General features: G+C 70.1%; 37 protein-coding genes and 1 pseudogene. 18 read left to right on the top strand and 20 right to left on the bottom strand.

Annotation, left to right across the window (positions count from 1 at the left end; all coding sequences use genetic code 11):
* Positions 1–266: 266 nt before the first annotated feature.
* Both Aau02nite_RS34490 and Aau02nite_RS34485 read right to left on the bottom strand, forming a co-directional pair.
* Positions 267–830, bottom strand: a complete 564-nt coding sequence (locus tag Aau02nite_RS34490) for a TetR/AcrR family transcriptional regulator (RefSeq protein ID WP_212992805.1) — start codon at positions 828–830, stop codon at positions 267–269.
* Positions 831–839: 9 nt separating this feature from the next.
* Positions 840–1,373 (bottom strand): hypothetical protein, encoded by a 534-nt coding sequence (locus Aau02nite_RS34485; protein ID WP_212992804.1) that lies wholly within the window; start codon positions 1,371–1,373, stop codon positions 840–842.
* A 126-nt stretch (positions 1,374–1,499) separates the two neighbouring features.
* On the opposite strand from Aau02nite_RS34485, the gene Aau02nite_RS34480 reads away from it, so the two are divergent.
* Positions 1,500–2,333, top strand: a complete 834-nt coding sequence (locus Aau02nite_RS34480; RefSeq protein ID WP_212992803.1) for a hypothetical protein — start codon at positions 1,500–1,502, stop codon at positions 2,331–2,333.
* Positions 2,334–2,374: 41 nt separating this feature from the next.
* Here the strand turns inward: Aau02nite_RS34480 and Aau02nite_RS34475 are convergent, their stop codons facing one another.
* Entirely contained in the window at positions 2,375–3,298 is a 924-nt protein-coding gene (locus Aau02nite_RS34475) for a helix-turn-helix domain-containing protein (RefSeq protein ID WP_212992802.1), read from the bottom strand.
* Between the two features lie 54 nt (positions 3,299–3,352).
* Here Aau02nite_RS34475 and Aau02nite_RS34470 point away from each other — a divergent pair, with 54 nt between their 5' ends.
* Positions 3,353–4,198, top strand: coding sequence for an RCC1 domain-containing protein (locus Aau02nite_RS34470; RefSeq protein ID WP_212992801.1), 846 nt, complete (start codon positions 3,353–3,355; stop codon positions 4,196–4,198).
* A gap of 168 nt (positions 4,199–4,366) precedes the next feature.
* On the opposite strand, the gene Aau02nite_RS34465 is transcribed toward Aau02nite_RS34470, so the two are convergent.
* Positions 4,367–4,933, bottom strand: coding sequence for a hypothetical protein (locus tag Aau02nite_RS34465; RefSeq protein ID WP_212992800.1), 567 nt, complete (start codon positions 4,931–4,933; stop codon positions 4,367–4,369).
* A gap of 137 nt (positions 4,934–5,070) precedes the next feature.
* On the opposite strand from Aau02nite_RS34465, the gene Aau02nite_RS34460 reads away from it, so the two are divergent.
* Positions 5,071–5,934, top strand: coding sequence for a TIGR03620 family F420-dependent LLM class oxidoreductase (locus tag Aau02nite_RS34460; protein ID WP_212992799.1), 864 nt, complete (start codon positions 5,071–5,073; stop codon positions 5,932–5,934).
* Between the two features lie 77 nt (positions 5,935–6,011).
* On the opposite strand, the gene Aau02nite_RS34455 is transcribed toward Aau02nite_RS34460, so the two are convergent.
* Entirely contained in the window at positions 6,012–6,557 is a 546-nt protein-coding gene (locus Aau02nite_RS34455; RefSeq protein WP_212992798.1) for a hypothetical protein, read from the bottom strand.
* A 65-nt stretch (positions 6,558–6,622) separates the two neighbouring features.
* Positions 6,623–12,430, bottom strand: coding sequence for a ThuA domain-containing protein (locus Aau02nite_RS34450; RefSeq protein ID WP_246595655.1), 5,808 nt, complete (start codon positions 12,428–12,430; stop codon positions 6,623–6,625).
* Positions 12,431–12,940: 510 nt separating this feature from the next.
* On the opposite strand from Aau02nite_RS34450, the pseudogene Aau02nite_RS34445 reads away from it, so the two are divergent.
* A pseudogene (locus tag Aau02nite_RS34445) lies at positions 12,941–13,126 on the top strand (NAD(P)-dependent oxidoreductase); the annotation flags it as partial.
* Between the two features lie 36 nt (positions 13,127–13,162).
* Here the strand turns inward: Aau02nite_RS34445 and Aau02nite_RS34440 are convergent.
* From Aau02nite_RS34440 to Aau02nite_RS34425, 4 genes are all read right to left on the bottom strand, one after another.
* On the bottom strand, positions 13,163–14,317 hold the full coding sequence (locus Aau02nite_RS34440) for a sensor histidine kinase (RefSeq protein WP_212992797.1): 1,155 nt from the start codon (positions 14,315–14,317) through the stop codon (positions 13,163–13,165).
* Complete coding sequence (locus Aau02nite_RS34435; RefSeq protein ID WP_212992796.1) at positions 14,310–15,005, bottom strand: response regulator transcription factor; 696 nt, start codon at positions 15,003–15,005, stop codon at positions 14,310–14,312. The genes Aau02nite_RS34440 and Aau02nite_RS34435 overlap by 8 nt, the downstream gene beginning before the upstream one ends.
* 58 nt (positions 15,006–15,063) lie before the next feature.
* Positions 15,064–15,531: an SDR family NAD(P)-dependent oxidoreductase gene (locus Aau02nite_RS34430; RefSeq protein ID WP_369076758.1), complete on the bottom strand. Its 468-nt coding sequence runs from the start codon at positions 15,529–15,531 to the stop codon at positions 15,064–15,066.
* 82 nt (positions 15,532–15,613) lie between these two features.
* Positions 15,614–17,947 carry a beta-L-arabinofuranosidase domain-containing protein gene (locus Aau02nite_RS34425; protein WP_212992794.1) on the bottom strand — a complete coding sequence of 778 codons (2,334 nt, stop codon included), beginning with the start codon at positions 17,945–17,947 and terminating at the stop codon, positions 15,614–15,616.
* Positions 17,948–18,582: 635 nt separating this feature from the next.
* Between Aau02nite_RS34425 and Aau02nite_RS34420 the strand changes: the two genes are divergently transcribed.
* The 4 genes from Aau02nite_RS34420 to Aau02nite_RS34405 are packed head-to-tail and all read left to right on the top strand — an operon-like array spanning position 18,583 to position 22,832.
* A complete protein-coding gene (locus Aau02nite_RS34420; RefSeq protein WP_212992793.1) occupies positions 18,583–19,569 on the top strand; it encodes an ABC transporter permease in 987 nt (328 codons plus the stop codon).
* On the top strand, positions 19,566–20,474 hold the full coding sequence (locus Aau02nite_RS34415; RefSeq protein WP_246595654.1) for a carbohydrate ABC transporter permease: 909 nt from the start codon (positions 19,566–19,568) through the stop codon (positions 20,472–20,474). Before Aau02nite_RS34420 ends, Aau02nite_RS34415 begins: the two co-directional genes overlap by 4 nt.
* Positions 20,475–20,512: 38 nt before the next feature.
* Positions 20,513–22,153: an ABC transporter substrate-binding protein gene (locus Aau02nite_RS34410; RefSeq protein ID WP_212992791.1), complete on the top strand. Its 1,641-nt coding sequence runs from the start codon at positions 20,513–20,515 to the stop codon at positions 22,151–22,153.
* Position 22,154: 1 nt separating this feature from the next.
* On the top strand, positions 22,155–22,832 hold the full coding sequence (locus tag Aau02nite_RS34405) for a YesL family protein (RefSeq protein WP_212992790.1): 678 nt from the start codon (positions 22,155–22,157) through the stop codon (positions 22,830–22,832).
* Between the two features lie 18 nt (positions 22,833–22,850).
* Here Aau02nite_RS34405 and Aau02nite_RS34400 read toward each other — a convergent pair whose 3' ends face one another.
* Positions 22,851–24,761 carry an alpha-glucuronidase gene (locus Aau02nite_RS34400; RefSeq protein ID WP_212992789.1) on the bottom strand — a complete coding sequence of 637 codons (1,911 nt, stop codon included), beginning with the start codon at positions 24,759–24,761 and terminating at the stop codon, positions 22,851–22,853.
* Positions 24,762–24,852: 91 nt separating this feature from the next.
* The gene (xynC, locus tag Aau02nite_RS48185) at positions 24,853–26,529 is read right to left on the bottom strand and encodes a glucuronoarabinoxylan endo-1,4-beta-xylanase XynC (protein WP_498368220.1); all 1,677 of its coding nucleotides are present in this window, start codon (positions 26,527–26,529) and stop codon (positions 24,853–24,855) included.
* A 481-nt stretch (positions 26,530–27,010) separates the two neighbouring features.
* Here xynC and Aau02nite_RS34390 point away from each other — a divergent pair, with 481 nt between their 5' ends.
* Positions 27,011–28,378 carry a LacI family DNA-binding transcriptional regulator gene (locus tag Aau02nite_RS34390; protein WP_212992787.1) on the top strand — a complete coding sequence of 456 codons (1,368 nt, stop codon included), beginning with the start codon at positions 27,011–27,013 and terminating at the stop codon, positions 28,376–28,378.
* Positions 28,379–28,520: 142 nt separating this feature from the next.
* On the opposite strand, the gene Aau02nite_RS34385 is transcribed toward Aau02nite_RS34390, so the two are convergent.
* Complete coding sequence (locus tag Aau02nite_RS34385; protein ID WP_212992786.1) at positions 28,521–30,632, bottom strand: PKD domain-containing protein; 2,112 nt, start codon at positions 30,630–30,632, stop codon at positions 28,521–28,523.
* A gap of 391 nt (positions 30,633–31,023) precedes the next feature.
* Between Aau02nite_RS34385 and Aau02nite_RS34380 the strand changes: the two genes are divergently transcribed.
* A complete protein-coding gene (locus Aau02nite_RS34380) occupies positions 31,024–35,892 on the top strand; it encodes a multicopper oxidase domain-containing protein (protein WP_212992785.1) in 4,869 nt (1,622 codons plus the stop codon).
* A gap of 71 nt (positions 35,893–35,963) precedes the next feature.
* Here Aau02nite_RS34380 and Aau02nite_RS34375 read toward each other — a convergent pair whose 3' ends face one another.
* The 3 genes from Aau02nite_RS34375 to Aau02nite_RS34365 all read right to left on the bottom strand — a co-directional run bounded on the left by Aau02nite_RS34375 (position 35,964) and on the right by Aau02nite_RS34365 (position 38,247).
* Complete coding sequence (locus Aau02nite_RS34375; RefSeq protein ID WP_212992784.1) at positions 35,964–36,209, bottom strand: hypothetical protein; 246 nt, start codon at positions 36,207–36,209, stop codon at positions 35,964–35,966.
* A gap of 590 nt (positions 36,210–36,799) precedes the next feature.
* The gene (locus Aau02nite_RS34370; protein WP_212992783.1) at positions 36,800–37,114 is read right to left on the bottom strand and encodes a hypothetical protein; all 315 of its coding nucleotides are present in this window, start codon (positions 37,112–37,114) and stop codon (positions 36,800–36,802) included.
* A 185-nt stretch (positions 37,115–37,299) separates the two neighbouring features.
* Positions 37,300–38,247, bottom strand: coding sequence for a TerC family protein (locus Aau02nite_RS34365; protein WP_212992782.1), 948 nt, complete (start codon positions 38,245–38,247; stop codon positions 37,300–37,302).
* A gap of 297 nt (positions 38,248–38,544) precedes the next feature.
* Here Aau02nite_RS34365 and Aau02nite_RS34360 point away from each other — a divergent pair, with 297 nt between their 5' ends.
* Positions 38,545–38,859: a helix-turn-helix transcriptional regulator gene (locus tag Aau02nite_RS34360; protein WP_212992781.1), complete on the top strand. Its 315-nt coding sequence runs from the start codon at positions 38,545–38,547 to the stop codon at positions 38,857–38,859.
* 36 nt (positions 38,860–38,895) lie between these two features.
* Here Aau02nite_RS34360 and Aau02nite_RS34355 read toward each other — a convergent pair whose 3' ends face one another.
* Positions 38,896–40,056 (bottom strand): serine hydrolase domain-containing protein, encoded by a 1,161-nt coding sequence (locus Aau02nite_RS34355; protein WP_246595653.1) that lies wholly within the window; start codon positions 40,054–40,056, stop codon positions 38,896–38,898.
* A 195-nt stretch (positions 40,057–40,251) separates the two neighbouring features.
* Between Aau02nite_RS34355 and Aau02nite_RS34350 the strand changes: the two genes are divergently transcribed.
* The 3 genes from Aau02nite_RS34350 (at position 40,252) to Aau02nite_RS34340 (ending at position 43,624) form a co-directional block, all read left to right on the top strand.
* Positions 40,252–41,412 carry a serine hydrolase domain-containing protein gene (locus Aau02nite_RS34350; protein ID WP_212992780.1) on the top strand — a complete coding sequence of 387 codons (1,161 nt, stop codon included), beginning with the start codon at positions 40,252–40,254 and terminating at the stop codon, positions 41,410–41,412.
* Between the two features lie 311 nt (positions 41,413–41,723).
* Entirely contained in the window at positions 41,724–42,656 is a 933-nt protein-coding gene (locus Aau02nite_RS34345; protein WP_212992779.1) for an alpha/beta hydrolase, read from the top strand.
* A 23-nt stretch (positions 42,657–42,679) separates the two neighbouring features.
* Positions 42,680–43,624, top strand: a complete 945-nt coding sequence (locus Aau02nite_RS34340; protein WP_212992778.1) for an AraC family transcriptional regulator — start codon at positions 42,680–42,682, stop codon at positions 43,622–43,624.
* A 49-nt stretch (positions 43,625–43,673) separates the two neighbouring features.
* Here the strand turns inward: Aau02nite_RS34340 and Aau02nite_RS34335 are convergent, their stop codons facing one another.
* Both Aau02nite_RS34335 and Aau02nite_RS34330 read right to left on the bottom strand, forming a co-directional pair.
* Positions 43,674–44,528, bottom strand: a complete 855-nt coding sequence (locus Aau02nite_RS34335; protein WP_246595652.1) for an aldo/keto reductase — start codon at positions 44,526–44,528, stop codon at positions 43,674–43,676.
* Positions 44,529–44,664: 136 nt separating this feature from the next.
* Positions 44,665–45,543, bottom strand: a complete 879-nt coding sequence (locus Aau02nite_RS34330; protein ID WP_212992777.1) for a helix-turn-helix transcriptional regulator — start codon at positions 45,541–45,543, stop codon at positions 44,665–44,667.
* 39 nt (positions 45,544–45,582) lie between these two features.
* On the opposite strand from Aau02nite_RS34330, the gene Aau02nite_RS34325 reads away from it, so the two are divergent.
* From Aau02nite_RS34325 to Aau02nite_RS34315, 3 genes are all read left to right on the top strand, one after another.
* The gene (locus tag Aau02nite_RS34325) at positions 45,583–45,882 is read left to right on the top strand and encodes a hypothetical protein (RefSeq protein WP_212992807.1); all 300 of its coding nucleotides are present in this window, start codon (positions 45,583–45,585) and stop codon (positions 45,880–45,882) included.
* Between the two features lie 63 nt (positions 45,883–45,945).
* The gene (locus Aau02nite_RS34320) at positions 45,946–46,488 is read left to right on the top strand and encodes a hypothetical protein (protein WP_246595651.1); all 543 of its coding nucleotides are present in this window, start codon (positions 45,946–45,948) and stop codon (positions 46,486–46,488) included.
* A gap of 61 nt (positions 46,489–46,549) precedes the next feature.
* Complete coding sequence (locus Aau02nite_RS34315) at positions 46,550–46,744, top strand: hypothetical protein (RefSeq protein WP_212992776.1); 195 nt, start codon at positions 46,550–46,552, stop codon at positions 46,742–46,744.
* Between the two features lie 137 nt (positions 46,745–46,881).
* Here Aau02nite_RS34315 and Aau02nite_RS34310 read toward each other — a convergent pair whose 3' ends face one another.
* Positions 46,882–49,185, bottom strand: a complete 2,304-nt coding sequence (locus Aau02nite_RS34310; protein ID WP_212992775.1) for a sialidase family protein — start codon at positions 49,183–49,185, stop codon at positions 46,882–46,884.
* Positions 49,186–49,406: 221 nt separating this feature from the next.
* On the opposite strand from Aau02nite_RS34310, the gene Aau02nite_RS34305 reads away from it, so the two are divergent.
* On the top strand, positions 49,407–50,198 hold the full coding sequence (locus tag Aau02nite_RS34305; RefSeq protein ID WP_212992774.1) for a YbaB/EbfC family nucleoid-associated protein: 792 nt from the start codon (positions 49,407–49,409) through the stop codon (positions 50,196–50,198).
* Positions 50,199–50,290: the final 92 nt, after the last annotated feature.

Raw genomic sequence — 50,290 nt, 5'->3', positions numbered from 1 at the left:
CTCGCCGCTTGACGAAACCCATAGGGACACCCCCCGGCCCGGGCGAGTGACAATCGCCTGGTGCAGCAGCGGCTCGATCAGGTGAAACCGGCCGACAGCACCGTCGTGGCGTACACCTCGGCCGGTGCCGGGCTGCCGGGCCGCGGTCGCGCTTGAGAGGGACCTGGCCGGCCTGCTCCGCGCCGCCGGCTTCGCCCGGGTCGACACCGAGCCGTACCGGCTGCACACCCCGTTCAACACCCACATCGCGGGCGTCGCCTTTGCCGCTACTTCTGCGGAGTGTTCCAGAGCCGCCTGAGGAGGATGATCAGCGCTTCCCCCGGGTTTGCGTCCGGCCGGCGCAGAGCCCAGCCGTCGACGGTGCCGATGACGGCCGCGGTCGCCATGGTGATCAGTTCGAGGTCGGGGTGGGTGTCGATCAGGCCGAGGCGCAGGGCGTTGCCGACGAGGTGGTCGATCCACGGACTGCTCTGCTCGCTGAGCGACGCGCCGGCCAGGACCGCCCGGTCGTCGGGATGGTCGCGCAGGTGCGCGAGCAGCCGGTGGGTCCCGGCCGTCACCTGCTCCCACAGCGCTTCCGCGGTGCCGGCCTCGGCCCAGGGACCCAGCGCCGTCAGCGTCCGGCCGGTCACGTCGGCGACGACGGCGGCGAAGAGGTCGTCCTTGCCGTCGAAATAGTGGTAGGCCGTGGTCTTGGAGATCCCCGCGTCGGCGATGATCTGGTTGAACGACGCCTCATGCCGGCCGGCGCGGGCGAAGTGGCTGCGGGCGACGGCGAGGATGGCCGCCCGGGTGCCCGGAGGCAACCGGTCGAAGCGCGGCAGCGGCATCCGGTGAACCTACCGTGTCGCGGCGACGGCCCCGGCGGGCACGCGCCCGGCGGTGAGGCGACGGTTCATGCGTACGGTCATCACCCAGTGCGCCGCCCACAGCAGCCCGGCCAGGATCCCGGCGGCGAAGCCGGAGGCTCCGGGAAACAGCGACACGATCTGCAGGGTGCACCAGCCGTAGCCGACCGCCGACCAGCGCCGTAAGGCGCGGGCCGGGACCCGCGCATCGACGGCCACCGAGGCGGCGATCCGGTGGACGATGAAGAAGTCCTCGACGAAGTTGTACGGGATGGCGAACATCCACCACACCGAGGCGGGCGCAGCGGACCGGGCATCGCGACGCACCAGCACCAGCGTGCGGTGCAGCACCCGGCAGTACAGCGCGACGAGGCCGAAGAATGCGGCCACCACGGCCACGCTCACCGGCAGCGGCTGCCCGGAGATCTCGCCCAGGATGCCGGCGCCCCACTGCGGGGCCCACAACGGACAGCTGATCAGAACTATGACGCCCGTGGTTCCCACAACCTTGACGGCGACTCGCATGCCGGCAGGTTACCAGTGGGGTGTACCGGTGGTACACCCCCGCCCGTACCGGCGGAGATCCGACGCGGCGCTACATTGGCGACCTTCGACCAACGCCGTCACGCCTGGCATCCGCGAAGGAAACTCATGGACTCGTACACCATCACGATCGCCCCGAACGACGACAGCGGTGCTGCCACCAGGCTGGTGGTCGACACCTCCGGCGACCAGGTCCGGATCACCGACGTGCACCTGCACGCCCCGCAGGGACTGTCCAGTGGACACATCCCGACCGTCGATTTCGACCTGCTGCTGCGCGCGGTGACCGGCGGGGGCACGGCATCCGGCGATCAGCGGGTCGCCGCTGCGACCGCGCTCAGCGACGCCGGGAGTGTGCCCGCTCTGGAAGCCGCTGCCGCCACCGCGCCGGCCGAACTGCCGGCGGCCCCCGCGACGCCGAAGGCCCGCACCCGCAAGACCACACCGCCTGTTGAGGCAGCACCGACGCCCCGCACTGCTCGCGCGCGCACCGCCACAGCAGCACCGCAGCGTCCCGCACGTGCGAGCACCGCTAAAGCAGCGCCACAGCGCCCCGCACGTGCGAGCACCGCCGCTGCGGCGCCGCAGCGCCCGGCGCGGGCCGCCGCCACGGCAGCGAAGCGCAGCGCCAAGCAGGCTCCGGCCAAGCAGGCTCCGGCCAAGGCCACCGGGAAAGCCGCCGCGAAGGCGAAGGCCGCACCTGCGCCGGCGCGCAAGCAGGCCGCCACGCGCGACGCGGCCCCGGCCAAGCGCCAGACTCCCGCGAAACGGACCCGAGCCACCACCACCGCGGCCCCCAGCGGACGCGTCTACCGGCGCACCCCCGACGATCTCGCCGCGGTCTTCCAGCAGGTCGAGACTGTGGCCGGCGTCGCCGCGCACTACCAGGTGCCCCGCTACACCGCTCAGGGATGGGTCAACCGGCTACGCGCCACGGCGTAACCAGGCGCCCGCGGCGTCCGCCGACCCCGGCGGACGCCGCGTCATCGCTGCGCTGCTGCTCCTGAGGTGGCGGTCCGTAGCGCCGCGGCCAGCCATTGCAGCTCCTCAGTGGCGTCCGGCGCGCTGCGTTGTCCCCGCACGCGAGCGACCAGTCTGCGATACCGCTCCGCCTCTGCGTCGATCCCCGCCTCCAGAGACGCCAGGACGGCACTCAGGTCGGCGGTGCCGAACATGGCGGAGATCAGCTCCGCCGCCCCGGGCTCATCGGGGTTGACGCCGTCTTCCCTGGCCTGCGCAACGGTGTTGACGACCTGCCGGGCCCACCAGATGGTCGCTCCGGGCGGTGCCGGCTGCCCGGGTGCGGGGGTGTTCAGTTCCAGGAAGGTACGCAGCCGGGCGCGGAAGTCCGGGTCCTGGACCAGTCCGGCCAGTTCGATCCAGGCGTCCACCTGATCGGGGGTGGGCTCGTCGGGCAGGTCGATGCGCAGGTCGCGTACCCGGTCGCGCAGCCTCGGCTCGATGTCGAGGCGGCCGAACACGTCCGCTTTGAAGTCGTCGATGATCTGCATCCGTTCGGTGGCGGAAAGGCGGGCCAGCCGGTTCATCAGTGCTGTCTCCTCGGCGGTGGATCGACGTTTCGACACGGTGGACAGGACAGCCCGGCTCACCTTCAGGGCACGGATCTGCGCGTCGATCGCCGCCACGTGCGTGTCGGCGACCTCGGCGATCGTGCCCCGGCCGTCGAGCACCCGGCGGACGTCGTCGAGCCCGAGACCGAGCTCCCGTAGCGTGCGGACGAGTTCGACGCGGGCCACACTTGCGCCGTCGTAGAGCCGGTAGCCACCGGCCGTTCGGCCCACCGGCGCGATGGCGCCCTCGTTGGACCAGAAGCGCAGGGTGCGTGCGGTCAGGCCCGTGCGGCGCGCGAGCTGGCCGATGGTGAGCAGGTCGCCGTGTCCGTCCATGGATGAATCCTCGACGTTGCAGCCGCTGGAAAGTCAACCGCTTACCGTGTACGGGTGAACAGCTCCCTCATCGCCGCCGGACGACGACACTCGTTGGGGCTGCGGGCCGACGGCAGCGTGGTGGCGGCCGGCACCGGAACCTCAGGTGAGTGTCAGGTCGAGGATTGGGACCGGGTGGTCGCCGTGGCGGCGGGCAACGTGCACACGGCGTCGAACACCGGACGCTCCCACAGCGTCGGCCTGCGCGCGGACGGCACGGTGCTGGCCACGGGCTGGAACGGTGACGGGCAATGCGATGTCGGGTCGTGGCGCGACGTGACGCTGGTCGCCGCGGGCTGGCGCCGCACCTTGGGACTGGCCGGTGACGGCACCGTGCTGGCTGCCGGCCGGCTCCGCGAGGGAGCAGCCGACGTGGGCCCATGGCGGGAGATCGTCGGGTTGGCCTGCGGTGACTGGCATTCGGTGGGCCTCCGAGCCGACGGCACCACCGTCGCCGTGGGCAACGACCGCCGCGGTCAGTGCGCGGTCGACCCCTGGCGGGACGTCACGGACGTCGCCGCCGGCTATCTCCACACCGTCGGGCTCATCCAGGACGGACGCGTTCTCGCCGTCGGGGATCAATCGGCGGGCGCCTGCGATGTCGCCGCCTGGGAGGACGTTGTCGCAGTCGCCGCCGGCAGCTACCACACCGTCGCCGTCACCGAAGCCGGCTGGGTCGTGGCCGTCGGCAGCAACAACGCCGGCCAGTGCGACGTAACCGACTGGCGCGAGATCGTCGCGGTGGCAGCCGGATCCACCCACACTCTCGGACTACGCACGGACGGAACAGTCGTCGCCACCGGAAACAACGGACACGGCCAATGCGACACCACCGGCTGGAAGGCGATCCGGGTTCCCTGAAACGGCATGACTCCCGTCAGCGTCGAGTCCGGCGCGAGACGATCCGCGCCACCGCGATCTACCACGTGGCGTAGGAGAGAACCAGGATCCGATCCGGCCAGCCGATCGCAGTGTCCGGGCCGAGGCCGTCGTCCGAATTCCGAAGGTCGTCGGTTCAAGGTGGAGGCTTCATTCCAGGGCCGACTCCTCGTCGTGCCCGGGCCCCACCGCGCCGCTTTGCTGTGTCGCCCGGCGCATTTTTCGGGGCTCGCTGAGGCGACTCTCTTTCTGGCCGTTCGCGCAGCAGGTGTCGGCGCAGTGGTACCGCTCCGCGCGATCAACGAGGTACTGGAGGTTCGGCCGCCCCTGCAGGATGTACGGGCGGGTGGGATCCGGCTCCATCCCGAATCCGTGCTTGAGCAGCTGGAGGCGGGGGTGCCAGAATCGCAGCACCCATCTGCGCGGCACGATCCATTGCCGGGACATCATGCCGAGCTGGTCGAAGACGGCGAGGGATCTGACCATCAGATACTCCTCGTCGGAATCACGCGGTGGCACCTCACCCGTCGCGATCGCCCGGTACACCAACAGCCGGCCGCGCTGCAATTCGCCGTTGAGCATCACGTTCTGCATCGCGACGAAACTGTTCGTCCGTAAGTTCCGGAGGTTGATCAGAGCAGTCGAGAGTGACACCAGGATTGCCAGCAGAGCGATCAGGAGACTGAGCATGTCTTTGTTCGCGCCGACCCAGGCCATGGCAATGATCCTTCCGCGCAGCACACCGTAATTGCGAGGGTATAGCCACCCATCAATTCCACTGTTTTGAGCGGACGGCTCACGTTCACCGTCCGCCCCGTGGTACCGCGTCGGCCGGCGGATCGTATTGTTCGGGTATGGCCCCAAGACTCATCAGTGTGTGGCAACCGTTCTTCCTCCAGGCCGAGAGCCCGGCGGCAGCCGTCGCAGCCGCGGTCCAGCTGGAAGACCTCGGTTACTCCCGGATCTGGTTCTCCGCCGGCTTCGGCCAGGACGTCCCCTCGCGCTTCCGCGAGATCCTCGACGGGACCGAGCGCATCGGTGTCGCCCCGGGAATCGTGAGCATCTGGCACTCGTCGCCGGCTGCGGTCGCTGCGTTCGCCCAGGACGCGCAGCGGGCCCACCCCGGGCGGTTCCTTCTCGGTCTCGGCGCCAGCCACGCCGTGCTGGTCGAAGGCAACGGCACCGACTACCGCAAGCCGTACTCGAAGATGGTGGCGTACCTCGACGCCCTCGACGCGGCGGGACTCGGTGCCGAGCAGCGGATCCTGGCCGCCCTCGGCCCCCGGATGCTGGACCTTTCCCGCGACCGTTCGGTCGGCGCGCACCCGTACTTCACCCCGGCCGAGCACACCGCCGAGGCCCGCGCGGCGCTCGGACCCGACCGGTTGCTCGTCCCCGAGGTCGCGGTGGTCGTCGAGGCCGACCCCGTGGCGGCGCGGGCAACCGCCCGGCAGTACACAGCCGGGTATCTCTCCCTGCCGAACTACACCAACAATCTGCGCCGCTTCGGCTGGACCGACGAGGACTTCGCCGACGGCGGCAGCGACCGCCTGGTCGACGCCCTCATCCCCTGGGGTACGCCCGAGCAGGTAGCCGCCGGCCTCGACAAGCACTTCCAGGCCGGCGCGGACGAGGTGGCGATCCAGGTCCTCAACGGAGGCGACGCCACAACCTTCCCCGGCGAGGAGTTCCGTGCCCTGGCCGCGGTCCTGATCTGACCGGTCGGTGCCCTGCGCCATCTCGGGGGTGTGCCGGTGAACAGGCTGACCTCCCTATCAGGACGAACAACGGCGGATCAGACCCGGGCATCGCGCCGGCGCACCCTCAGCCACACCATCGCGGCGATCGTCGCGACACCGAGGATGCCGAGCACGCCGAGCACGACCGGCGACCACCACGACGAGGGTGTGCGCTGCAGGGACCCGTCCCGCTTCGCTGCCGTGACCGGCGCCACCTGCGCCGGAGCCGACTGGGCCGCTCGGGCCCGCACGTCGACGGTCACCTTGCCGGCGTACGGCTTCGGCGCACGGACCGTCACCCGCCACTTTCCGGGGGCCAGGATCGGGCCGGTGGTGTAGAAACCCTGGCCCTCGCCGGCCGGTGCGAGTTGCACCGGCCCGACAGCCCGTCCACCGTCGGCGGTGGCGGTGAGGACCAGCCGGACCAGCGTGTCCAGCCGGTGCCCGTCGGCATGGCGGGCCTGCACGGTGATGCCGGTGGCGCCGTCGCCGGCGACCTCCAGTTTGAGTTTTCCGTTGTGCGCCCACGCCGGGCCGGCCGCCGGCAGGATCGCCAGCAACAGTCCGGCCAGGACGGCGGCTGCTCCACGGGTACGACGCATCAAGCTGTTCCTTCCTGCGCGACGGACGGCCCCGTCCCCTGGGTGGCGGGACGGGGCCGCTGTCGTCAGAGCGGGCGGTCCGGGGAGATCCGGGTGGGGTCCTCGGCGAGTCGGCCGGCACCGGTGAGCGGCTTGCCGTCGTTCGCCCGTACCCCGGCCCGGCCGGCGGTGCCGCCGAGCCGCTCGGTCATCGCGTCGGCGTCGCGGAGCAGGGTGTCCCGCACGTCGGTGTCAGTGACCAGAGCAGCATCGGTGACGAGCGTCCTGAAGGTGGCCAGCTGCCGCACTGCCCGCTCGTCCTCGCCGGCTGCCTCCGAGGCCCGGGCCGCGTCCAGTCTGGTGGACAGCTGCCGATGTGCCTTGGTGGAGAGCCGTCCGGTCGCCTTGAACCGGTCCAGCAGGTTCTGCATGTCCCGGAACGAGGTGGTGACGAAGAACCTGACCGTCGTCGAGGTGCTGTTGTCCGCCTTGTCGGTCGCGGTCACGGTCAGCTCGTGCAGGCCGAGCGGCAGCTCGTACAGCGCCTGGAGGGAACCGCTGGTGTACGGCCGCCCGTTGAGCGTGCCCGTGGTGGTCTCGATGCCGGAGGTCGGGTCGACCGCCTGCCACGAGGTCCGGATGTCCTGGCTGTCGCCGTACAGCTGGCCGTTGGCCAACCCGGAGACCAGCAGGGTCGGCTTGGTGCCGTCGATCCGTACGACCCCCGACTTGAGCGTCTCGGCGTTGCCGGCCTTGTCCCTGGCCCGGTAGAGCAGCTCGTGCTCGCCGTCCCCGGTCACGTCCACCGGTGCGGTGTACGGCGTCCAGGCGCCACCGTCCAGCGACCACTCCAGCAGTCCCACCCCGGAACCGGCGTCCACCGATTTCAGCACCACCGGGACGGTGCCGTCGTGCCAGCCGTTGTCGTTGGCCGGGGCGAACTGGGCCGAGGTGACCGGAGCCGTACTGTCGATCTTGATCGTGACCGACTTCGCCTGCTCCGTGTTGCCGGCCGAGTCGGTCGAGCGGAAGCGCACCTCGTGGGTGCCGTCACCACCGACCGGCACGCCGGCGGTGTACGCGGTCCAGGCGGTGGCGTCGTCGAGCTGGTACTCGGTGCCCGCCACCCCGCTGCCACCGGTCTCGTCGTCCGCGGTCAGGGTGACCGTGACGTTTCCGGTGTACCAGCCCTCGACCGGGGTGCCGGACACCTTGGCGCTGGTCACCGGCGCGGTCGTGTCGGCGTCCTCGGCACTGATCCGGAAGTAGTCGAACTCGACGGTCTTCGAGGCGGTCTGGGCGGCTCCGAGGCTGTACAGCCCCACCTTCGGGGTGGCCCCGACGGCGGCGTTGGTCAGCGGCGCGAACGTCGTCCATTCCGTGCCGTCGGCCGAGTACGCGGCGGTGTAGGTCGTGCCGACCCGGGCCAGCCGCAGATGCCACACCGCCGAGGTCAGACTGCCGGCCTGCGGTTGCGGGTCCTGCACCGCGGCGCCGATCTCGCTGCGGAACTCGATCCGCCGGCTGACCGGCTGGCCCGCGGCGTTGTCGGCGACGAAGTCGAGCTTGACGTAGTTGTCGTCGTCGCCGTACACCAGCAGACCGGCCTGCTGGTACTGCTCGTCCAGGAGGCTGCCGTCGACCTTGGTCTGCAGGGTCCAGTCGCCGGCCGGCGCCGCCTGCAGGACGAAGTTCGTCGGCCCGGTGTTGTTGCCGGTGTAGATGTCGCCGTTCGGTACGTCGATGCGCAGGGCTCCGTCGGCGACCCGGTAGGTCGCCGGGTCCTCCCGGACGATCGCGTTCCACCGGCACTTGTCCAGCGCGGCGCCGGTGAACTCGTCCGACGGAGCGATCGGTTCCGCCGGGGCGTCCGGCGTGAACTGGAACCAGTCGAACGCCGCGTCCACCACCGGCGCCGTCGTGCCTCCGTTGAGGGCGAAGACCCCGACACGCGGGTTCTCGATGGCGGCCAGGGCGGCGGACCGGCCGACCGGGGTGAAGGTCCGGCCGTCGGCGGAAGCCTCCGCGGTCAGGTTCGTCCCGTCACTGGTCAGCCGCAGGTACACCACATCGCCGGCGGGCGCCGCGGTGCTGTCGCCGCTCTCGTTGCGGGGGCTCGCGGCGGTCTCCCGGATGAACTCCACCGTCCGTGCGCCGTTGTAGAGCAGGTCGAGCTTGGCGTAGTTGTCGTCGTCGCCGTACACGATCAGACCGGCCTGTTGGTAGGTCTCGGTGATCGGCACGGTGAGCTTGGTGGTGGCCTGCCAGGCACCACCGGGCGCGGGTTGCAGGACCAGGTTGGTGGCGTCGTTGCGGGTGCCGTAGAGGTCGCCCGCGGCGGTGGGCAGCCGTAGCGTGCCGTCGGCGACCGAGTAGAGCTGGTTCTCCCGGACCACCGTCCAGCGGTCCCGCTCCAGCGCGCTGCCGAGGAAGTCGTCCGACCGGGCCCCGAAGCACGAGGTGTTCGGCGCTTCGACCTTGACTGGCACGTTGGCGTACGACTTGGCGCCGCGGCTGTCGGTGACGGTCAGGGTGGCGGTGAAGGTGCCGGGCACCCGGTACGTGTGACTGGCGTCCAGGGTGGTCGCCGTGCCGCCGTCGCCGAAGTCCCAGGCGTACGTCAGCGGGGTGTCGCCCTCGGCGTCGGTGGCCGTACCGTCGAACGCGACGGTGACCGGCGCGGTGCCGGCTGCCGGGGTCGCGACCGCGCTGACCTTCGGCGGTGCGTTCTCGGTGACGCCCCGGCCCAGGAAGTCCAGCCAGTTCACGTTGAACAGCGACCCCGTCCCGGCGGCCGGGTCCCGGGCGACGAAGAACAGGGAGCCGGCGTTGGTGCCGGTGACCGGCGCGGTGACGTCGACCCAGGTCTGCCAGCCGCCGGTGCCCGGCACCTCGACCGTGGCGACCAGCGGGCCGTCGGCGGCGTCGGCGCGTACCTCGATCCGGCCGCCGGCGGCCGCCGACGCGACCCGGAAGCGGATCGAATCGATGCCGGTCAGGCTGGCCGGGTCCAGCGACCACCAGTCACCGTCCTCGATGAAGCCGATGTTCTGGCCGCCGCCGGCCGGGTCGCTGCCGGTCTCGCGGCCCACGCCCGGGTCGCCACCGCCGACGCCGCCGGGCACCCGGCCGGTGCCGGTGTAGTACTCGGCCTGCTTGCGTTTGGGCTGCAACCGCTCGATCGCCCGCCCGGTGAGTGGGCCGGCACTGCCCGAGCCGCCGTCGTCGGTGTAGGTGGCCTCGAAGACGGCGAAGACGTTGGCCTCCGCGCCGTGCCCGGAGGCGAGGGTGGTCTGCACGGTGCCGGTGCAGCCGGTGTGCTGCTCCAGCGGGTGGGCGTGCTCGTCGTGGCCGAGGAGCACCTGCAACCGCACCCGGTCGCAGTCGATCTCGCCGTCCTCCGGGTCGGTGACCTTGATCGTGTACCGGACCTGGTCACCCCACTCGAAGAAGCCGCCGTCGGGCGGGAACTCGATGCTCACCGTCGGGGCGGTGTTGCCGGCCGTCACCGGGACGTTCGCCACCGCGCTGCGCCCCTTGGGGTTGGTGACGGTCAGCTGCGCGGTGTAGTCGCCCGCCGCGGCGTAGGTGTGGGTGGGGTTGGCCTCGGTCGAGGTCGCGCCGTCGCCGAACGTCCAGGCGTAGGTCAGCGCGCCGCCGTCGGGATCGCGGGATCCCGCGCTGGAGAACCGTACGGTCAACGGGGCCGTCCCGGAGGTCGGGGTGGCGGCGGCCGCGGCGATCGGTGCCCGGTCACCGGCGATGTAGTCGATCCGGTAGATGCCGGAGTCGTCGTTGTTGCCGCCGAAGCCGGTGCCCCACTCGATCATGTACATCGCGCCGTCCGGGCCGAACTCGAAGTCCATCGGACGGATGAATTTCATCCCGGACAGCAACTGGTTGATGTCGACCAGGGACCGGCCGTCGGCGGTCACCTGCATGGTGTACATCTTCGACTGGTTCCACTCGCCCAGCAGCGCCTTGCCGTCGTAGTAGGCGGGCCACTTGCGCGCGGAGTTCAGGTCGGCGTCGTAGCGGTAGACCGGGCCGCCCATCGGGGCGCCGCCACCGCCGATCTCCGGGAAGCGGGGGTTGCCGCTGTAGTCGTAGTCGACGGTGGCGCTGACGGCCGGCGGCAGCGTGGTGAGGCCGGTGTTGTTGGGCGAGTTGTTCACCGGCGCCGCGCAGTTGAACTTCGCCCCGCTCGGGCCGGACGGGAACTGGTAGTCGTTGTAGGCGTAGTTCGCGCCGATGCAGTACGGCCAGCCGAAGTTGCCCGGGGCGGAGACGATGTTCCACTCCACGGTCCCCTCCGGACCGCGGTCGGGATTGGTGGCACCGGCGTCCGGCCCGTAGTCGGCGACGTAGAGGGTGTTGGTGGCCGGGTCGACGCCGATGCGGAACGGGTTGCGGAAGCCCATCGCGTAGATCTCCGGGCGGGTCTGCGCGGTGCCCGCCGGAAAGAGGTTCCCCGCCGGGACCGAGTACGACCCGTCGTCCTCCGGGTGGATCCGCAGCACCTTGCCCCGCAGGTCGTTGGTGTTGCCGGAGCTGCGCTGGGCGTCGTAGTCCTGCCGGCCGGAACGCTCGTCGATCGGGGTGAAGGCGTCCGACTCGAACGGGTTGGTGTTGTCGCCGGTGGCCAGGTAGAGGTTGCCGGCGTTGTCGAAGGTCATGCTCCCGCCGGCGTGGCAGCAGGTGTTGCGCTGGGTGGTGACCTGCAGGACGACCTTCTCGGTGGCCGGGTCGATGGTGTCGCCGGTGACGGTGAACCGGGACAACAGGTTGCGGGCCACGCCGTCGTTGCGGGCGTAGTAGAGGTAGACCCAGCCGTTGTCGGCGAAGTCCGGGTCGAGCCGGATGCCGATCAGGCCGTCCTCGTTGCCGGTGAAGACGTCCAGGTCGACCGCGGTCACCGTGGTGCCGGTGGCGGGCTTGATGATCCGTACCCGGCCGTCGCGCTCGACGTAGAACACCCGGCCGTCGTCGGCGATGTCCAGCTCCATCGGGTTGCTGGTGTTGCTGTCCAGGGTGATCTTCTCGAAGCTCTCGGTCAGCGAGGCGCCGCAGTCGGCGTCCAGCTGCCCGGCCGCGGTCTGAATGCCGCCCAGCAGGTGGGCGAGGAACGCCGGATCGGCGTACGACTCGATCGTGTGGCCGCCGCCGGTGTACCAGGCCCGTCCGCCGTCGTAGTCCTGGCACCACGCGGTCGGGTGGTCGGCACCCATCGCACCGGCACCCGCGGTGTAGCTGGTCTCGTCGAGGCTGGCCAGCACGTGCACGTCACCGCGGGGGTTGGACCGGAAGTTGTACCACTCGTCGAAACGCGACCAGCGCTCCGGCAGCTCGGCCGTGGACGGGTGGGCGTGGTCCTCCACCTTCACGGTTGCCTGCTGGTTGGCGGGGTGGCTGGCGAAGTACGCGCCGACCAGCTCGCCGTACCAGGGCCAGCTGTACTCGGTGTCGGAGGCGGCGTGGATGCCGGCGTACCCGCCGCCGGCCCGGATGTAGCGCTCGAAGGCCGCCTGCTGGGCGGGGTCGAGGACGTCTCCGGTGGTGGACAGCCAGATCACCGCGCGATACTTGGCCAGGTTGGCGTCGGTGAAGGCGGCACCGTCCTCGGTGGCGTCAACGGTGAAGCCGTTGTCGGCGCCGAGCTGCTTGATGGCGGCGATGCCGGCCGGGATGGCGTCGTGCCGGAAGCCGGCGGTCCTGGAGAAGACCAGGACGGAGTACGGCTCCGGGGCGGCCGCGGCCCGGGCCGCCGCGGGCTGTGGGCCTTCGGCGGCGGCCTGGGCCGGCGTGCCACTGAGAACGGTCACCAGCATGGTGAACGCGAGCAGGGCAGCGGTGAACAGGATTCTTCCGGGGTTAACACGGCGTGGACGGGACACGTGTCTCTCCTTGTCCTGGGTGGACAGCGTTCTCACGCCACAACCCGCGCATCGAAATCTGGTGACTTACTGTGCACATTGAGCCGGCGACCAGGTCGGCTTCCACGAGATCCGGGTCGTTCACGGCGGCGATGGGCGCGCCGAACGCGTCGACCCGAGTCTGGTCGGACCGGGCGTGGTGGCGGGCATCATGCCCGCGGGAGGGGCGCCACTTCGCCGCTCCGGGCCACTGCTCTGCAATGATCGCTCCTCCACGCCGGGCAGATCACACGCTGGTCGTGAGCGGCGTGCGTGCACCCGCGATCGAACGGTACCTATATCTCGATCGGGTGGCGGCCCTTGGAGCGGTCCGTTGTCGCGCCCAGCGGACAAGGACAAGCGCAGAAAACTGTTACGGTCGGTGTCCTGATCTGGTCGCTGGACGGCCGGGGGTGAGGCCGGGCAGGTCCGCGAACGCGCGTATATGCGGCGTCGGACACAAGACCCCGATCGTCGATTCCACCCTTCTCGCGCTGCGCCGACGCGCACGACTACCGGCCGCACGAGGTACGCGGCCGAGAACTACGCGACCTGACCGTCGGAGTCATCGGAACGAGGCGGATCGGCGCGGCGGTCATCGACCGGCTCCGGGGTTTCGGCCCCCGGATCCTCGCCCACGACAATCGCCCGAAGACCGCGGTGGAGCACGCCGCCCTCGCATGAGCCGTACCCGGAACGTGGTTGATTTCCCGGTCACCGACTCGCGCCGGCTGACCCCTTTGGCCCGGCGTTGACGACCGCGGGGAGCCGGACCGTGACGCGCAGGCCGCCGCCCGGGCGAGGGGTCAGGGTGAGCGTTCCGTCGTGGGCCTGGACGATGCTCCTGACGATGGCCAGGCCGAGGCCGACCCCGGCGTGACCGTCGTGGACCCGGGCGGTGCCGCGCTGGAACGGCTCGGCGATCGTCGAGACGACCTGCGCGGTGAGCTGCTCGCCGGTATTCTCCACCGTGAGCACCACAGCCCCGGGCTGGACCGTGGTCGTGACCCGGACCGTGCCCCGGTCGGGCCCGTTGTGCACGATCGCGTTGTGCACCAGGTTCGTGGTCATCTGCAGCAGGAGCGGCCGGGATCCGACGGTGGGGGCGATGTCGCCGGAGGTCTCGATGCTCAGGCCGCCCTTCTCCGCGAGCGGCAGGAGCGTTTCGGTGGCGTCCTCGGCCAGCAGCGACAGATCGACGTGTTCCCGGGTGAAGGACCGCTGGTCGGCCCGGCTGAGCAGCAGCAACGCCTCGGTGAGGTCGATCGCCCGGGTGTTGACCAGGCGCAGGCGTTCGACGAGGGCGCCGGTGTCGCGGTTCAGGTCGTTGCGCGCCACGTCCAGCAGGGTCTGGGTGATGGCCAGCGGGGTGCGCAGCTCGTGGGAGGCGTTGGCGGCGAATCTGCGCTGCTCGGCGACGTGGGCTTCGAGCTGGGCCAGCATGGCGTCGAAGGCGTCGGCGAGCTCGCGGAACTCGTCGCTGCGGCCCTCCAGCTGAATGCGCTGGGAGAGCGATCCCTGCGCGGCCAGGCGGGTGGCTCTGGTGATCCGGCTCAGCGGCGCGAGCATGCTGCCGGCCAGGATCCACCCGCCCAGCAGCCCGAACATCAGCAGGCACATCAGCACCAGCGCGGCCCAGGGGGTGAAGGCGCGCACCAGGTCCGCACGATCGGGTACGAAAGGACCGGGCCGCGGGCCGCTGCCCGGGGTGCGGGGCACGTCGAAGCCGGAGAGTTCGATCACCTCGGGTACGTACCGCAGCAGGAACACCCACACCGTGGCGAGCAGCAGGCCGCCCGCGAGCATGAGGAACCCTGCGTAGCTGAGGGTGAGTTTGAAACGGACGCTCAGCCCGGGCGCCCTATCCACGGTCCCCTCCGGCCCGTCCGGTGCCGGGCGCTGTGTCGATGCGGTAGCCGACGCCGGCCACGGTGGCGATGATCCAGGGCTCGCCGAGGCGCTTGCGCAGCGCCGAGACGGTGATCCGCACAGCGTTGGTGAACGGGTCGGCGTTGATGTCCCACGCCCGGTCCAGGAGCTCCTCCGCGCTGACGACACCCCCCTCGGCCGCCACGAGCACCTCCAGCACGGCGAACTGCTTCCTGGTCAGTGCGACGTACCGGCCGTCCCGGAAGACCTCGCGGCGGAACGGGTCCACCCGCAGGCCCGCGATTTCCCGTACGGGTGGCCGGATGTGTGCGCGCCGGCGGTCGAGCGCACGCAGCCGCAGCACCAGTTCCCGCAGCTCGAACGGCTTGGTGAGGTAGTCGTCGGCGCCCAGCTCGAACCCGGAGGCCTTGTCGTCGAGCCGGTCGGCCGCGGTGAGCATGAGGATCGGCATGCCGCTGCCGGAGGCGACGATGCGGGCGGCGATCTCGTCACCGGTGGGCCCGGGGATGTCGCGGTCGAGCACGGCGATGTCGTAGGCGTTGACGCTCAGCAGCTCCAGAGCGGTGTCACCGTCGCCCGCTATGTCGGCCGCGATCGCTTCCAGGCGTAACCCGTCCCGGATGGCCTCGGCCATGTAGGGCTCGTCCTCGGCAACCAGCACACGCATGGTGTGGATGCTACGAGCCGGCGCATATCGTCGGCGTACCGAAAACCCCACACATGCCTCAGAAGGGCAGGTCCCCGTTCTCGTCCTGGAACGTTCCGGTGGGGCCGTCGGCGCCGAGCGTGGCCAGCCGCACGACGATCCTCGCGCTCTCCTCCACCGGCCGGCCGATGCCGAAGGCGGCGGTCATGTCGGTGGCGGTGGTGCCCGGCTCGAGGGCGTTGAACTTGATCCCCGGATGCAGCTTGGCGTACTGCACGGTGAGCATGGCGGCTGCCGACTTGGACGCCGCGTAGAGGGCGAGCGGCATGGCGGATTCCGGCCGTTCGGGATTGGTCACCGCCCAGAAGGACCCCATGCTGCTCGACACGGTGACCACCGTGGGATTCGAGGATTTGCGCAGCAGGGGCAGGGCCGGCCGGCGCCGGGGGTCGCGAACCGTGGCGAATGCGGCGGCATACCGGGGGCCCGCCGCCGCCAACCGGGACGGCAGCTCCGTCGCCGAACGGTGACGTAGGCGAATCCACACTCGTCGCACCGGTCCACGTCGAGCTGAGCAGCGCCCGACGACACCGCGAGTGTGGTCTCGTAGTGTCGTCGGGCGCTTCGCCTCAGCTGACCTGGACCAGGCGCCAGTTGTTCTTCGCGCTGCCGTTGTCGGTGAACTGCACCGCCTGAGTACCCAACGTACTGGAACCGTTCAGGATCGCCAGGACCTTGCCACTGTTGACATTGCGAATACGGAACGAGCCGTCACTGTTGGCCACCAACGTCCAACGATGATCCGCGGTACCGGTGTCACCCCACTGCAACACCCGAGCATTGTCAGCAGTCGACATGTTCTCCACTCCCAGCACCTTGCCACTGTGGGCGTTCCGGAACCGCACATTCGACCCGTCAGCGATCCGCACCCAGTTGTGGTCGGCCGTACCCGAATCACTCCACACCACGGCCAGACCACCGTCAGCGGTCGACATGTTCTGCACACCCAGCACCAGACCGGTACTGACGTTGACCAGCTTGTAGGTGTTCCCCGTCGGCGTGGTGGTGCCGTTGGTGTTCCAGTAGACGTTGTAGTTGAAGCCCTGGGCGTCATGGAACGGGCCGATGTTCACCGTGGAGCCGTTCGCCGACGCGGTGAACGCGAGGCTGCTGGTGCTGGTCCGGGTGATCGACGAGACGGTCAGCGACGGCGCCGCGGACAAGGCGGTGTTGCCGTAGTTGCCGGAGAGCACGGCGGGCCCGTACGTGATGGCCTGGAGGTTGGCGTTGTCGTTCGCGGCCTTCATGATCACACGCATCGGCAGTTTCACCGTGATCGTGTCGCCGGCCGCCCAGGTCCGGGTGACGGTCGCGTAGCTGCCCGGCGTCGCGGTGACATTCTGCACCGTGCCGTTGACGCTGATCACCGGGCCGGTGGTCCAGGACGGGATACGGAACCGGATGCCCCACGAGCCGCTCACCGTGCCGGACAGCGTCAGCGTGGTGGTGTCACTGACCGGGTACGTCGTGGACTGGGTGACCGTGATCCCGCGCTGGGACCAGGTGAGCACGGACGGCACGTACAGGTTCACCGTCAGGGTGGTGCCGTTGTAGAAGTAGATCGAGTCCATCAGCTTGGTGTTGGTCTCGATACCGGTGCCCTGGCAGCACCAGAAGCTGTTGTAGTCGGTGGACCAGGTGCCGCCGCCCCACGCCGGGCCGACGCCCCGCCGCCCACCCGGCTTGAGCGGGGTGAAGTACGTGATGTGGCCGTGGCTGTCGGCCGGGTTCTGCGCGCCGATCAGATGGTTGAGCAGCGCCGTCTCGTAGTAGTCGAAGTAGGCCGCCCGGTCCGGGTTGAGCTGCCAGAGCTCGCGCGTGAGCTTCAGCATGTTGTAGGTGTTGCAGTGCTCGCAGGTGTCGTTGGCCAGGTATCCGGCGATGGCGTTCGGCGGACGGAAGTGCTCGGCCTGACTGTTGCCGCCGATCACGTACGTGTGCGCGCCGACGATCATGTTCCACACGTTGCTCGCGATGTCGCGGTACCGGGTGTTGCCGGTCGCCTTGTACTCGCGGGCCGCCCCCACCCACTTCGGCAGGTTGGTGTTGGCGTGCTTGCCGTTGAGCTCGTCGCGGTTCGCCGCGAGCGGGTCGAAGATCGCCGCGTGGTCGAAGCGCTGCGCCACAGTCAGCCATCGCGAGTCGCCGGTCTGCTGGTAGAGGTCGGTCAGCACCTCGTTCATGCCACCGAATTCGGTCCGCAGGACCGTCTGCATCTGGCTGTAGCTCAGCCGGGCGGTGCGCCAGTCGACCCAGCCGGCGAACTTCAGCAGGACGTCCTTGGCCTGGGTGCTGCCGATGTACCGCCAGACGTCGAGCAGCCCGGCCAGGGTCTTGTGGATGCAGTAGTACGACACGGCAATGGGCGTGCCCGCTTCGACCGCGTTGATGTCGGACTCCGGGAAGCCGGACAGGTAACCGGTGTTGAACCCGGCGGCACCGTTGTTCGCCTGGCACTTGGCCAGCTCGGCGACCATGTAGGTGGCCTTGTCCCGGCACGTGGTGTCGCCCAGCACGGCGTAGGCCTGCGCCCAGGCGGTGAGGAAGTGCCCCTGCATGTGGGAGCGGAAGGGGAAGTTCGGAGCGTCCCAGCCGCCGTTGGTCGCGGCTCCGTTGGTGGAGAGCCGGTGGTTGGCCCGGAAGTTGTAGAGCATCCGGTCCACGTCGATGAAGCGCAGGTAGTTCAGCGTGCGGTTCTGATTGTCCTGGAACCGGCCCGCGGTCAGCCGCACCTGGCCCAGGTCGAACGGGTATGCCGACACACCGATGTCGGCACGGGCTGGCGGAACCACCGCCGCACCGGCCGGTCTGGGCAGGACGGCACCGGCGCCGCCGGCGGCAGCCAGCGCGCCGACACCGGCGGCCTGCAGCAGGTGGCGGCGACTCAGGGATGAGGAGGGCATGGGCGGACTCCAACACACTGGGGGAAGACGGGAATGCCGGAGCGGAGCCGACCGCTCTCGCTGGTCCGGCCCCGATCGCTCCTGGCGAAGTCGGTCAGGTGAACGGTAACAACCGCGTCTGGCATGTTACGGCGGCCGATCACGAACACTCAAGAAAACGTCCTCGTCCGGTTTCCCAAGCGATGGTCTTGCCCGCTGCACGGGACGCCATCCCGGCACATCGGTGCAGGTGGCAACGGTAGGTCGGGCGTCGTTACGCTTTTTCGACGAGGCGTTTTCAGGAATGGTGAAAAGCGAATAGGTAAACGGTTTCCAGATCGACCCCCGTCACAACCTCGCGACCGGCGCCTTCCGAGCGCCCCCTCCAGCTCCTCCCGGCCGGCGAGGCGCCCGGATGACCCCACCGGCCGAAACTTCCGGTCTCGCCTCAGCTGCCTCACCGCACGACGGTGGGTCCTGGCCCCTCGCCGAAGCACCCGGAGCGGCTTAGGTAAGCGTTTGCCTCGCCCGGTCGGACGGGGTTGACAGACATCGATGTGGCACTTAGTTTTCCGAAACAAAGCGGCCGTTGTCGTAACTTTCGCTCGTCGGTGTTCGGCACCGTCGCGGGCCGACCCAGAGGCAGGAGGAACGGCATGGCCCTGCCCAGAACGGCCGACCCGGTGTCCGGTACCGAACCGCCGGGCGCCGTACGCGGTGAGCGTCACATCCGGCCGCGCCGGCGCACCTGGTCGGCGGCGATACGCCGTGACTGGCAGCTCTACTCGCTTGCCGTACTGCCTTTGCTGTTCTTCGTGCTCTTCCGCTATCTGCCCATGCTGGGCAACGTGATCGCTTTCCGGCGGTACGTACCGGGCGGCGATCTCTTCGGCGAGACCTGGGTGGGCCTGCGCTATTTCACGATGTTCCTGCACGACCCGACGTTCTGGCAGGTCTTCACGAACACCCTGATCATCGGTGCGCTCACCCTGCTCTTCTGCTTCCCCCTGCCGATCGTGCTGGCCCTGTTGCTCAACGAGGTGCGCACCCGGTTCTTCAAGCGGTTCGTGCAGACCATCGCCTACCTGCCGCATTTCCTGTCCGTCGTCGTGGTCGCCGGCCTGGTGCTGCAGATGCTCTCCGTCGACGGCGTGGTCAACCAGGGCCTGCGTGCGGCCGGTCAGGATGCGGTCGCCTTCATGCAGGAACCGGGATGGTTCCGCACCATCTACGTCAGCTCCGAGGTGTGGCAGACCGTCGGCTGGGGCACGATCCTCTACCTGGCCGCGCTCACCACCATCGACGCCGACCTCTACCAGCAGGCGCAGGTGGACGGTGCGAACCGGTGGCGGCAGACCTGGCACGTGACGCTGCCGGGGATCCGGCCCACGATGGTCACGCTGCTCATTCTCAACATCGGGACCTTTCTGGCGGTCGGCTTCGAGAAGATCCTGCTGCTCTACAACCCGCTGATCTACCCCACCGCGGACGTCGTCTCGACCTACCTCTACCGGGTCGGCGTCGTCTCCGGCAGCTTCAGCTACGCGGCGGCGATCGGCCTGTTCGAGTCGGTGATCGGCCTGACCCTGGTGCTCTCGGCCAACTACCTGTCGCGACGCACGGTCGGGACGAGCCTGTGGTGAGCCTGATCGACGCGCCGGCGACCCGGCCGCAGGGACCACGGCCGACCCGCGGCTACCGGGTCTTCCAGGTGGTCAACGCGCTCGTCCTGACCGCCGTCGTGGTCCTGACCCTCTTCCCGTTCGTCAACATCCTGGCCCGCTCGTTCAGCGGCGAGCAGGAGATCCGTTCCGGACAGGTCAATCTGATCCCCCGCGGGTTCAACCTGACCACCTATCGGATCGTCATGTCGGACGCGATGTTCTGGACCAACTACCGCAACACCGTGGTCTACACGATCGCCGCCACGGCCGTCGCGCTCGCTCTGACCACCTGTTACGCGTACGTCCTGTCGAAGCGCCAGTTGAAGGGCCGCGGCCTGCTGGTCGCCATCGCCGTGTTCACGATGTTCTTCAACGGCGGTCTGATCCCCAACTACGTGCTGGTCAGCTCGCTCGGCCTGCGCAACACCATCTGGGCGATCGTGCTGCCGAACGCGATCAACGTGTTCAACCTGCTGGTGATGAAGGCGTTCTTCGAGAGCCTGCCCACCGAGCTGGAGGAAGCCGCCGCGGTCGACGGCATGGGGACCTACGGAACTCTGTGGCGCATCGTGCTGCCGCTTTCCAAAGCGGTGCTCGCGACGATGCTGTTGTTCTATGCGGTGGCGTTCTGGAACTCGTGGTTCCCGGGCTTCCTCTACATGGACCGGCAGGAGTTGTTCCCGGTCACCGTCTACCTCCGCAACCTGATCGCCGGAGCGACCGGCGGCACGGACCAGACCGCGTCGAGCGACGCGGCGCTGCAGATCGCGGCCAACATCCAGGCCGTGACGATCGTGCTCACCATGCTGCCGATCCTGCTGGTCTACCCGTTCATCCAGCGCTTCTTCGTCTCCGGAGTCATGCTCGGCGCCGTCAAGGGGTGACGCCGGGCCGTGTTCCACGCCCACCCAGAGGAGTCCCCATGGTTCATCTTTCCCGACGTCAGCTTCTCGCCGCGGCGGGCGCCGCCGCGGTGGCCGGCATGGCCGGTTGCAGCGACGACGACCCGGAGTCCGTTGACCTGAACGAAAAGCGCGCCGGTGCGATGGACGGATACAAAGCCGGCGACCAGTTCAAGGCAACCGAGCCGCTCAAGTTCTCGATCATGCTGTTGAGCAACCAGGCCTACCCGTACAAGCCGGAGTGGCCGTTCTGGGCCGAGCTGACCAAGCGCACCAACGTGACGCTGGACCCGGTCGCGGTGCCGGGCAGCGACTACGACCAGAAACGCAGCGTCATGGTGAGCGCCGGCAACGCCCCGCTGCTCATCCCGAAGACGTACCACCCGGCCGAGGAGGCGTACATCGCCGGCGGCGCGGTCCTGGCCGTCAGCGACTACACCGACCTCATGCCGAACTATTCCGACAAGGTCAAGCGCTGGAACCTGCAGGCCAACCTCGACACGTACGCCCAGGAGGACGGCAAGTACTACCTGCTGCCCGGCGTGCACGAGGGCGTCTGGCAGGACTACACGCTGGCGGTGCGCACCGACATCCTGAGCAAGCTGGGCGTGCCGATGCCGAAGACGTGGGACGACGTCACCACGATGCTGCGCGAGATGAAAAAGGCGTACCCGAGCCAGTACCCGCTGTCCGACCGGTGGAGCACGCCGCCCCAGCCTGGCGGCAACGCGCTGATCAGCATCGTGGGCCAGGGTTACGGCGTCAATTCCGGCTGGTCGTGGAACCCGGCGTACTGGGACGCCACCGCCGGCAGGTTCGCCTTCACCGGGGCGACCGACCAGTACCGGCAGATGCTGCAGTACCTCGCCGCGCTGGTGAGCGAGAAACTCGTCGACCCGGAGAGCTTCACCCAGACCGACGACAACGCGCGGCAGAAGTTCGCCAGCGGTAAGTCGTTCGTGATGTGCTGCAACGCCCAGACCCTGGTGAAGGAAGCCCGCAAGGACATCGCCAAGCTTCCCGGGGCGACCGTGGCGAAGATACCGCTGCCGATGGGACCGATGGGCGCTTCGCTGCCGCCGGACAACCGGCTCGAGAACGGGCTGATGATCTCCCGCAAGGCGTTGCAGAACAAGAACTTCGTGGCCATGATGCAGTTCGTCGACTGGCTCTGGTATTCCGACGCCGGCCAGATGTTCGCCCGGTGGGGCGTCGAGGGCGAGACCTTCACCGGCAAGGTGGAGGACGCCAGCTTCAAGCTCGACCCGAAGGTCAAGTGGAGCGGGCTGAACCCGGACGCGGCCAAGGACCTGCAGGTCGACTACGGGTACTCCAACGGCGTCTTCGCGTACGGCGGCAGCACCGCGATGCTCAACTCGCAGTTCTCCAAGGAGGAGAAGGCGTTCCAGGCGGAGATGAACAAGCGGACGATCCGCCCGGTTCCCCCGGGTCGTCCGCTGACTGTGGAGGAGCGCGAGCAGGCGACGCTGCAGGAGGCCGCTCTGCGCGATCACGTCGACCAGCAGACGCTGAAGTTCATCCTCGGCCAGCGGCCGCTCTCCGAGTGGGACGCCTACGTCGCCGAGCTCAAGGGCAAGGGCCTGGACCAGTACGTCGGCACCCTGAACAAGGCGTACGAGCGGTTCAAGGGAAAGAAGTGAGATGACCGCGACCGTGACCTGGGGTACCGGGCCGCTCGCCCGGGCCGCCGCGCTGGTGCACACCCTGCTCGTGGTGCAGTTCTGCGTCCTGGTCACGGCCGCGCCGGCGGTGGTGGTCCCGGTCCTGCTGGACCGGGACGCCAGCAACGTCCCTCTGCTCGCGGCGGCCGCGGTGCCGCTCGGGCCCGCCCTGTCCGCCGCTCTCTACGCACTGCGTCACCGCGGCCGTGACCTGACCGACCTCTCCCCCGCTCGCGTGTTCTGGCGCGGCTACCGGATGAACGCCCGGGCCGTGCTGAAGCTGTGGCTGCCCTGGCTGGCCTGGGCCGCGGTCGCCGGGATCACCTTGGCCCACCCGCAGGGCGCCGGGGTGCCCGGGTGGTGGCACGCCGCCCTCGTCGCGCTCGCCGCCGGCTCCCTGCTGTGGCAGGCCAACGCTCTGGTCATCGCGTCGCTGTACGAGTTCCGGACCCGGGACGTCGCCCGGCTGGCCGCCTGGTTCCTGGTCCGCACCCCGCGGGTGACCCTGGGCACCACAGGGCTCGCTCTGGCCGCCGGCGCCGTAGTGGTGTGGTGGTCCGACGCTGTGCTGGCGCTGTTCGCGGCCGTCTTCGCCGCAGCCCTGCTGACCGTCTCGGACCCGATGCGGGCCGAGATCGAGCACCGCTTCATCCGGTGAGGAGCCGGTGCGCCGGCGTCAGTAGATCGGACGGCCGTGTTCGTCGGGCACTCCGGACTTGCGGAGGAAGTAGGCGTTGATCTGGTCCCGCCACTCCTCGGCGGAGCGCACCTGCTCGTTCAGCAGACCGGCGACCCGGCGGAAGAGCTCGGTCGGCACCTCGTCGCTGATCGTCTGCCAGCGGCGGCGCATCTCCGCGGTCTCGGCGGCGCCGGCGAAATGCGTGTCGTAGATGTGCTGAATCACCGTGCGGCCGTCACGCAGCACGTGACCGTACGGCAGATGGTGGAAGAACAGGGCCAGCTCGTCGGGGCAGTCGGCCGCCGATTCATAGATCGAGGCCCACGGCTGGGGGTACTGCCCGGTGAATCCGGTGCCGGTGGCCACCGTGCGGTCCACGCCCACACCGTCGCGGTCGGCATGGTGGTAGGTCCCCCACGGCGTGTACTCGTAGCCGTCCACGTCGGGGCCGTAGTGGTGGCCGGGCCGCACCATGAAGCCGACGCCGAGCGGGGCGGTGTACCGCTCGTACGTCTGCCAGGAGCCGTCCATGACAGCGTGCAGCGTCGCCCGCAACGCCGGCGACGCGCCGGGAAAGGTCAGGCCGGTCCACTCGTCGAGGATCGTCACCGGGTCGAGCGTATGGTCCCAGGCGAGGCGGCCGAAGGCGTACAGGTTGGCCTGGGCCAGGGGGTGCCCGGTCCAGAACGGGTCGTCGCCGGTGTTGGCCACCGCGACCATCTCGGCGGCGACGCCGGCGATCGCCGGACCGTCGGTGCCCCGCAGCAGCGAACTCCACATCGGAGCGAGATAGCAGAGGTGCCGCTGCTGACCGGTGTACTCCTGGGTGGCCTGCACCTCGACGGCGAGCCGGGTCGCGGGCATGGCGGCGATCAGCGGCGCCACCGGCTCGCGCGCCTGGAAGTCCATCGGGCCGTGCTTCACCTGCACGACCACGTTGTCCCGGAAGGCTCCGTCGAGCGGGGTGAAGTGGTCGTACGCGGCGCGGGCCCGGTCGACGGAGCGGTCCCGCCAGTCCTGCCGGTGGTTGTAGACGAAGGCCCGCCAGTGCACCACGCCGCCGTGCGGGGCGAGGGCACCGGCCAGCAGGTTGGCGCCGTCAGCGTGCGAGCGGCCGTACGTGAACGGGCCCGGCTGACCCTCGGAGTCGGCCTTGACCAGGTAGCCGCCGAAATCGGGGATCATCTCGTAGACCGCTCGCGTGGCCTCCGCCCACCATGCCACCACCCGGTCGTCGAGCGGGTCGGCACCGGGCAGGCCGTGGTGCACCGGGGCGGCGAAGGAAACCGAGAGGTGCACCCGGATGCCGTAGCGGCGGAACTCGGCAGCCAGCTCGGCCACCTCGGCGAGGCGGTCGGTGAGCAGCCGGGTCTCGGTGGCGTGCACGTTGACGTTGTTGAGAGCGACCGCGTTGACGCCGCACGCCGCCAGCAGCCGGGCGTAGGCGGCCACCCGCGGCAGGTCCCGCCGGGGCTCGCCGGCCCGCCAGAACAGCGAGCCGCCGGCGTACCCCCGCTCGACCTGACCCATCACCGGATGGACGTCCACGTTGTCCCAGTGGTCGACCATCCGGCGGTCGACCGCGGGCCGGTAGCGACCCGCCGGCGCCTCCCGGAGCAGGTGGAACAGCGAGTGCAGCAGGCCGTGCGGCGCGGCCGCACGGATCAGGGTGCGGCCGTCGCGCCGGACGATCTCGAATCCCTCGCCGTCCAGCGCGGGATCGCCGCCCAGCCCGAACTCGACGTCGCCGTCGGTCTCGACGAGGGTCGCTCCGGCCGCCCGCAGCTCCGCGAGCACGGTCCGCACCAGCAGGCCTTCGCCGGTGACGCGGACGCGGCGGCCCGTGATCGGCCGCCAGGCCCCGGGCGGCAGCCACGCCGGATGGACTGGTTCATCGACGATCGGCATCCCCTGAGTCAAACACAGGAGGGGACACGGCTGCCGCCACGAACGTCCGGGCCGACCGTAAGAGGTCGGCCCGGAGCGGTGCTGTGGATGCTCAGCTGACCTGGACCAGGCGCCAGTTGTTCTTGGCGCTGCCGTTGTCGGTGAACTGCACCGCCTGAGTACCCAACGTACTGGAACCGTTCAGGATGGCCAGGACCTTGCCGCTGTTGACGTTGCGGATCCGGTACGAGCCGTCACTGTTGGCCACCAGAGTCCAACGGTGATCCGCGGTACCGGTGTCACCCCACTGCAACACCCGAGCATTGTCAGCAGTCGACATGTTCTCCACTCCCAGCACCTTGCCACTGTGGGCGTTCCGGAACCGCACATTCGACCCGTCAGCGATCCGCACCCAGTTGTGATCGGCCGTACCCGAATCACTCCACACCACGGCCAGACCACCGTCAGCGGTCGACATGTTCTGCACACCCAACACCAGACCGGTACTGACGTTGACCAGCTTGTAGGTATCCCCCGTGGGAGTGATGCCGCCGCTCACGGTGGTCACGAAGGTCATGATGCTGCGCGCGGGCAGGTTGACGGTCAGCGAGCCGTTCGACATGGTGAGCGCGCCCTGGGCCGCGACGGTTCGGCTCGCGTCGGTCACCCAGTTCGAGACACTGCCGGAGGCCGTGGTGTTGGCCAGGGTGAACTGCTGGCTCACCGACGAGGTGTTCTTGTTGACCGCCACGATGACGACGGTGTTGCCGTTCTTGTACGCCGACACGTACACGTTGCTCGCGGGGTTCGCCGTCGCGTCGATGCGGACGTATCCGGGGCGCACGAACCGGGAGAAGTGCGCCATCATGGCGCCGCGCTTGCTGACCTGGCCGTCCTCACGCATCGGGCTGTAGCTGCGCCGCAGGTACCACCAGACATAGGCCTGGAACTCGGCGTCGACCATGGCGCGGTGGATGTGCTCGCCCACGTCGAGGGCCTCGGGCCAGGCGTCGCCGGAGTTGGTGTTGCTGTTGGGGTAGTAGACCTCGGTCATCCAGAGTTCTTTGCCCCCGCCCTTCTGCTTGAACAGCGGGTACGGGAAGTTGCTGTACGGCGTGCCGTAGAGGTGGGCTCCGATGATGTCGACGTTGGCCAGCGCCGCGGCGTCGTTGAGGATCGGGTCCGACACCGACTTGACGTACTGGAACGACTCCGGCGCTATGACCCGGGTGCCGATCGAGCCGGCGTTCTCCCGCAGGAACCTGGTCATCTCCGCCGGGGTCCACCACGTCCACTCGCTGGCGTAGTCAGGCTCGTTCTGCACCGAGATGGCGTACAGGTTCACCCCGTTGTTCCGCATGTGCGTGGTGAAGTTGTTCAGGTGCTGGGCGTAGGCGGCGTACGAGCCGGCCCTGAGGCGCTTCTGATTGGCCACGCCGTTACGGGTGAAGGTCTCGATCATGCTCGCGGGCGGGTTCCACGGCGACGCGAACACCGTCGCCCCGAGCTCGACCGCGCGCTTGGCCGTGGCCAGGTCACGGCTCCAGTCCGCCTGGTTCTCGTTGACCGGGATCCGCAGGATGGAGAACCCGAGCTTGCCGTCCCCGTTGCCGAACGCCGTGTCCCGCTGGGCAGCCGTCAGGTCACCGATCCAGGCCGCGTGGGACATGGCACCGAAACCCTTGATCGTCTGCCGGGTCGCCGACGGATTGATGTTCGCCGCCGCGGCCGAGGCCTCCGTGGCCACGACGACCGACGCCGCGACCGTCGCCACCGGCACGGCCCCCATCACCGCCAGGAGCGTCCTGCGGCGCACCACGTTCCGCCCGCCGTCCACCGGCCCGATCTCGTCTTGCGTCATGTTCTCGTCCTTCTGCCTGTCGGTGCCGATCCGCGCCTGCTCGAGCTCATCGGCCCGGTCGGCAACCGGTCTCCTGTGCCGCCCCGGAATGGACCTCGACCCGGCGACGACACCCCTTGGGGGATAGATGTTCATCCATCGGAAACATACTCTGACAGAACCGGTCCACCTCCGCAATGACTGTTTCCGCAGAAGCGTGGTTCGGCTCGCGCAGCGCTGTGAACAGGGAAGGATCGGCTGTCGTGGAGCCAAGAACGAGAACTGATGGCTCCACGAAGAAATACCTGGAATGGCTCCACAAGGACGTCTGAAGGCGACGACTTACGAGGTGATACCGCCTATTTGCCGGGCTCCGCACGACGTGGAGCTACGTGGAGCCATCCGGGGCGCGGTGCGCTACGGTTCCACCATGGCGACCGGAAGCGCGCTGCCGCGGGCGCGTGGCGAGATCGAGACGCTGCCCAGTGGATCGCTGCGGGTGCGGGTCTACGCGGGCATCGATCCCGTGTCGAAGAAGCGGCAATACCTCGTGGAGACCGTGCCCGCCGGCGCCGACGCCGCGGACGAGGCGGACAAGGTGCGCGTTCGCCTGCTGCGGGAAGTCGCCGAGAGCCGCGGTTCGCGACGCCGGCGCCCGCAGCCGCCGGACACCGGCGCACCGGAGCATCCGGTGACGCCGATCAGCACATCCGCCACCGTGGCGTCCCGCGCGACCGCGGACGGCGCGAAACCGGGGCGGCGACGCGGTGCCCTGACGGTGGCCGCGATCGCACGGCTGGCCGGCGTCTCGCCGCCGACGGTGTCGAAGGTACTGAACGGCCGTCCGGGCGTGGCTCCGGACACCCGCCGCCGGGTGGAGGAGCTGCTGCGCGGGCAGAGCTACCGGCGCCCCGAGAAGGTCACCCGGGCGGCTTGCGTCGAGGTGGTCTTCTACGGCGCGCTGGGCCAGGTCGCCGTCGAGCTCATGCGGGGCGCGAAGCAGGTCGTCGTCGAGCACGACCTCACCGTCGGCTTCACCGACGTGTTGCGGGAGGCCGCGACGGGCCGTAACTGGGAGCGGGACCTGCTGTCGCGCCGGCCGGCCGGCGTGATCATGGTGCAGATGGGAGTCGCACCGGAACAGCACGGGCTGTTGGCCGCCTGCGCCATCCCCCTCGTGGTGGTGGACCCCACGGTCGAGCCGCTGCAGCCGGTGCCCTCGGTGTCCGCGGCCAACCGCCGCGGGGCCTTCGCCGCCGCCCGGCACCTGCTCGACCTGGGCCATCGACGCATCGCTGTGATCAGCGGACCCCTCGACCGGCTGTGTGCGCGGGAACGCCTGGCCGGGGTGCGATCAGCCCTCGCGGCGGGCGGCACGCCGCTGGACGAGAGCCTGCTGCGACCCGGAATATGGTTCTCGTTCGAGGACGGTCGCACGCACGCCGCAGAGCTCCTCCGCCTCGACGAGCCGCCTACGGCCGTCCTCTGCGGCAACGACCTGCAGGCCTTCGGCGTCTACGAGGCCGCCCGGCAGGCCGGGGTACGCATCCCGGACGAGCTCAGCGTGGTGGGTTTCGACGACATCTCCTACGGCGGCTGGTGCGGACCGCCACTGACCACGGTCCGGCAGCCGATCACCGAGATGGGTGCCACCGCCGCGCGGCTCCTCCTGGCCCTGGCGGCCGGGGAGACCATCAGCCAGACCCACGTGGAACTCGCGACGACCCTGGTCGTACGCGGCAGCACGGCCGCACCGCGCGAGCATGCCGAAAGCGCGTCGCACAGCCGGCTCCCCTGAACTCGGCGCGGGAAAGCACTGCGGCCCGCGGGTCGTACCCGCGCAGCCGCCCGCAGGGACGGGTGGTTGCGAACCCGGTCGGCCCAACCCGACACCGACCCGGGCCGCCCCGCCGCGCCGTCGGCGCGGCGGGGACCCAGGATCAGCTGGTGATCGTGATCGGCACCGCCAGTGACTGGCCGCCGGTGGCGGTGATGACGCTGACCGTCGTCGCGGTTCCGGGTGCCGGAGCGGTCGGACGCAGGTCGAACGCGCCGGTCGCGTCGACCGTCCCCCGGCCGACCACCACGCCCTTGAGGTCGCTGCCGAGCACTGCCACCACCACCTGGCCGGCCGGCACATCGCTGGTGCCGCTGATCCGCCATTCGCCCCGGGTCCGGTAGCGGGCGGTCACGGTGGCCAGGGTCTCCGCCTGGGCGGTGACGACGACCTGGTCGGTGCTGGTGCCGGCGGGACCCGTCGCGGTGAGCTCGAAGGTCAGCGGTGCGGCGTTCACCGTGTACGCCGGGTTCGGGCCGGGCGAGGCGGGCAGGGCGATCAGCGGCAGCGTGAAGGTCGGTTTGGCGGTGCCCGCGCCGGCCAGCGTGACAGCCGGCCCGGAGACCTGCCGCCAGGCCAGGGTGTTGGCACCGCGGGACGTGGAGCCGTCCAGAGTCACGGTCCGCCCGCGCAGGACGGTCTGGTCCGGGCCGGCCGCGGCCTGGGTGCCGGTCGCCGCGCCGACCACCGTGGTGGCCGTCGCCGGGCTCGATACGCCACCCGGGCCGGTCGCCACCAGCTGGAACGTGTAGGTGCCGGCGGTCGCGGCGACGAAGGTGGGCTTGGCCGTGGTGGCCCCGGTCAGGGTCACTGTCGGCCCGGCCGTCTGCTTCCAGGCCCAGGAGTCGACCACGCCGAGCGAGCCGCTGCCGTCCAGGGTGACGGTCTGGCCGGCGGTGGCGGTGGCCGGTGCGGTCGCCACGGCGACCGGAGCGTCCGCGGTCATGGCCGGACCGGTGCCCGTGACCGGCACGGTGGTCGCGCCGCCCTTGGACGAGGTCACCGTGACGGTGGCCGGCGGCGCGACGACGTCGGAGAACGGCGTGGCGCCCGGTGCGCCGAACCCGGTGACGGTCAGGACGCCGGGGGTGGCGTCGCGGTCGCTCGACTCGGCGGCCACGGTCAGGGTGTGCTGGGTGGCGTCGTAGACCGCCTTGGCCACGGTGACCACGTCGACCAGCGCGCGGGTGCGACGGGTGGCCGGGTTGTCGCTCAGGTTGGCGACCTCGACGCCGGCCGGAACCGTGCCTGTGACCGGTAGGCGGGCGTAGTAGCGGCCGTCCTGACCCCGCATCCGGGTGGTACGGAAGCCGGCGGCACTGTCACCGGTGACGTCGAGCGCCTGGCCCGGGTCCGAGGTGGCGTACACCTCGATCACGCCCTTGCCGTCGGCGCCGACGGTGTAGGTGGCCTGCGGGACGGTCAGCCCGGAGTTGCCGGCGACCCGGCCCTGCACGCTGAACAAGTCGGTGCGGCCGACCTCGGCGACCACCGCGCCGGCCGCGTCCAGGCGTTCGATCTTGACGAAGTTCGTGCCGTACGGGCTGCCCACGACGCGGTGCTCGACCGCCGGGTTGCCGGTGTAGCCGGTCGGGGCGGCCGGGGCCACCGCCGGGTCCCACTTGAGGAACGGGCCGATCCGGCTGTTCAGGGCACCGCCGAAGGCGCCCGGGACGGTGCCCACGTCCTCGGTGGCGTTGACCGCGCCATTGGCCGAGACCAGCTCGTCGATGCCGTACGGGTGGGTAATCCGGTACCGCTCCCCGGTCGGCGCGGCGAACCGGATCCGCACCCGGCCGAACACCATCTGGTCACCCTCCCTGACCGCGTCGTTGGCCCACGCCCCCTCGAGGTCGAGTCCGACGGTCGCCCGGGCTCCGCCGGTCAGGGTCAGCGACGCCCCGGCCAGCTGGTAGAAGAACTCGCCGGGGAAGTTGTCCGGGTAGGACACCGGCTGGTCCGGGTCCGGCACCTCGTCGGCCAGCGCCGGGCACAGCGGGTCGTCCAGGGTGGTGCACGCTTCCAGCCGGAGTCCGGTGCTGTCGCCGTACCAGGCCGGGAAGCCGTGCTCGGCGAGCGGGCCGACCTGGGCCAGGGCGCCCTGCCGGGGGCCGACCGGGGCGACCGGCACCGCCGCTGCCATGACCGCCAGGGTGGTGGCGGCGACGGTCGCGGAGCCGACCGCGACCAGCACACGCATGACCGATCTGTTCATCGATTCTCCTCGGATTGCGCCGCGTAGCGGACGCACAGACGACGGCCACCGGATGATCCGGTGAAGGCGCGTCAGGGGTGTGGGAGCGGCAACCGGCTTCGGCGCACGGCGGCTTGCACTGATGCCGGTCAATCTATGCGAGTGTCCGTATCCTGCATCTCGGTCACGTCGGCACACCGCCCTGCCGTTCCACCGACCGGCGACTCAGCCGATCAGCTCAATCGAGCCCAGACAGGACCGAAGCCCTCGTCCGAGTGCCGAACGGCCCCTTGACAGTCCTCATAGACATCGTGGAACGTCGATATTGCTATCGACGTTCATCACTGACGTGTCCGATGTTGATCACCGCGCGGTGGAACGCCTCTCGCACTTACTTCCGCTTGGAGCCACTTTGCCTGCCGGCCGCCTGCCCGCGCTCATCCGCCGGGCCACGCTGACCGCCCTGTTCCTCGGCCTCCTGATGTCCCTTCCCGCCACCGGTGTGCTGAACACCCTGCACCGGCCGGCCGCCGGCCCCGCCGGGACGCAGCACGCCGCTGCCCCGGCGCATGAGCACGCGGCCGGCGGGCAGCAGCACGCCAGTGCCGGCAACGCCGCCGGCAACCTCCAGTTCGCCCCGGTCGACGGGAGCGGACACGTCGACCACACCGCGATGGCGATCCAGTCCGGACAGACCGACGGCCCGTCGGCCCCGACCAACCGCAGCGCCGCGGACCGCGAACCGATCGCCGGCCTGCTCACCGGCATCTCCTGGCGCGATGTGCTGCTGACGGTCGCGCTGCTGTCCGGCGTCCTGCTGGTGGCCGAGCTGCTCAGCGGGTTCCGGACCGGCCGCCGGCGCCGCGCCTGGCGGCTGGAACCGCAGGACGTTCCGCGCTCGCCGGCACCGGCACGGCCACGGGCGCCGCGCGCCCTCACCACGGCGCTCAGCCGGGGTGCCGTCGCCGCCGCCGCACTCGCTGTCGCCGCGCCCGGCCACGGCGCCCTGTTCACCGGCTCCTGGGCCGGCGCCGACCTGCACGGCCTGCGGGTGCTGCTGACCTGCCTGCCGGTGACCGTCGTCGCCGCGCTCGCCGTCACCGGCGCTGTCCGCGCGACCCGCGCGGTCCGCGCCGAGCTGCGGGCCGGTCGTGGTCCGCGCCGGCCATTGCGGGCCGCCTTCGCCGGCGCCGTCACCCTCGTGGTGGCGGCCGCGCCGGTGTTCGTCCCGACGGGTGCGGCTCAGGCCGGGTCCGCGGGCGGGATCTGCCCGGCGGACGCCCGGGTGGTCACCTACGACATCGCCGCCTTCTCCCTGGCCGTCCCGCTCAACGGCTGGGGTGACAAGCTGGCCGACGGCGCCGTGTACGCGCTGAAGAACTCCGACGCCCGGGTCGGCAAGGCGCAGCTCACCGCGAACCCGGCGCTCAGCGAGCCCCTGGTCGTCCGGGCCAACGTGGGCGACTGCATCAAGGTCGTCATGCGCAACGATCTGAACCACCGGGTCGGCCTGCACCCCGACGGCCTGGTGCAGTTCGACCCGGAGGCCTCCGACGGCGGACGGGTCGGCCGCAATCCGGACACCACCGTGGCGCCCGGCGGCTCGGCGACCTACACCTGGTACGCCGACAAGCAGGGCGAGGCGCCGCTCACCGACATCGCCAACATCGACGCCGCCGACGACGCGCACACCTCGACCCAGGACGGCCTGTACGGCGCGATCGTGGTCCACCCGAAGGGTTCCACCTGGACCAACCCGACCACCGGGGCCAACCTCCTCGACCCGGCCACCGGCCGCGCGGTGGAGACCCGGCTGTTCGCCGACGTCGCCACCCCGGCCGGAGCGCTGCGCTCGTACGCCATGGTGCTGATGGACGAGAACGAGGACGTCGTCGACCGCGACGGCAAGGCGCCGACGTTCCCGACCACCGGGCTGGCCGACTCCACGTTCGGCATCAACTACCGTTCCGAGCCGCTGCGCAACCGGCTGCGGGCCATCCTGGACCACCGCGCCGGCAAGACCATCAAACTGCCCAACGGCAAGACGTTCACCGCCGCCGACCACTTCTGCGACGGCTACGTGGCGGAACTGGACAAGGTGGTCGCCGATCCGGGGGCCAAGTGCCTGGGCGAGGAGTCGCACCTGCAGTCCTGGATCTTCGGCGACCAGGGCAAGATCACCCGTACCCTGGCCGACGGGTCGGTGACCGTCGACTCGGACAACCTGATCCCCAAGGCGTACGTCGGTGACCCGGTGCAGTTCCACGTGGTGCACCCCGGCGCCAAGGAGACCCACCCCTGGCACCAGCACACCCAGCGGTGGTTCAAGGACCCGAACAATCCCGACTCGCCCCGCAACGACGTGCAGTCCATCGGCCCCGGCGAGGGCTACCGGATGGAGCTCGAGGGCGGTGCCGGCGGCCTGCAGCGCACCGCCGGTGACTCGATCTTCCACTGCCACCTCTATCCGCACTTCGCCCAGGGCATGTGGGGCCACCTGCGGATCTTCGACCGGCTCCGGAACGGCGCCCAGCGCTACCAGGACGGCACCCCGATCACCGCGCTGCGCGAACTGCCCACCCGCACCGGACAGACCGCCGCACCGACGGCCACCCAGCCCGGCTTCCCGCTGTTCGTCAAGGGTGACTTCGGTCAGCGGGCCTACCGGGCGCCGTACGCGGTGGTCAAGGACACCTTCGCGGCCATCCGGCGCCCCGGCGACGCACCCCGCACGCCCACCGCGCTGGAAGCCGCCGGCCTGCCGGCGCTCAACGCCGCCAAACCCGGCAACGGCTACATCGACCCGTGCCCGACCGGCGCGCCGACGCGCACCTACCGGCCGCACGTGATCGATGTGCCGATCACCTACAACAGCGCCGGTTGGAAGGACCGGCAGGGCCGGGTGTACGCCGAGGAGTCCCAGGCCGCAGCGGTCCGGGCCGGCACCAGGCAACCCGAACCGTTCACCATCCGCGCCCGGCTGGGCGAGTGCGTGCAGGTCTACACCACCAACGACCTGCACCTCGACGAGGACCCGAACGTGCCGCTGGACCACGTCAACCGCCTCGACGGCGCCTTCATGACCGGCGAGGAGACCGCCGAGGTCTCCACCCACGTGCACCTGGTCAAGTTCGACGAACTCGCCTCCGACGGCACCAGCGTCGGCTGGAACTACAGCTCCAGCGCGATGCCGGGCCAGACGTACGGCTACCGCTGGTTCATCGACCAGCCGCTGCGGACCGCGTTCTTCCACGACCACCAGTACGCCAACCTGCACCAGCAGAAGGGCCTGTTCGCGGCGATGCACGTGGAGCCCGCGGACGCGACCTGGCACGACCCGAAGACCGGCGCGGCCACCGACGGCACCGGCACCGTCGCCGACATCCGCTCCGCGAGCGGGCCCGACTTCCGCGAGATCAGCGTGTTCCACCAGGACCGCATCCCGATGTGGAAGAACAACGGCACCGGCTCACCGGTCAATCCACCGCCCGATGTCGACGACTACGGCGCCGACCAGGGCGGGTACGCGCTGAACTACCGCAACGAACCGTTCCAGATCCGGACCTCCCCCGGCGCGAGCGGCGCCAAGGGCGACCCGGCGTACGTGTACTCCTCCGCCGTGCACGGCGACCCGTCGACCCCGGTGTTCCAGGCGTACGCCAAGGACCCGGTGATCGTGCGCAACGTCGACGGCGCGCACGAGGAGGTGCACACCTTCAACATCCACGGCCACCGGTGGCTCAACGAACCGGACAACGCCTCGTCCACCATCGTCGACACCCAGAGCCTGGCCCTGGCCGAGTACTACAACTACGAGGTCAGCGGCTCGACGGTGAAGCGCAAACCGCGGTCCAACCCCGACACGGCCAAGCACGCCAAGAACGAGTCGGCCAACGGCGCACCCAGCATCCTGGCCAACGGGGCCGGTCCGCCCGGCGACTACCTCTACGGCTCCACCCCGCTGGACGACCAGTGGCTGGGCATGTGGGGCGTCTTCCGGGTGCCCGGCGGCAAGACCGCCGACCTGCAACAGCTGCCCGACCAGAAGAACCCGGGTGGCAACGGTACGCAGTGGCCGGCGCTCAAGCCCGGTGACCCGCTCAACACGACCCCGCCCAAGCTGGTCAAGACCTGCCCGGCGCAGTCCACCGCCCGCAAGTACGACGTCGTGGCGATGACCCGCGACATCGTCTACAACCCGGCCAGCGGCGACCACGACCCCGCGGGGGCGCTGTACGTGCTGGCCGAGCACGAGGCGGCGGTCCGGGCCGGCACCCGGCCGGCCGAACCGCTGAACCTGCGGGCCAACGCCGGCGACTGCCTGGAGGTGACGCTGACCAACAAGCTGCCGTCCGGGGGCCTGCCGGCCCACACCGGGGACGTGCCGCTGCCGGCCGACGCGCCGTTCCCCGCCGGGAAACGCGTCTCCCTGCACGCCGGCCTGGTCGAGTATCTGGCGACCAGCGCCGACGGGGCGACCGTCGGGTACAACTACGACCAGACCGTCGGACCGGGCCAGAGCATCGGCGCGTACTGGTACGTGCCCGAGGAACTGGCCGGCAGCACCGCCATGCTGGCCGACTTCGGTGACCGCCGCGGCCACCGGCACCACGGCCTGTTCGGCGGCCTGCTGATCGAACCCAAGGGCTCCACCTGGACCGACCCGGCCACCGGCGCGCCCGTGGTCACCGGCGACCGGGCCGTCATCAAGTGGACCGACGCGAGCGGCACGGCCCGGTCCTTCCGCGAGTACGCCCTGCACTGGCAGGACGGCCTCAACCTGCGGACCCCGTCCGGGGCGGCGATTCCACCCGCGGGCGATCCGGACGACCCGTACGAGCTGGGCAACCGGGGCATCAACTACCGCACCGAACGGTTCGCGCCCCGCCTGGCCCGGGACCCGGCCCAGTCCAACGTCCTGAGCTCGGCCGTCCACGGCGACCCGGCGACTCCCGTGCTGCGGGCGTACCCCGGCGACCCGGTCAAACTGCGGCTGCTGATCGGCAGCGACCGCGGGCGGGCGCACAGCTTCATGCTCAGCGGCCACGGCTGGAACTACCAGGCGGCCGACCCGGCGTCGACCGTGGTCAGCACGCGAGGTTCGCTCCTGGCCAGCCAGGCGGCATCGCTCGACCTGATCGGGGGCGCGGGCGGTCCGCGGTCCGCCACCGGGGACTTCCTGTTCCGCGACGGCAACCAGGTGAACCAGACCAACGCCGGGTTGTGGGGGCTGCTGCGCGTGCACGCCAGTACGCAGCCGGACCTGCCGCCACTGCGCTGACAGGTAGCGCACACGGGAAGCGGGAAGTGCTGCCGGAGCAGCACTTCCCGCTTTTCGGACGTCTGTTTCGGTCAACGGCGGCTGGCGAGGGCGACGCCGTGGTGGTGGTCCAGGGCGCCGGGGTCGGTGAAGGCGATCCAGCCGCCGCGGACGAGGACGAGTTCGATGAGTTCGTCGACGACGTCGGGGTGGTCGATGTCCCGGGCGGGCGTGAGGGTGTCGCCGTCGTCGGACAACCGGGCGGGGTAGAACAGCGATTCGTCGACGGCCTGGACTTCCGGCCGGGTGGTGCGGGCGGCCAGCCAGGCGGCGGGCATGCCGGAGGCGACGCGTCCGGCGATGGCGCGCTCGTCGATGAGCGCGAGGGCTTCTTGCTGGCGGCGGTGCAGGTAGGTGTCGAGGACGGCACGGATCCGGGTGGTGAGCTGCCCGGTGTGTCGGCGTGGGTCAGATTGCCGGGGACGGTGCCGGCGAGGCGGCCGCAGTTGGTGGAGATCCGCCGGAATGCGGCGGTGACCCGCTCGCTGCCGACGAGCACCAGCGGTGCGGGGTGCAGCCGCAGGTAGGTGCCGAGGGCGGCGTCGAACAGCCGGGCATGCGCGGAGTCGAGGGCCAGGACGAGGTGTCGCGGGGTGCGGTGCAGGGCCCGTACGAGGTCCCGGGTGGCGAAGGTTGGGTCCACGACGGCGCGGTCACGCACGACGATGGGCAGCCGGATGAGGGCCTCGGTACTGGCACAGGCGTAGAGGGCGAGGGCATGGGCGGCGGGGGTGGTGCTCAGCAGCACGCTGATCGCCGGGTACTCGCGGACCTGTTGCAGCGCGGTGATCTGGGCGGCTGCCGGGGTTGCTCCGGTGATGGTCGGCATCGCGGGTTCCTCCATGGTCGCGGGTCGGGCGGCTCAGACTCAGAGGGCGAGGTGTCGTTCGTCGGTGGAGCGGGACGGTGGGGCAGCTGTGCTGTGGTCGAGGTGCGGACCGTGCTCGAAGGTGCCGCTGGGGCCGTGCAGGGGCAGGGCCGTGACGACAGCGACGGCGCCGAACCGGTCGACGAGCCGGTGTACGGCGGTGGCCGGCAGTGCGCGCCGCGTGTCGGTGCCGGCCGGTACGAGCAGGGTGGAGCGGAAATAGGCGACGCCGACCGCGTGCAGGATGGGTGTCACACGGGCGACGACGGCGATGCTCCGGGAGCGGATGCGACGGTTGCGTGCGAGGTGCAGCACGGCGTTGACGCTGCATCCGGTGGTGTGGACGGTTGCGGCAGGGGGCCTCGGTGAGGACGGCGAGCACGGGTCCGGATCCGGGGGTGCGGCCGGCGACCTCGTGCGTGTGGGGGCGTACCGGAATGCTGGTCATGAGCTGATCGCTTTCTTCCGGGGTGGACGTGAAGAGAGATGCTCTGTGGGGATCAGCTGCGGGGCTCGGCCGTGCCCGACAGGGCCGCCTGGCGGGTGCTGCGCAAGCTCCACACGATCGACACGGTGATCGTGACGACGATGACGCCGAGGGTGACCGGGATGGGTAGCTTGCCGACGGAGGTCTCCGACAGGATCAGCTTGACGCCGGCGAAGGCGAGCAGCACCGCGAGGCCGTAGTGCAGATGGACGAAGCGGCGCAGCAGTCCGGCGAGGCAGAAGTAGAGGCTGCGCAGGCCGAGGATGGCGAACGCGTTGGCTGTCCAGACGATGAACGTGCTGGTGGTGATGGCCAGGATCGCCGCGACGGAATCGACGGCGAAGATCAGGTCGGTGGCCTCCACCGCGATGAGGACGACGAACAGCAGGGTGGCGACGCGTCTGCCGTCGATCCGGGTGAAGAACCTGTCGCCGTGGTAGCGCGCATCGGTCGGGACCACCTTGCGGACCAGCCGTACGACGGGGTTGCGGTCCGGCGGCGTCTGCTCGCCGTGACGGAAGGCCATCTTGTAGCCGGTGTAGATCAGGAAGACGCCGAACACGTACGCGGTCCAGAAGAACGTCTCGAGCAGCTCGGCCCCGACGAAGATGAACACCAGCCGGAACAGCAGCGCGCCGATGACGCCCCAGAACAGGACCTTGTGCTGCACCGACGCCGGCACGGCGAAGTAGGTGAAGATCAGCGCGAACACGAAGACGTTGTCGATCGACAGGGCCTTCTCGATCAGGTACCCGGCGTAGTAGGTGCCGGCGACGTCGCCGCCCTGCCACCCCCACAGGATGACGCCGAACAGCAGGCCGGCGGCGATCCAGATACCGGACCAGAGCGCCGCCTCGCGAAAGCCGATGACGTGGTTGTCACGGTGCAGGAACAGGTCGACCGCGAGCATCGCCGCGATCGCCAGCATGAGAACAGCCCAGACCCACCAGGACACGGACATATGAAGGGGAGACCTCTCGTCCAGCCGAGCCCGTGGCGGCGGGCCGGCGTTGCTGGACGAAGGTCTCCCCGGGCCACCGGACCGGTGGCTGCGCTACCGAGACCCGGATCTGCCGGGTCCGTACTGACGGTGGCGCCTGGTGCGTCGGGTACTCCCCCTCGAACTACGTACAACTATTCACGAAGTACGCTTCGCATGTCAAGGGCTCGACGGGGAAAGGGCGATGTCGTTTTCGTGTCTTGAGGTGCGTACATTGAGAGACGCATACGCCGGTTCGACCGCGGGGATGGTCAGCACATGCCTCAAGCAGCTCAGGCCCGATCGGCGTCCGGGGCCAAAGAGTGGACCTTCCTGACCAACCACGCCCACGTCCTGCTGGCGATCGCCCGGGAACCGACCGCCCGGCTGCGCGATGTCGCCGACGCGGTGGGCATCACCGAGCGCGCCGCCCAGGCCATCGTCGCCGACCTCGAAGCCGCCGGCTACCTGCAGCGGGAACGCGTCGGGCGGCGCAATCAGTACACCCTCAATCCCGCCGGCCGGTTCCGGCACCCCGCCGAAGCCGACCGCAGCATCGGTGAGCTGCTCAACGTGTTCACCGGCACACCGTAGGTCTCCCCCTCACCGGTGCCCCTGCGCCTCTGAGCGCTACCGCCCCGCACAGAGCGCGGCGTCGACGATGCCGCCCCGCGCGCCGCTGACCGAGGAGTCCCGCAGCGACCCGGTCATAGCGGTGACCGTGAGGGTCACCGCCCGGCCGTCGTCGGTCGCCCAGTCGAGGGTCGAATAGCCGGGGATGTCACCGCCGTGGCCCCAGGCGACGCCCCCACAGGTCAGCGGAGCACGCATCAGGCCGAGGCCGTAGCCGGCGCCCTCGCCCAGGTCGACGACCGTCCGCATCTGGCGGAGCTGGGCCGGTCCGAGGATTTTGCCGTCCAGCAGCGCGCGCAGGAACGTGTTGAGGTCGCCGGGTGTCGACACGACCTGGCCGGCGCCCCAGCCCCAGCTCGGGTCCATGACGGTGAAGTCGCGCAGGTCGCCGCCGGGCACCCGCTGGTATCCCAACGGGTGCGGCCCACGGACGCGCTGCTCGCCGACCCCGGGCACGTACGTGTCGCGCAGGCCGATCCGGTCGATGACCCGGGTGGTGATCAGCTCGGCCAGCGGGCGGCCGGTGACCTTCTGCGCGATCAGGCCGGCCAGGACGTACCCGGTGTTGCTGTAGGCCCAGCCGGCGCCGACCGGTCCGGGCTCCGCGGTCAGCGCCAGGTCGATCAGGGCGCGGGGTTCGTGGTAGCGGTGCCGGGTGGCGAAGAAGTCGGGCAGTTCGGTGCCGGGAACCACGGTGAACATCACCTCGGTGTAGTCCGGCAGCCCGCTGGTGTGCTGCAGCAGGTGGCGCACCGTGATCCGGTCCGGCTCGAAGCCGGTGCCGTGCACGACGCCGGGCAGGTAGGTCTCCACGCTCTCGTCGAGCCCGAGCTTGCCCTCGCCGGCCAGCTGCAGGACGACGACGGCGAGGAACATCTTGCTCGCGCTGCCGATCCGCACCTGGCCGTTGACCGGCACGGGCGCGCCGCTGCGGAGGTCACCGACGCCGGCCGTGTAGTGCTTGGCGCGGCCCTGCCGGTCACGCACCGCGGCCAGCACGCCCGGGTACCGGCCGGGTCCGACCAGGGTCTCGATGCTGCGCTGTACCTCATCGGGGCGCGGACCGGCCTGCGCGGCCGGCGCCGGCGCCACGGCGGCCAGACCGGCGGCCACCGCCACCGCGGCGACCATCCGGCGGACGGAAACGGATGTGGGCATGGCGAACTCCTCGGATCCGGGACGGGGAACGCCCCGAATCCTTCGTCGTCACTCCACTGTGCAGCAATCCCACCTGTGGGCCCGGTCGCGGTAGTGCAGGCTGTACCGCGGCAGGGGTGTGCACGGGATCGATGGCGGCCACGCTGCTGCACAGACTGATCGGGCCACATCGGACCGATCCCATGGGGGACTGCCATGTCACACCCGTTCGCCACTGCCACCCGCCGCCGGGGAGCCGCCGCGCTCACCGCGCTGGTGGCGCTGACCGGCCTCGCGCTGACCGCCCCGCCGGAAGCCGAGGCGGCTACCGTGGCCACTCACGACCGCGCTCTGCAGCGCAGCCTCGAAGGCCTCGTCCGCAACCCCGCCGTTCCGGCCGCGCTCGCCTCAGTGCGGGACAAGCACGGACGGGTCACGAACTACACCGCCGGTGTCGCCGACATCCGCACCCGCGCCAAGGTGCCGACCGACGGCTACGTCCGGATCGCCAGCAGCACCAAGATGTTCACCGCGGTCGTTGTCCTGCAGCTGGCCGGCGAGGGCAGGATCGAACTCGACGAGAGCGTGGAGACGTACCTGCCCGGCGTGGTCCGCGGCAAGGACATCGACGCCGAGAAGATCACCGTCCGGCAGCTCCTGCAGCACACCAGCGGCCTGCAGAGCAACACGTTCATGGACAAGGGGATCCTGCCCATCCGCGACCGGTACTTCGACGCCCGGGAGCTGCTCGACTCGACCCTGGCCCAGGGCCCGGCGTTCGCGCCCGGCACGGACTGGGACTACAGCAACGGCGGCTACGTCCTGCTCGGCCTGATCGCGCAGAAGGTGGCCGGCCGCCCGTTCGCCGAGCTCGTCACGACCCGCATCATCAACCGGCTCGGCCTCTCCGAGACGTACTACCCCGGGCCCGGCGACCGCACCATCCGCCAGCCGCACGCCAAGGGCTACCTGCCGGTCGACGAGGACGGCAAGCTGCTCGACATCACCGAGTTCGACCCGTCCATCGCCGGCGCGGCCGGTCAGATCATCGCCACCCCCAGCGACGTGAACAAGTTCCTCGTCGGCCTGCACACCGGCAAACTGCTCGAGTCGCGCGAGCTGGCCGAGATGCGCAAGACCGTGCCGACCAACCTGCTGCCCGGCTGGTCCTACGGCCTCGGGCTGATCAAGTTCGACCTGAGCTGCGGCGGCACCGCCTACGGGCACGGCGGCGACGCGGACGGCTACGAGAGCCGCGCCGCCATCACCACCGACGGCCGCGCCGTCACCGTGGTCATCACCAACGACCAGAACGCCGAGGCCACGACGATGAAGCTCATCGAGATTTTCGACGCCGCGCTCTGCGCCAAGAAGTAACCCGGCGCTCCAGCGGCGGCAGCCGATGCCGGTCGCCAGCCGCAGCACCGGATGGCCCTCGCCGTGCGCCTTCGGGAGCGCGACGAGGGCCAGCAGGCCGGCGCCGACGCTGTCGGCGGCGGCCAACACGGTCTCGTCTGGAAGGATCAGGCAAGAAGCTGCAAACGCGCGCCCTGTCCGGTCGTCACCTGCGCCCGTAGCGTTTTCCCTGATACCAGCGCCCTTATCGCCCACCCGGAGGCGACCGGCGTTTCGCCAGAACCTGGCGGGCTCTGCCGAGGGGTGACGACAACAGACAGGAATTTCTCATCATGGCCACACCGTCGAGCACCGCCGACCAGCAGCTTGCTGCTGCGATCAACGCCTTCGCCGAGGGACTGGCCTACGTCAAGCGATCCCCGGTGCTGCGCACCCCCGCCGACGAAGGACTCGGTTACCAGGAGTTGACCTACCCGTCCTCCGACGGTGTACCACTGGAAGCCTGGTACATCCCGCACGAGGGATCCGACAAGCTGATCGTGTCCATGCACGCCTTCGGCTTCAACCGCTACGGCTTCGCCTCGCACATCGAACCGTGGAAGTCGATGTACGGGCCCGGCAACGACACCGAGATCAACTTCATCAAGGACTACAAGATCCTGTACGACGCCGGGTACAACGTCCTCGCCTTCGACTTCCGAAACCACGGACTCAGCGGGGCTGCGAACGGCGGGCTGTCGCTGAACAACACGTTCGAGGCTCGTGACGTCATCGGGACGATGACCTACATTCGATCGCGGCCCGACCTCGCCGCGATGGACCTCGGTCTGTTCACCCGGTGCATGGGTTCCAGCGCCACCTTCCGCGCCATCCACACCGACCCGCACGCGTTCACGGATGTGCGCTGCCTGGTCGCGCCGCTGCTGCTGTCTCCGCGACCCTTCCTGGAGACGGTGATGGAAAGCGCCGGCCTCGCCGAGCACGTCGATGCCGCCGAACGCCGGTACCACGAGCTCACCGGCGGTGATCTGAACACCCGGACCAGCGCCTGGGCGCCCGCCGTGACGATGCCGACCCTGACGTACGCCGTGCGCAACGACTCGATCCTCAAGGCCGGCGACGTGGAGGAGTCGTACGCGGCGATCGGCTCGAACGACAAGGACATCTTCTGGATCGAGGACACCACTCGCCGCTGGGACGGCTACCAGTGGTTCCAGAACCACCCGCAGCGGATCCTCGACTGGTTCGCCACCCACCTGAAGTGATCCACCGCAGTAGCATCAACGGTGTGCGTCTGGATGACATCGGCCGCCGGCTCGCGGACATCGCACCGACGGCCACGACCGATGTTCCCGGCCTGGGGGTGCGAGTCCACGTGGCCCTGCACCCCACACCACCCATCCCGGTGATCTTCGAGCCGATGCTGTATCTGGTTTTCCAAGGGACGAAGCGACTCCTCGGCCCCGGAGGAGAACTGACCTACGGACCCGGAGACCTGGTCACGACAGCGGTACACACCCCGGCGTTGACCGAAGTTCTGGTCGCCTCCGCTGACAAGCCGTACCGCGCCCTGGAGATACCCTTCGACCCGCAGCTGGTCACCGCCCTGATCGCCGACATGCACACCACGCCGGCACCGGCCACGGTCGAGACCATCGCGGTCCACCCGCTCCCCGAAAAGGTCCTGGACCCCGTGCACCGGCTGCTGCGGCTGGCCGACGAACCCGACGCCGCGAAGGTCCTGGCGCACGGCGTCAAACGCGAAGTCTGGTATCGCGTGCTCACCGGACCCGACGGCGGTGCGTTCCTCGACCTGTCACGAACCAACTCCCTACTGCACCGCGCCCACGCGGTGACCACGTGGATGCACCAGAACCTGGACGAGCCGTTCGACGCCGGCCGCGTCGCCGCATTGGCGAACATGAGCGTCACGTCGCTCTACCGCCTCTTCAAGTCCGCCACCGGCGCCAGCCCGGGCAGCTATCACAAGCAGCTACGCCTGATGGAGGGCCGGCGCCGGGTCGTGCAAGGGGCAGACACCATCCAGCAGATCGCCGCCTCCGTGGGATTCGCGAGCCCGTCACAGTTCACCCGCGACTACCGGCGTGCTTTCGGCACGGCACCCAAGGCGGACTTTCCCGCCGCTCGCGAGCGATCGTCACCCTCGCGGTACGAGCATCCACCGCGGTCCGCATGGGCCCGTTCGTTGCCGCCGAGGCCGGCCGGTACCTGACCCCACTCACTGCCCAGGACGCGACTGCTCGGCACCTGGCCAGCTGCGATCAGGTGAGCTTCATGTTGTTGATGAAGTCGACGGTGTCGGCGTCGCGGTGGTCGAAGGCCGGTCCGGTCCGGCCGTCGAGGGTCGCGATACGCGCCAGGTCGGCGTCGGTGAGCTCGAAGTCGAAGACGGCGAGGTTCTCGCGGATGCGCTGGGGCCTGGTGGACTTCACGACCGCCGGCACCTGGCGCTGCATCAGCCAGCGGAGCACGATCTGAGCTGCGGACTTGTCGTGCGCGCCGGCCAGTTCGGTGAGCACCGGATCCTGCAGCAGGTCGTGTTGCCCCTGCGCCAGCGGGCCCCAGGCTTGGATCTGCACGGCCCGCTTGCGCAGGGCCTGCTCGTCGGCGGCGCGCTGGAGGTAGGGGTGCGTCTCCACCTGATCGACGGCCGGGACGATCTCGTTGTGCGCGATGAGGTCGGTGAGCCGGTCCGGGTGAAAGTTGGAGACGCCGATGGCGCGTACCGAACCCTGGTGATGGGCGGCCTCCAGCGCGCGCCAGGTGCCGTAGTAGTCGCCGTAGGGCGCGTGGACCAGGCACAGGTCGAGCTGGTCGAGGCCGAGCCTGCGCAGCGACGTTTCGAACGCGCGCTCGGCGGCTTCGTCGCCGGCGTCCTGGATCCAGAGCTTCGTCGTGATGAACAGCTCGTCGCGCGGGATGCCACTGGCGGCGATCGCGCGTCCCACGGCTTCTTCGTTCCGGTAGGCCGCCGCGGTGTCGATCGAGCGGTAGCCGGCCTCGAACGCTTCGAGGGCAGCTCGCTCGGTGTCCTCCGGCGGAATCTGGAAGACGCCGAAGCCGAGCAGAGGCATCTCGACGCCGTTGTTCAAGGTGATGGTGGGGGCCTTGCTCACGATTGTGCTCCTCGTGATCTGTCGTGGTCGTTCCTGCCCCTCCAGGAAAGCCCGGGATCCGGCTCGGGTGAGAGTCCCTGACCTGGCAGGTACCGGCAGGGACCCCCAGCGCCGGGGTACCTGCGCCTTACGCCGGTCAGCTCTCGGCCAGGGAGCCGTCCGCCGTGCTGGCAACGGTCGCTGCCCAGCCGGCCAGCAACGTCAGAGCATCAGCGGCGGCGCTGCCCGGCTCGGCGTTGTAGACCGACACCTGCAGGCCGCTGTCGTCCGGTAGGGGCAGCGCTTCGAAGTCGAGGGTGAGCTCGCCGACGACCGGGTGCCGGAAGCGTTTGCTGCCGTCGCGGAAGGCGTACACGTCGTGTGAGCCCCACAGAACCCGGAACGTGTCGCTACGGGTCGACAATTCACCGATCAGGTTCGACAGCTGGCGGTCGTACGGATTCTTGGCTGCCTCGGCCCGGAAATGCCCGACGGTGCTACGGGCGATGCGGTCGTAGTCGGCAAAAAAGTGCCGGGCTGCCGGGTTCAGGAACGCGAACCGGGCCATGCTCTCTTCGCAGGCGGGATCGGCGTACAGGTCGGCGAACAGGGCGCGGCCGAGCGGGTTGGCCGCCAGCACCTCAAGACGATTGTTACTCACGTATGCCGGCATGCCGGGCAGGCCCTCGATCATCCGCGCCACCGACGGCCGCACGGCCGGGGCCACGGCACGCTTACTCACCCGAGATCGCGGGGTAGCCGCCGCCCGCGCCAGATGATGCAGGTGAGCCTGTTCGATCTCGTCCAGTTGCAGCGCCCGGGACAGCGCGTCCAAGACGCTCCCGGAGACACCGCCCAGGTTGCCACGCTCGAGCCGGGTGTAATACTCGGCGCTCACCCCAGCCAGCTGGGCGACCTCGCCGCGCCGCAACCCCGGCACCCGCCGCTCACCGTACGACTGCACGCCCGCCCGCTCCGGCGTGATCTTGTCCCGGCGCGACTTGAGGAAAGCACTGACTTCCGCCCGGTTGTCCATGATCCCAGCGTAGGCACCTCATCCACCGGCTGGGGGTCCCTGCCGGCACCCCCCACACCGCGAAGCACCGACTCCCTGCTGTCGATCGGCTCCCGCGGTTCAGTGCTGTCCATCGGCAGCGTCGGCTCAGCCGGATCGATCCTGTCGGTCGGTTCCGCGCTCTCGACCGGATCGGCCCTGTCCTGGCGGTCGCGGTGGGCGTTGCTCTCCGACCACTCGTTCGGGACGGCGTTGACGTCCCACGACCGCGCCCGCGCGGTCACCCGGCCGCCCGCGGTGTTCGCTGCGGTCACCCTCGCCGCCTATGCCGGGTACCTGGTGGCGACCAGGACGTGCTGATGAACCACTGACCAGGTCGGCGAAGCGTCCACGGGCTCGCGGCCGTGCCCATACGCTGACGATGTGCATACCGTCCTCAACAAGGGCAGCCGGTTGGACCCGGACGTCACGCTCCCGGAGCACGCCGGCCTGACGATGGTCTCCGGAGCGCCGGTGGAGCTGCTGTTGGCGCTGAGGCGTCCGCACGAGCTGGAGGTGCAAGCGGTCACCGCGGCCCCGACCCGATTCGCGTGGATCGACGTCGGCGCTGCCGGGGTCCTGTTGTACCGTCTCGGCCCGGTGCTGCCCTGGGGGCAGGTGACCTTCCACCCCCATCTGGTTCCGGCCGAGGAGGGACCGGCCGGCGTCGACGGTACGCAGGGGGTGCGGATCGCGCTGGTCGACCGGGACACCAGGGTGGTCCGGGCGGTGCACCGGGTGCGGTGGCCGGTCGGCTTCCTGTCGGTGGTACGGGAGTCGGTGGCCAGGATGCAGGAGACGCCGTACGACCGCCTGGCTCACCAGCATGCCGTTGCCGCGTTGCACCGCCGGTACCGGACACCCGAGGACCTGCTGATCGACCGGGTCGACGCGCAATGCACTGCCGTACCGATCCGCGCGGGATGACCTCGCACTCAGCCCTGGGACCGCGGGCCGGATCGCATCGATATGGGCACCATGCGCGGCCATGAACCAACGAGAACGATTCCACAGTGCGGCCGTCGAGCAGGGCATCCCGGACGATGAGATCACGACGTTCACCGGATTCCTGCGGTTCGCGATCGGGACGAGCTCCCGCTACGACGGTGTGCCCGTCGGGCAGATGGGCGGACTCTCCCCCGGGTCGACGACCTGCCGCTGCCGGCCGGCACCCCGATGGTGACCGCCCCACGGCATCCCCTCGGGCAGCCGGGGCAGACGTCCTCGGGGTAACCCCGGAGGTCGACCGCCTCGGCGACGGGGAGCGGGCAGCGGAGGCCGCCCCCGCACCGGCCTGGAACGGTAGCCGCTACCCGATCGTCAGCCGTTACGGGTGTACACGTCGTCGACGAGGAAGTTCTCGTCGGCGTCGGCGGTGCTGCTCGCCGAGAACGAGTGACCGCTCAGCGCGGAGGTGGCACCGTCAGCGCGGGTCGCCGTGCCGATGAGCCGGCCGTTCACGGTGATCGTGGCCGTCGTCGTGGTCGCCCGCACCTCGACGTCCGTCCAGACGCAACCACCCGTGCAGGACACCGACGGGTTGAAGGACTGCCCCGTGCCGAGGGAGCGCCAGACCCTGCCGTCGTAGTACCGCACGGATCCCTCCCTGGTGAGCGCGAAGTGGAACGCCGCCTGGCGGGTGCCGGTGAGGACGTCGAACAGCAGCGCCGAGGATTCCGGCCCGCCGGTCGTCCGCCACTGGTCGGGGTGGAAGCGGAACCCGACCGTCTTGGCGCCGGCGGCGGAGTCGAGGCGGCGGACCGCCGGGAGGTGCGCGGTGCTGCCGTCAGCGATCCGCAGAGCCCGGCTGCTGCCGCTGCCGGCGGTCGACTGGCTCACCCATACGCCGATGTGACCGGCGCCGGCGTCGTCCAGGGTGTGGTCGGCCCGATAGCCGCGCGGGATGCCGTTGACCGGGTCGTTCTCGAAGGAGTTGACGTCGTCGGCGTACAGCTCGATCTCGTTGAGCTGGCTGCACGGCGCCGCGACGCCCGGCGGGCAGATCGACGACTCACCGACCAGTACCCGCACGTGCCGAGCCTGCCGGGCAGCGGTGGGAGTGGTGTACTTCAGCGCGTACCCGCTCTGATTCGTGACGCTGTACCAGTCGGCCCACGGCGCGTCGGCGGTGAGCCTGGTCTGCACCGTGGCGCTCGCAGCGCCGCCGATCGCCAGGCTCAGCCCCACCTTCGACAGGGTGTACGCGCGGTCGAGGGAGATGTCGAAGACACCCGCGCCGCCGGACCGGATCGCGCTCGACCACATCTCGTTGCTGCCGTCGACCGCGCCGCGGCTGCCGGTCCGCGGATGACCCGCGATCGCGGCGCCGTAGTCCCCGCCGAGCTGCACCGTCCCGGCGGTCACCTTGCCGGCCAGGTCGATCTTGCCGACGCCGGCGGTCAGGATGTCGGCCAGCACCCGCTTGATCTGGAACGTGGTGGTTCCGTCGGACATGGTGGCGCCGCGCCAGGTGCATTTGTTGCGGTTGGTGCCGTCGTAGACGAGGGCGTGGCAGGAGTCGGCCATCAGCACGGCCCGGTTGGCCTCGGTCCACACCAGGTCGGCGTTGCCGCTGGTGCCGTCGTTCAGGTCTTGCGGGGCGGCCACCGAGTGGTTGTCGTAGAACGAGCGTTTCACGTCCCAGGTGCGGCCGGTGCCGTCGTACGACAGCGCCACGAAGTTCTGCGGACGGCCCGCCACCAGCGCGAGGATGCCGTTGGGCAGCAGCGACAGCTGCGGCATGATCCGCCCGAACGGCCGGTTGCCGTTGGCGTCAGCGGCGAACTCGGGGATCGGCGCGGCCGCCGCGGTCCACGTGGTGCCGGCGGTGCTGGACCGGCGTACCCAGAGGTTGTCGTACGTGGACGGGCGCATCACCGCGACCAGGTCGCCGTTCCCGGCGAGGACCAGCCCGGTCTCGGAGAAGCTCCGGGAGCTGGTTCCCTGCGCGATGGTGGCACGCAGATTCCAGGTGAGGCCCTGATCCACGCTGGCCAGCAGCATCGAGGTCGTGATCTGCGGATCGGTCACCGCGTACCCCGCCATCAGCACCGGTCCGCCCGGGACCTGCACCAGGGAGGTGGGAATCAAATTCGCGGTGGGGTGGACGAACGACTGCGGCGCGATGTCGACCTGCGCCGGGACGGGCGCACTGTACGTGCCGGCGTCGTCGGACGAGTACGAGACAGGCACGGTGCGCTGCTGGGGACGTGCGGGGCCGGTCGCCGGCGGCGTCTGCCCGACGAGGCCGACGTGGAGCACCCGTCCGTCGTCGAGCCGGGTCGCCGTCTCGCGACTGTCCCCCAGCGACGCGGTGAACGTCTGCCCACCGTTGGCCGACGTGAGCCGGCCCGGCTCCGCGCTGGGGCCGGCGTCGTAGTGGCGCAGGTACCCGGCCCGGACCGGCCGGGTGGGGTTCTGCGCCGTCCCCGAGTCGTAGGCGCTCGTCATCGCGAACCAGGCGGGCGTGTCACCGGGCGGGTCGAAGGCTGTGCCGGGCGCGCCGAGCACCAGCGCGGGCGCGGCCGGTGACAGCCCGGCGACCTCCGTCCTGGTCGCCGCCGCGGCGCTCACCGGCGGAGCCACCACCGGTGTCACGATCAGCGCCAGCATTCCGGCAAGCATGGAACCCATCGAACGACGCATACTGCCCTCCCCCGTCAGTCGGATCATCGTGCCACGGGAGGGTAGCGCCGGGCGATGAGCACCGGAACTCCACTGAGGATTCATCCGGGCGACCTCCACGTGTGGATGAGGACCACCCGGTGAGCAGAGGGACAGCGGCTGGCGCTGCCGGTCCGTTACGGTGGGCTTTCCTCTTGTCTAGGCATGTTCGGAGTTGATCTGTGGCAGAGCCGACCGGTGAGGCCCGCCCCGGTTTCTTCCCCGAGCTGCAGGGCCTGCAACGAGACGCGGCAGTCCTGGCCGGCCGGTTCGAGGCCGCCGAGGCTGCGGTGAGCGAGGCGTCGGGTCGAGACCCGTCCGAGAAGGTACGCGTGGTGCTGGCGGCGCTCGGCCGGATCGCCTCCGTGGAGGTCGACCCGCAGTGGCAGTCGCGGATCCGCCCCGGCGACCTGTCCCCCACTGTGCTGGCCGCCTATCAGGACGCCGGCAGCCGGCGCTTGGAGACCTGGGCAGCAGAGATCGGCCGGACGGACATCCGCCCCGGTCCACACGATCAGGGCTCCATGCTGGGCGATGACGCGCCGGCCGCACCGGCAGAGGCGGGGTCCGGTCCAGCCGACGAGTCGTCGCACGAGTCGATCCGCCGGTTGTGGTCGCTGCTTCAAGAGGCGACCGACCGGCTCGACGACGTGGTCCGGGCGGCAGCGGCCCGCAGCGAGACCGTCATGACCGGTCATGACCCGGGCGGGCACGTCACCGCGTCCTTCACCGGCGGCGGCGAGCTGACCAACCTGGCTATCGACGAGGCATGGGCCGCTGAAGCCAGCGCCCGCGAGATCGGCACAGCACTGACAGCAGCGATCACCGACGGGTACGCCGCAGTCGACCGCAGTGCACACGAGGCCACGACCCAGTGGCCGTTCCCCGACCTCGACCGGATCAGCGGCAGCCCGACCGCGCTGCTGGCGACGCTGGGCCTGCCGTCGATGCCCGACACCGAACCGAAGGGGTAGTCATGCCACCCACCGAGCAGCAGATCCAGGCCGCGATCCAGGCCCTGCGCAAGGACGCTGCCACCTGGGCCGCCGGTAAGGACAAGCTGGTC

The organism is Actinoplanes auranticolor, assembly GCF_018332655.1.
Classification (GTDB): domain Bacteria; phylum Actinomycetota; class Actinomycetes; order Mycobacteriales; family Micromonosporaceae; genus Actinoplanes; species Actinoplanes auranticolor.
The sequence above is the reverse complement of the archived record's forward strand: the minus strand, read 5'-3'. Positions and strand labels throughout refer to the sequence as shown.

Coding starts and splice junctions, on each gene's coding strand:
- Aau02nite_RS34375 (WP_212992784.1), bottom strand. CDS start 36,209: ATGCCCGCCGCCTGGCTGGCCGCCCGCACCACCCGGCCGGAAGTCCAG.
- Aau02nite_RS34420 (WP_212992793.1), top strand. CDS start 18,583: ATGGCCCTGCCCAGAACGGCCGACCCGGTGTCCGGTACCGAACCGCCG.
- Aau02nite_RS34485 (WP_212992804.1), bottom strand. CDS start 1,373: ATGCGAGTCGCCGTCAAGGTTGTGGGAACCACGGGCGTCATAGTTCTG.
- xynC (WP_498368220.1), bottom strand. CDS start 26,529: ATGGGGGCCGTGCCGGTGGCGACGGTCGCGGCGTCGGTCGTCGTGGCC.
- Aau02nite_RS34355 (WP_246595653.1), bottom strand. CDS start 40,056: ATGCCCACATCCGTTTCCGTCCGCCGGATGGTCGCCGCGGTGGCGGTG.
- Aau02nite_RS34385 (WP_212992786.1), bottom strand. CDS start 30,632: ATGAACAGATCGGTCATGCGTGTGCTGGTCGCGGTCGGCTCCGCGACC.
- Aau02nite_RS34365 (WP_212992782.1), bottom strand. CDS start 38,247: ATGTCCGTGTCCTGGTGGGTCTGGGCTGTTCTCATGCTGGCGATCGCG.
- Aau02nite_RS34405 (WP_212992790.1), top strand. CDS start 22,155: ATGACCGCGACCGTGACCTGGGGTACCGGGCCGCTCGCCCGGGCCGCC.
- Aau02nite_RS34330 (WP_212992777.1), bottom strand. CDS start 45,543: ATGGACAACCGGGCGGAAGTCAGTGCTTTCCTCAAGTCGCGCCGGGAC.
- Aau02nite_RS34410 (WP_212992791.1), top strand. CDS start 20,513: ATGGTTCATCTTTCCCGACGTCAGCTTCTCGCCGCGGCGGGCGCCGCC.
- Aau02nite_RS34480 (WP_212992803.1), top strand. CDS start 1,500: ATGGACTCGTACACCATCACGATCGCCCCGAACGACGACAGCGGTGCT.
- Aau02nite_RS34345 (WP_212992779.1), top strand. CDS start 41,724: ATGGCCACACCGTCGAGCACCGCCGACCAGCAGCTTGCTGCTGCGATC.
- Aau02nite_RS34315 (WP_212992776.1), top strand. CDS start 46,550: ATGAACCAACGAGAACGATTCCACAGTGCGGCCGTCGAGCAGGGCATC.
- Aau02nite_RS34400 (WP_212992789.1), bottom strand. CDS start 24,761: ATGCCGATCGTCGATGAACCAGTCCATCCGGCGTGGCTGCCGCCCGGG.
- Aau02nite_RS34475 (WP_212992802.1), bottom strand. CDS start 3,298: ATGGACGGACACGGCGACCTGCTCACCATCGGCCAGCTCGCGCGCCGC.
- Aau02nite_RS34425 (WP_212992794.1), bottom strand. CDS start 17,947: ATGCCCTCCTCATCCCTGAGTCGCCGCCACCTGCTGCAGGCCGCCGGT.
- Aau02nite_RS34435 (WP_212992796.1), bottom strand. CDS start 15,005: ATGCGTGTGCTGGTTGCCGAGGACGAGCCCTACATGGCCGAGGCCATC.
- Aau02nite_RS34465 (WP_212992800.1), bottom strand. CDS start 4,933: ATGGCCTGGGTCGGCGCGAACAAAGACATGCTCAGTCTCCTGATCGCT.
- Aau02nite_RS34460 (WP_212992799.1), top strand. CDS start 5,071: ATGGCCCCAAGACTCATCAGTGTGTGGCAACCGTTCTTCCTCCAGGCC.
- Aau02nite_RS34350 (WP_212992780.1), top strand. CDS start 40,252: ATGTCACACCCGTTCGCCACTGCCACCCGCCGCCGGGGAGCCGCCGCG.
- Aau02nite_RS34490 (WP_212992805.1), bottom strand. CDS start 830: ATGCCGCTGCCGCGCTTCGACCGGTTGCCTCCGGGCACCCGGGCGGCC.
- Aau02nite_RS34360 (WP_212992781.1), top strand. CDS start 38,545: ATGCCTCAAGCAGCTCAGGCCCGATCGGCGTCCGGGGCCAAAGAGTGG.
- Aau02nite_RS34390 (WP_212992787.1), top strand. CDS start 27,011: ATGGCGACCGGAAGCGCGCTGCCGCGGGCGCGTGGCGAGATCGAGACG.
- Aau02nite_RS34310 (WP_212992775.1), bottom strand. CDS start 49,185: ATGCTTGCCGGAATGCTGGCGCTGATCGTGACACCGGTGGTGGCTCCG.
- Aau02nite_RS34455 (WP_212992798.1), bottom strand. CDS start 6,557: ATGCGTCGTACCCGTGGAGCAGCCGCCGTCCTGGCCGGACTGTTGCTG.